Here is a 54,933-nt window from a genome sequence, read left to right on the forward strand (position 1 = left end):
CGCCGGCGACCAGGGCCTGGGCTACATCAACACCGACCTCACCCTCTACCTCCACCGCGAGCCGGTGACGGAGTGGGTGGGCTTCGAGGTGATCAACCATGGCGCCAGCGACGGCGTCGCGATCGGTGAGTGCTTGATCCACGACGAGCGGGGCCCCATCGGCTCGGCGAGCTGCACGGCCCTGGCGCAGAAGCGCAAGGTTTAGGTAGGCTCCCGCCCAAGGGCCGCCGACAGGCCCGAGGGAGGCGACGATGAAGGTCCTGAAGCTGCTGGGCGGCGCGCTGGCCGCGCTCGCGCTCGGCGCCGCGCCCGCCGCGGCCAATCCGCCGAACGCGCTGGACGCCTATGTGGCGCGGCCCGACCCCAGCTTCGCCTGGCGCGTCGAGAAGACCTTCACCGGCCCCGGCTACCGCGGCGCGGTCCTGGAGCTGACCTCCCAGACCTGGCTGTCGCCCAAGGAGACCGATCGCTCGGTGTGGAAGCACTGGCTGGTGGTGACGATCCCGGACACGGTCGCCCACGACAAGGCGATGCTGTTCATCGACGGCGGCAACAACACCGACCCCGCGCCCAAGGGCCCGACCGGCTACCTCGCCAAGATGGCCACCGACACCAGCTCGGTGGTGGCCGAGCTGCGGCAGACGCCGAACCAGCCGATGCACCTGGCGGGCGACCCGTCCGGCAAGGCCCGGGTCGAGGACGAGATCATCGCCTACCAGTGGGCGCGCTACCTGAACGCCGGCAATCCCGACGCCCTGGTCCGCCTGCCGATGGTCAAGGGCGCCTCGGCCGCCATGACCGCGGTCCAGCAGTATCTTCCGGGCGAGAAGCTGAAGGTCGACGGCTTCGTGGTGGCCGGGGCCTCCAAGCGCGGCTGGACGACGTGGCTCTCGGGCCTCCTCGACGAACGGGTGATCGGCATCGCGCCGCTGGTGATCAACACCCTCGACGTCGACGCTACGGCGATCCATCACTGGCGCGCGCTGGGCTACTTTTCGCCGGCGCTGCAGGACTACGTCGACGAGCGCCTGATCCCCGACCAGATCGGCAAGCCGGTGCTGGAGGCCGTCAACGCGATCGAGGACCCGATCCGCTATCTCGACCGACCGCGAATGAAGATCCCGAAGTACGTGGTCAACGCCGTGGGCGACGAATACTTCCCGCCCGACAACACGCGCTTCTCGTGGACGAAGTTGCCCGGGGACAAGCGCTTGCGGATGATCCCCAACGCCAACCACTCGCTGGCCTTAACCGATGTCACCGACAGCGTCACGGCTTGGTACGACGCCCTGATCAGCGGCCGGCCGATCCCCGAGCCCACCTGGACGGTGGCCAAGGACGGCACGGTGGTGGTCAGCGGCGCGCAGGGGGCTGAGGTGCGGCTCTGGCAGGCGACCAACCCCAAGGCCCGCGACTTCCGCGTCGCCACCCTGGGCCGGGCGTTCAAGGGCGAGGTGCTGGCGCCGCGGGCCGACGGGACCTACGCCGCGAAGGTCGCCGCGCCGGCCGAGGGCTTCACCGCCTGGTTTCTGGAGATGACCTATCCCAGTGGCGGCAAATACCCGTTCAAGTTCACCACCGAGGTCTATGTGACGCCCGACGTCTACCCCTACCGCTGGGAGGACGCGCGGCCGATCACCAAGCCCGACCGCTGATCGCCGGACGGCCCGTCAGAACGGGTTGACCGTGTAGCCCTGCTGCTGGAGCAGGGCGAAGGCGGTCATGGCCGAGAGCGCCATCTTCACGCCGGGAAGCAGGTCGGCCTTGGTGATGCCGCGGGCCGCCGCGGTCTGGCCGCAGAGGTAGATGTCGACGCCATGGGCGGTCAGGGCCGCGATCTCGGCCGCCGTGGCGTTGGTCTTGCCGTCCTTGCGCTGGGCGTAGGCCGCCGGGCCGAGCAGGTCGTCGGCCGCTGCGCCGTGGACCACGATCGCGATGTGGATGTTCTCCAGGGGCACGCCGGCCTCGACGTTCATATTGATGAAGCGGGCCGCCGAATCGATGGCGCGGTTGACCTCGCCGGGCTTGGCCGCGTCGCTCACGTTGAAGGCCACCTTGAGCGTCGTCCCCGGCGGAATGGGCAGGTCGCTCTCGACGCTGGCGACGTCGCCGAACCCCTGGAAGACGGGGCCGCTGTGGAACCCTGCGCGCGGCGCCGCGACCGCCACGGCGGGCAGCAGGGCGAGGATGGCGAGGAGGGCGGGAAACCTGAACATGGCGACGTCCTGTGCGGCTGAGCACTTGAAGGCTTAGCAAGACTTCGAGGCTCGACCACGCCCTTATTCGGCCAGGCGCGGCCGCATCTCACAAAGACGCCTGGACTTGCTGCGCGCCATCTCCCGCGAAGCCGCGGAGATGAGTATGGATGCGCCATGTTCGCGCCCACGCCGCGCCAAGCGGTGCAAGACCTCCGCCTGTCCAAGATCCGCGAGGTGGCGAACGCCGGCCTCGGGCGCGACGACATCCTGACCTTCTGGTTCGGCGAGTCCGATCAGCCCACGCCCGAGTTCATCCGCCGCGCGGCCGCCGAGGCGCTGATGCAGGGGCGGACCTACTACACCCACAACCTGGGGCGAGCCGATCTGCGCCAGTCGCTGTCGGACTATCTGACCCGCCTGCATGGCGTACCGATCGGGCCCGATCGGCTGGCGGTCACCAGCGCCGGGGTCAACGCCCTGATGCTGGCCGCCCAGCTCGTCGTTTCGCCGGGTGACCGCGCGGTGGTGGTGGGCCCGATCTGGCCGAATGTGGTGGAGATCCCGAAGATCCTGTCGGCCGAGGTTGAGGTGGTCCCGCTGGAGCCGGCGCAGGGCCGCTGGCGGCTCGACCTCGACCGGCTGATGGACGCGCTGACGCCCGATACGCGCCTGCTTGTCGTCAATTCGCCCAACAATCCCACCGGCTGGATGCTCTCCCCGGACGACCGCGCCGCCATACTCGAGCGCTGTCGCCGCAACGGGACGTGGCTGCTCTGCGACGACGTCTACGAGCGGCTCACCTTCGACCGGCCCACCGCGCCCTCGTTCCTGCCCCTGGCCACGCCGGAGGACCGGGTGATCGGGACCAACAGCTTCTCCAAGGCCTGGCGGATGACCGGCTGGCGGCTGGGCTGGATGGTCGTGCCGCCGCCGCTCCTGGACGGGCTGGGCGTGCTCATCGAATACAACACCTCCTGCGCGCCGGACTTCGTGCAGGAGGGGGCCAAGGCCGCCCTGGATCACGGCGACGCCTACGTCTCCGAGGTCCGCGCCGAACTGGCCGCCGCGCGCGACCAGGTGCTGGGCGCGCTCAGGGCCATGCCGGGTGTCGAGGCGCCGCAGCCCGACGGCGGCTTCTACGCCTTCTTCAAGGTGGGGGGCTGTGCGGACTCCATGGCCCTGGCCAAGGACCTGATCCGCGAGGTGGGCCTGGGCCTGGCGCCCGGTTCGGCCTTCGGGCCCGAGGGTGAGGGGTGGTTGCGCTGGTGCTTCGCCGCGCGGCCCGAGAAGAACGCGGCGGGCCTGGAGCGGCTGGCCGACTATCTGAGCAGGCGGTAGGCGACCCAGGCCAGCAGCACCGCCTGCACGCCGAAGATCACCCACAGCGACGTGCGGAACGGCTCTTTCCGCGTCTTGTGCCGCAGGATCTGCTGGCCCGCGATCGCGCCGGGCGTCCCCCCAAATGCGGCCAGCATCAGCAGGCGGCGCTCCAGCACGCGCCACTGCCGCCGCTCGGCGGCCCGCTTGTCGAGCGCGAAGGCGGCGAAGGTCACGCCGTTGATCGCCAACAGGTAGAGCGCGGCCAGCTCGAACATCGCGCCGAGGCTGCGCCCGGGACGGTGAAGACCCCCTTACGCGCTCGGCGGTTCGGGCGGGGCGGGGGCGGGCGTCACGTCGACCGTCGGCGCATCGAGCCCCGGGACGGTGTCGGTCGAAGGCGCTTCCGGCGGAGCGGTGTCGGTCGGCGCGCTGTCGGTGGGCGCGGCGTCGGCGGGCGTGGCTTCCGTCGCCGGGGTCTCCGTCGCTTCGGCTGGCGCGGCGTCATCCGACGCCTCGTTCACCCTGAATGTCGCGCCCATCAGCTTGGCGCGGGCTTCCAGATCGGACGCCACCCGTTCGCAGCGGGCGGGCAGGGCCCAGCTCATCCACTCCTGCGCCTTGCGCGCCTCGGTCACCTGGGGGCCGGTGTCCCAGATCTGGCGGCCCTGGCGCACGGCCTCGGCGCCGACCGCGTTGATCGGGCGCAGCGAGGCCTTCTCGGCGGCGGTGAGCGCCGTCTGGAACACCTTGAGCTGAGCCTGGCCGTCCTTCTGCATGTCGGCATAGACCTTCAGGTCGTCCTTCAGGCTCGATCCCGGCTTGCGGAACTGGCCCTCGATGCGGGTGACCTCGGGCATCACCTCGTCGTGCAGGTCGAGGTAGCCGCGCAGCGCGCCGTAGCACCAGGCCACGAACTGATAGTCGTCGCGCGGGGCGCCGGCGGGCAGGCGGTCTTCCTCCGCCTCGGCCGGTGGAGCAGCCTCAGGCTCGGCCGCCGCAGCTTCGGCCGGAGCCTCGGCGGGCGTCTCGGCCGGCGGCGGCTCGGCGGCCGGCGCATCCTGGACGAGGAGGGCGAGGGCGAAGGCGAGGGAGATCATCGAAGGCCTTGTGGTGGCGAATTCTGGCAGCTTTGCGCCCGGCGGCTCAGTCCGCCGGACCGAACCCGCCGCCCCCGGGGGTCTCGATCTCGATGGCGTCGCCAGGCTGGACCGTAACGGAGAAACAGCCGGACAGTTCACTAGCCGCGCCCGAGGCCGCGATCAAACGCTGGCGGCCGGGGCGGCCGTCGCCGCCGCCCGCCAACCCCGGCGGCGCGTGATCGCGGCGCGAGGAAAGCAGGGCCGCCTCCATCGGGGCGAGGAACCGGATGCGCCGCCGCACGCCGTCGCCGCCGCGGTGCGCGCCATCGCCGCCCGAACCCTGGCGCACGCCGAACGTCTCCACCCGCACGGGGAAACGCCGCTCCAGGATCTCCGGATCGGTCAGCCGCGAGTTGGTCATATGGGTGTGGACCGCGCTGGCCCCGTCCGCGGTCGCCGTGGCGCCCGCGCCGCCGCAGATGGTCTCGTAGTACTGCCGCTGGTCGTCGCCGAAGGTGAAGTTGTTCATCGTGCCCTGGGCCGCGGCCATCACGCCCAGCGCCGCGTAGAGCGCGTCGACCACGTGCTGGCTGGTCTCGACGTTTCCGGCGACCACGGCGGCCGGCGGGCGCGGGTCCAGCATCGAGCCCTCGCGCGTGAGGATCTTCAGCGGCTCCAGGCAGCCGGCGTTCAGCGGGATATCGTCGTCCACCAGGGTGCGGAAGACATAGAGCGCCGCAGCGTCCACGATCGCCGACGGGGCGTTGAAGTTGGAGCCGAGCTGGTCGGCCGAGCCGGTGAAGTCCAGCACCGCCTCGCGGGCCGCCGCGTCGACGGTCGTACGCACCGCGATCTCGCCGCCGCCGTCCATGGGCATGCGCGCCGCGCCGTCCGACAGCCGCCCCACCGCGCGCCGCACCGCCTCGGCCGCGTTCTCCTGCACGAAGCCCATGTAGCGGGCCACGGCGTCGGCCCCGTAGGCGCGGATCATCTCCGATACGGCGCCGGCGCCGGCCTGGCAGGCGGCGACCTGGGCCTTGAGGTCGGCGATGTTGCGGTCGGGGGCCCGCGCCGGCCACTGGCCCGACGCCAGGGCCGCGCGGGTCTCGGCGTCGAGGAAGCGGCCGTCGCGCATGATCGGCAGGGCGTCCAGCAGCACGCCTTCCTCGTCGATGGTGTGCGAGAACGGCGGCATGGAGCCGGGCTGAATCCCGCCCACGTCGGCGTGGTGGCCGCGGGCGGCGACGTAGAACGCCGGTTGCTCCTCCCCTGAAGGGGACACTTCGGGGGAGGTGGCGCGTAGCGCCGGAGGGGGCGTTTGGCGGCTTTGCGCCCCCTCCGTCTCGCGGCTAGCGCCGCGATCCACCTCCCCCGTCGTCTTCGCGACAGGGGAGGAGCTGGCCATGAACACCGGCATCACCACGGTGATGTCGGGCAGGTGGGTGCCGCCGGCGTAGGGGTTGTTCAGCGCGAAGGCCTGGCCCGGCTTCAGGTCGGGATGCCGGTCGCGCACCGCCCGGACGCTGGCGCCCATCGAGCCCAGGTGCACCGGCATGTGCGGGGCGTTGGCCACCAGCCCGCCATCGGCGTCGAAAAGCGCGCAGGAGAAGTCGAGCCGTTCCTTGATGTTCACCGAGTGCGCCGTGCGCTCCAGCGCCGCGCCCATGGCCTCGGCCACGCCCATGAAGCGGCGGTTGAACAGCTCCAGGGTCACCGGGTCGGGCCGGTCGAGGGCGATCGCCTTGCGCGTCTCGCCGCCCACACGTGAGAGGCGGATCAGGCCGTCGGCGTCGGCGCGGGCCCGCCAGCCGGGCAGCACCGCGATCTGGGTGTCGGCGCGCACGACCAGCGCCGGGCCGTCGACGCGCGCGAGCGCGTCCGCCGCCACGATGGGCGCATCATGCCAGGCGCTGGCGGCGAACATCCTCACCTGCTCGTCCCGACCGAGGCCGAGGGCGTCGGTGGCCCCTGGATCGGATGCGACCCGGTCTTCGCCCTGGTCGGTCGCGCGGGCGACCGCCTCGGCCTCCACGGCCGCGATCAGGATCGTGCGTTCGGGCTCGACGAAGCCGAACAGCCGCTGGTGGGCCGCCTCGAAGTCGGCCTTGGCGCGGCCCGTGTCGGCCAGGACGACAGGCAATTCGGCGTCGGCCCCATCGTAGCGGAGCCGCAGGGTGCGGCGTACGTCGCCCGCGGGCGCGCCCTGGCCGGCGAGATCGGCCAGCGCCTGGGCTTCGATCGCCTCCAGCGCCTTGCGAGCCGCAACGAGGCCGTTCGCGTCCAGCGGGGCTTCGACGCCGGCCTGCTTCAGCGCCGAAACCCGCGCCTGGCCGATGCCCCAGGCCGACAGCACGCTGCCGTACCTGGGGCACAGCACCTCGGAGACGCCGAGGGCCTCGGCGGTCTGGCAGGCCACCTGCCCGGCCGCGCCGCCGAACGCCACCAGGGCGTGCTCGCGAGGGTCGAAGCCGCGCTCGGTGGAGATGCGCCGCACCGCCTGGGCCATCTGCTCCACCGCCACGGCGACGAAGCCCTCGGCGGCGGCCTCGACGCTCGCCGCGCCCATGGCCCGCGCCAGTTCGGCCAACCGCGCCCGGCTGGCGGCCGGATCCAGCGGCGCGTCGCCCTTCGGTCCGAAAACGCGCGGGAAGTCGCGCGGCGACAGCCGGCCCAGGGCGAGGTTGGCGTCGGTCACCGTCGCCGGTCCGCCCCGGCCGTAGCAGGCGGGCCCCGGGTCGGCGCCGGCGCTGGCGGGCCCGGCCCGCGCGCGCATGCCGTCGAATGCGAGAATCGATCCGCCGCCGGCCGCCACCGTCTCGACGTCGAGCATCGGGCTGCGCAGCCGCGCCCCGGCCACCCGCGCCTGATCCCGCCGCTCCAGCACCCCGGCGAAGCGGCAGACGTCGGTGGAGGTCCCGCCCATGTCGAAGCCGAGCGCGGCGGGGGCGCCGGACTGTTCGGCCGTGTGCGCCACGCCCACCACGCCGCCGGCGGGGCCCGAGACCACGGCGTCGCGGCCCCGGAACGCCTCGGCCGCCACCAGCCCGCCGGCCGAGGTCATGAAGTAGAGCGGCGCGCCGGCGACGGCGTCGGCCACGCGGCGGACGTAGGCTTGCAGCACCGGGGTCAGATAGGCGTCGGCCACCGTCGTTTCGGCGCGGGGAACGAAGCGGGGCAGGGGCGAGACCTCCGAACTCGCCGCAACGAAGGCGAAACCGGCCTCCCGCGCGATCTCGGCGGCCTGGGCTTCGTGCTGCGGGTTGAGATCGGCGTGCAGGAAGGCGATCGCGGCCGAGGTGAAGCCCTCGGCGACGGCGGCCTTCAACCGGCGCCGCAGCGCCTCGGCGTCCAGCGGGCGGATCACCGCGCCATCCGCCGCCAGCCGCTCGGCGGCCTCGACCACGCCCTCGTACAGGGGCGGCGGTCGCTCGATGGTCAGGGCGAACAGCTCGGGCCGGGCCTGGTCGCCGATCAGGATGGCGTCGGCGAAGCCCTCGGTGGTCACGAACAGGGTCTTGGCGCCCCGCCGCTCCAGCAGGGCGTTGGTGGCGACGGTCGTGCCCATCTTGATCGCCTCGACCCGCTCGGCCGGGAAGGGCGCGCCGGGCGCGACGCCCAGGATGCGCCGCATGGCCTCGACGGCGGCGTCCTCGTAGGCCGGCGAGGCCGACAGCAGCTTGCGGGAAACCTCCGAACCGTCGTCCGCGCGGCCGATCACATCGGTGAATGTGCCGCCACGATCGATCCAGAAGGCATAGCGTCTGTCCAAAACTTAACCTCTGGCCCGGATTGTCAGGGGAACGAAGCGGTCGTAAGGCATGCCCATAGCGAAATGAGCTTCTGGCGCAAAATTGCCGGCCTGGCGGCGCGCAAGGTCGATGAGGCGGAGTGCGAAACCTGCCCCCCCGGTTTGCCCGGCGAAGATCCTGCATTTTCCACGGCGGTCACCGCGCTCGGCGCCAAGCTGGCCAAGGCCGACGGCGAGGCCCAAGCCTCCGAGTACGAAGCGTTCCACACGGTCTTCCAGGCCGATCCGGGCAGCGAGGGCAACATCCGCCGCCTCTACCAGCTCGCGCGCCAGACCACCCGCGGGTTCGAAGGCTACGCGCGGCGCCTGCGTAAGCGCTACGGCGGCTGCCCCCAACTGCTTGAGGACGTGCTGGACGGCCTCTTCCACATCGCCGCCTCCGATGGCGCGGTCACCGGCGATGAACTGGTCTATCTGGAGCGGGTCTCCGAACTTTTCGGCCTGTCGCCGCTGGTTTTCCGGCGCATCAAGGCCACGCATCTCGGCGCGGCCAATGACGATCCCTATGTGATCCTCGGCGTGGCGCCCGATGCGTCCGACGAAGCCGTCCGCGCCGCGTGGCGCGCGCAGCTGGCGGAGGCCCATCCCGACCGCGCCCGTTCGCGCGGCCTTCCGCCTGAATTCGTCGAGGTCGCCCACGCCAAGGCCGCCGCCATCAACGCCGCCTATGACGAGATCGTGCGCGAGCGGAAGGCCCTGCTGGAAGGTGCGGCATGACCGCCCGGCGCCTCGAAACGGGCACAAGTTCGGTTGACGTTCGGAACCACTGTGTTGTCATGAGGCTTTCACGGTTCTGCCGGACGCCCTTCTGAGGAGCATCATGGTCAAGGACTTCGCCGCCGGGCCCGGTTCCGCCCTCCGCAGTCTCGCCGCCATTGGCGCGGGCCTCGCGACCGCCGCCGCGGTGGTGGTGGGCGCCGTGCTGGCGCTCTTCGCCGCCGCGACCGTCACCGTCATCGCCGTGATGGGGTCGATCCTCCTGGGCTTCGCTGGCCTGGCGATGCGCGCGCGGCGCACCGTGCGGGCGCGACGCCGCAACGACGACATCATCGAAGCCCGCCACCTGGGCGGCCACCACTGGGTGGCCTACGGCTGGACCGAGCGCTCCTGATCCTGGTTCGGCCGGCCGCGTAACGCGAGGTGATGCTTGCCGCCTCGCGCGCGCGCCTCTACCGTCTTTCAAACACTTGTTGGGAGGACGGCATGACCATTGGCGTGATCGCGAAGATTCCGGTGCAGGACGGCAAGGGGCCCGAGTTCGAGGCCTTCTTCACCGAGCTCGCCAAACAGGTCCGCGCCAACGAGCCCGGCAACCTGGCCTACCAGCTCACCAAGAGCCGCACCGAGCCCAACGTCTACAAGGTGCTCGAGCTCTACAAGGATCAGGACGCGCTGACCCATCACGGCGGCACCGAGTACTTCAAGGCCGCGGGCCCGAAGTTCGCGGCGGTGCTCGCTGGGCGCCCCGAGATCGAATACCTCGACGGCGTGGGCTGAACCGCCATGGACCTGGATTTCTCCGCTGAGGACCTCGCCTTCCGCGAGGAGGTGCGCGCGTTCATCGCCGAGGCGTTCGACGACGAGATGCGGGCCAAGCTGGCCCAGTCCAAGAACCACCACCTCGACAAGGAGAGCCAGGTCCGCTGGCTGAAGCGCCTGGGCGAGAAGGGCTGGATCGCGCCCGACTGGCCGGTGGAATACGGCGGCACGGGCTGGAGCCTGGGCAAGAAGTACATCTTCGACATGGAGATGGCGCTGGCGGGCGCGCCGTCGACCTCCAACATGGGCCTGCGCATGTGCGCCCCCGTGGTGATGGCCTTCGGCACGGACGAGCAGAAGAAGCAGCACCTGCCCAAGATCCTGACCACCGACGTCTGGTGGTGCCAGGGCTATTCCGAGCCGGGGTCGGGCTCCGACCTGGCGTCGCTGGCGCTCAAGGCCGAGCGGGATGGGGACCACTACGTCCTGAACGGTTCGAAGACGTGGACCACCCTGGCCCAGTGGGCCGACTGGATGTTCTGCCTGGTGCGCACCTCCAACGAGGAGATCCGCCAGAAGGGCATCTCGTTCCTGCTGATCGACATGCGCACGCCCGGCATCACCATCCGGCCGATCCCCACGCTCGACGGCCCGGCCGAGGGCGAACAGGAGATCAACGAGACCTTCTTCGACAACGTCCGGGTGCCGGTGACCAACCGGATCGGCAAGGAAGGCGAGGGCTGGACCTACGCCAAGTACCTGCTGCAGTTCGAGCGCGGCAACGCCTATGCGCCCGGCCTGCAGGACCAGCTCAAGAAGGTGCGCAAGATCGCCAGCCTCGAAAGGTCGGACGGCGGCGGATCGATGATGAGCGACCCTGACTTCCGCAAGCGGCTCTGCGAGATCGAGATCAAGATCGAGACGCTGAACGCCACGGAGCTGCGGGTGTTCTCCGGCCGCGCCAACGGCGAGGCGATGGGCGCGGTCTCCTCGATGCTGAAGCTGGAAGGCAGCCAGATGCAGCAGGCGGTGACCGAACTCGCGCTGGAGGCGGTGGGCGTCTACAAGCAGCCCTTCGTCCGCGACACCTGGGAGATGCTGCGCCCCGGCGGCAACACGTTCCGGGCGGGGCCGGACTACGCGGCGACCGTCGCGCCCCACTACTTCAACTACCGCAAGACCTCGATCTACGCGGGATCGAACGAGATCCAGCACAACATCATGGCCAAGATGGTGCTGGGCCTCTGACCGGCCCCGCGCTGGCGGCCCCTATCGGGCGATAGGGGCCGATCCTGGCCGCGAGGCCAGATTGTTCGCCACCACGACATCGCCATCCTGAAGCCAGCATGGCCGCGGCCTGCGCCCCCCGGGGCGTAGGAGGCCGCGGGGCGGGGACAGGCGCACGGCGACATGAAGTGGGATCTCGCGGTTCGGACGGCTCGCGCGCCCGGCGCTCCGCGGCGCTCGGCGACCCTGGCGTGGCTGTGGCCATCCGCCATCGCGGACGAGGTCTTCGGGCCCGGCGCGAGCCGCCGGCGAGATGACCACGGCCGCATGTTCCCGCGAGGCGGCCTGGCGTTCATGCTGGTGGCGGCTGCGGCCGTCGCGGCGCCCGTCCTGACCCGCGTGGCGTCGGACGAACTGGCCGGCTTGCGCCTGAACCTGTTCCACACCCAGGACGCGGCGTCGGACAGCGCGGCGGCCGGCGAAGCCGAGCGTGGCGGTACCGGCGCCGGCGGGGCGCCTGGCGGCGGATCCTCCGGGGGTGCGGGCGCACCAAACGACGGCGGCGCCCCGCCGGTGCGCGTCGGCGCGCCGTCTGCGGAGGGCAAGGGCCCGGGCGACGGCGCTGGCCTACTGGACCAAGGCGGGACGGATGCCTCGGCGTCGCCGGGCGGCCCCGCGCCGGACCCGGCGCCCGGCCAGGGCGTGGCTTTCCTGGACGCGGGCGGGGACGAAGGCCAGGGCCTGATCGGTGGCGCTGCCGGGTTTGGCGGTGGCGGTGGTGGCGCAGGCTCGGGATCCGGAGGCGGCGGCCTCGTCGGAGGCGGAACCCCGTCGCCGGTCGCGCCGCCGGGACCAGATCTCCCGGCTGGCGGCCCGACTGCAAATCCTCCCGGACGGCCGACGTTGATCGACCTGGGGGGTGGCCTCGGCGTTCCGGGGACCGGGGACGGGCCGGGCGGCGTCTTCGATCCGGCGCCGACGGGGCGGCGCGGGGAACCGGGCCCCGTGCGCAGCGCCGACGTCTTCCCGGACAGCCCCGGGCTCCCGCCCGAGACGGGCCCGACCGGACCCTCGTCGGACATTCCCCCGCCCGATGAGCCGGCCAATATCGTCGCGCGCGGGGCCGTGCCGGAACCCTCGGCATGGATCGTCATGGTGTCGGGCTTCGCGGCGGTCGGTGCGGCGCTGCGCCGCCGTGGGCGGCATACCCCTATCCTTCGATAGGGGTTTCCCCCTGACTCCAGGTCAGATTGTGCACTGCAGCGAGAGCGGCGAAATTCCAGCCTGAAATCGCTGACGTCGCGGCCCGCGGGGCCTGCGGGCGCGGCGCGGAAGTTTTTGGAGTACGGGTATGAAGTTGCGGGTTCTCACGGCGTTCGCCGCGGGTGTGGCGATGCTTGTGGGCGCGCAGGCGGCCTCAGCGCTGACCTACACCTCCTATCTCGAATACCGCGATGGCCTGTCGGGGCCCCAGACGCCCTACGGCACGGTGACCATCGAGGAACTGGATCCCAATTCGGTGCGCGTGACCGTGAGCCTGGCCGACCCAGACTCGCTGTTCGTGAACACGGGCGGCCCGCACGACCCGTTCCTGTTCAACTTGGCGGCTCCTAGCTCGGTCACGGTGTCGAACACCGGCGCGCAGGACTTCTTCTACGCCGGCGACGGCAGCTATCAGGCCACGCCCTACGGCACGTTCATCGACAAGGTCGGTTGCTGCCAGGTCTGGGTCCCGGCCAAGAAGAAGACGCCGGGCCACTGGGAAGACGGCAACGGCGCCTCGAAGGGTAAGCAGGGCGACCTGGTGTTCACGGTCTACAACGCCGGGGGGCTCACCTTCGCGGGCGTCGGCGCTCAGATCGACCCGATCACCGGCAAGCTGACCGGGCTCGGAACGGGTAACCAGTTCAGCTCCAACCAGGGCGGCTGGTGGTTCGCCGCCGACATTTATGACGGCAAGACCGGGCTCACCTACAACGTCGCCGCGCGCGACGCCTACGGCCCGATCGTCCCGACCGCCGCCATTCCCGAGCCGGCGACCTGGGCCCTGATGATCGTTGGCTTCGCGGGCGCGGGCGCGCTCCTCCGTCGCCGACGCGCCGCGCTCGCCTAGACGCGGCCCCCGCTCGCGGCGGATCATCGCGAGCGGGATCAACTCCTGACCGCCGGGGGGCGGCAACGTTTCTTCAGGCTTTCCGAGCCACCATGCGGGTGGTGCGCGCCTCCAGGCGCCACCGATGGTGGGTAGAAGAGGGCTCGAAGAAGCCGTGAAGCATCCAGGATTTGCCGCCGCCGCCGCGCTCGCGGTCGGCCTCGCCTTCGCCGCGCCGGCCGCCGCGCGCGATCACGGCCGGGGCCATCGGGACGATACGCCCGACACCTCGCCCGGCGTCTGCGGGCTGGCCGACCTGTCCGCCGACGTGGCGGCCTGCAGCGGCTTCTACGAAGGCAACCTGCTTAACGACAGTCCCTCTGATCTCCTGTCGCAGACCAACGCGCTGGCCGCGATCGGCCTGGCCGACTGGGACGGAAGCATCGTCGAGCCGCAGCTCGATCTCGACAGCCAGACGGTGGACTTCACGACCCTGCTGACGGGCGTCAGCTATGTGGGCGTCCACTGGGGCGCGGGTTCCGGCAGCCCCAGCCCGTATACGCCCGGCGGGGTGACGGCCTTCTACCGCCTCGACGCCGGAACCGGTCTCGACGCCTTCACCCTGGCCTTCAGCTCGGCCTCCGGCGCCCGTCTCTACTACACCCAGCCGCTGGCGGTCACGGCGCTGGAACGGGGCGCCCAAGCGGTGCCGGAGCCCGGCGCCTGGGCGCTGATGATCCTCGGCTTCGGCGTGGTCGGGGCGACGATGCGCCGCCGCCGCGCCGCGATAGCCTGAGCGCCTCTTTCGGCGTCTTCCCCGCCCGCGCAGGTCGGGTTAGTGCATTGGACATGCGCCGAACCGCACGCCTGATCGCCGGCTTGGCCGGACTTGCCGCCGCCGCCGTCGGGCCCGCGGCGACCGCCGCCACGTTCTACGTGGTCCAGTCTGGGCACGACGCCTGGACGATCATGGATCCGGCCGGCATCGAGCAGGTGGACCCCTCGGTCCGGCGGGCCTGGGCCGTGCGGGTCCAGCGCAACATCCTGAACGGTGATCCGCCGCAGCCCGGCTATGTCCGGACGCTGTCCGAATACAACTGCGACACCGATCGCGTGCGCTGGCGCGAGTTCTCGGCGTTCTCCCGCTCGGGCGCGCTGCTGGCCAGCAAGGTGAACCCCAATCCCGAGTGGGGACCGGCCGACGAAGCGACCGATCTCCAGTCGGCGTTCCGCGTGGTGTGCCGCGGGGGCGGGGGCGCCACCGTGATCGCCGCCGAGAGCGTGGCGAAGGTGGTGATCAGCCTGATGAGCGCCTGGGACCCGCCGCCTGCGGCTCCAACCGCGCCCCCGGCCGCCAAGCCCCGGTAGCGCCTACTTCATCACCTGCCCGCGCACCGCGCCGGCCTTGAAGTCGGCGGTGTGCACATTGACGTAGTAGCCGCCCGGATTGTCGGCGATGTCCTTCACCACCGCGGCGTCGGCGGTCACGCAGGCGGCGCTCTTGCCGCTCGAGTCAGGCGGGGTCAGCGGCACCGCCACCGGGCCGGCGGCGTCCGGGCCGCCCTTGTGGATGTGGGCCATGAGCGGCTGGCCGATGTTCTCGACCATCAGCGTGTAGCAGATCTCGTTCTTGGCCGTGTCGACCTTGAGGGTCGCGTGGCCCATGCCGTCGGGATCTCCGGCGGTGGGCTTTTCGGCAGCGCCGGTCAGGTGGGCCGAAAGCGAAACCGGATCGGCCTGGGCGGCGCCGGCGAGGCCCGCGGCGGCGAGCGCCAGGGCCAGGGTTCGGTATGGGGCTTTATTCATGGACGGTCTCCCTCAAGCCCCCCGGCCCGATGGGCGGCGAGGAAAGACCAGCCGGCGGCGGCCGTCAATCGGCCAGCCACCGGCTTCATGGCCTGAACTCAGGTCCGGGTCGGGATCACGACCGGCAGGGACTCGTAGCCCTTCACGAAGGACGACAGCACCCGGCGCGGCGGGCCCACCACCTCGATGCGCGGGAAGCGCTTGAGGATTTCCTCCCAGATGATCTTGAGCTGGAGCTCGGCGAGGCGGTTGCCCACGCAGCGGTGGATGCCGAAGCCGAACGACAGGTGCTGACGCACCCGCGGCCGCTCGATCCAGTAGTCGTTGGGCCGCTCGATCACCTCGTCGTCGCGGTTGCCCGAGACGTACCACATGGCGACCTTGTCGCCTTCCTTGATGGTCTTGCCGCCCAGTTCGAAGTCGCGCTTGGCGGTGCGGCGCATGTAGGCCAGCGGCGTCTGCCAACGGATGGTCTCGGAGACCATGTTGGGGATCATGCCGGGGTCGGCGCGCAGGATGCGGTCCTGGTCGGGGTTCTGGTTCAGCGCCAGCACCGAGCCCGAGATCGTGTTGCGGGTGGTGTCGTTGCCGCCGACGATCAGCAGGATCAGGTTCCCGAGATATTCCATGCGGTCCATGTTCCGCGTGGACTCGCCGTGGGCCAGCATCGAGATCAGGTCGGGCTGCGGCGGGGCGTTCACCCGCTCGTTCCACAGGTTCATGAAGTAGTCGACGCACTCGAACAGTTCGGCGCGGCGCTGCTGTTCGGCCTCTTCAGGATCGGTGGAGTTGAACAGGCCGGAATCCGGGCCGGCGGTCGCCACGTCGGACCAGCGGGTCAGCTTGCGGCGGTCTTCCCAGGGGAAGTCGAACAGCGTCGCCAGCGTCATGGTGGTCAGTTCGATCGACACCTTGTCGACCCAGTCGATCTCCTCGCCGATCGGCAGGTCGTCGAGAATCTTGGCCGCGCGCTCGCGGATGATCGGCTCCAGGTGCGCCAGGTGGTGCGGCGAGACGATGGGCTGCACCGTCTTGCGCTGCACGTCGTGCTTGGGCGGGTCCATCGCGATGAACATCGGAAGCGTGAAGTCTTCCGCCGGGTCCGGCAGCACGATGATCGGCTCGGACGAGAACACCTCGTGGTTCGTGTCCACGGCCATGATGTCGTTGTACTTGGTCACCGACCAGTAGGCGCCGACGTCCTCGAAGCCGGAGTCGGCGGTGTAGTGGACCGGGTCCTCCTTCCGCAGCCGCTCGAAGTAGGGCCACATGGTGTCGGTGCGGAACAGCTCCGGATCGGCCGGATTGATCTGGTCGAGCGGCATCGTGAAGGCCGCGTCCCGGGCGGCGCGATGCAGGTCGATGGCGGCGTCGTCCATGGTTCATCCTCCTGGGGGCGGGTCTTGCGGCCCATATTGCGTCGGGTGACACGATGAGCTTGTCGCTTTCGCGAGTCAATGAAACGTGACGCTGGCGTCAACTTTTCCACCGTGAAAAATTCGGACGCAATCCGGAGGGGCTGATGGGCGCACTTGAGGGTGGCTGCGCGTGTGGGACGGTGCGCTATCGGCTGAAGAGCGGGCCGATGTTCGTCCACTGCTGCCATTGCAGCGACTGTCAGCGCCAGGTCGGAAGCGCCTTCGTCATCAACGCCCTGATCGAGACCGACCGGATCGAGATCCTGTCGGGCGAACCCAAGCCGACGGCCATGCCCACCGATTCCGGCCGGCCGCATCTCGTCTATCGCTGCACGGACTGCGGCACGACGATCTGGTCCGACTACGGCGACCGCAAGGTGATGAGCTTCCTGCGCGCGACCACGCTGGACGACCGCGCGGCCCTGCCGCCGGATGTCCACATCTTCACGCGTTCCAAGCTGCCGTGGGTGACGCTGCCGCCCGGGGTTCCGGCCTTCGACATCTACTACGACATGGCGGCGCTCTGGCCGGCCGAGAGCCTGGCGCGCCGCCGGGCGGTGCTCGGCGACGGCTGAAGCCGTCTCCAGGATTTCTGGACTGGCTTCACCGAGCCTTGCAGTGCAAACAGACGTTTGAAATCCCAGACCGGAGCGCAGGCGAGCACATGGCGTCGGACGTCCTCTTCACACCCTTCGAGTTCAAGGGGCTGAAGCTCCCCAACCGCATCGTCATGGCGCCGATGACGCGTTCGTTCTCGCCGGGCGGCGTGGCGACCGACGAGGTGGCGGCCTACTACCGCCGCCGGGCCGAGAACCAGGTGGGCCTGATCGTCACCGAGGGGACGGGCGTGAACCGGCCGGCCTCGCTCAACGATCCCAACATCCCGCGCTTCCACGGCGACACCGAGCTGACCGCCTGGGGCAAGGTGGCCTCCGAGGTCCACAAGGGCGGCGGGCTGATCGCGCCCCAGCTCTGGCACGTGGGCGCGGTGCGCAGCCGCAGCGAGGACTGGACCCCGCCCGGCCCGTACGACAGCCCCTCGGGCTATTCGAGCCCGGGCAAGAAGTTCGGCGAGGCGATGAGCGACGAGGACGTGGCCGACGCCATCCGCGCCTTCGCCGACGCCGCGGCCGCGGCCAAGGCCCTGGGCTTCGACGCCGTCGAACTGCACGGCGCCCACGGCTATCTGATCGACCAGTTCTTCTGGGACGGCGTGAACGTCCGCGAGGACGCCTACGGCGGCAAGGACCTGCCGGGCCGCGCGCGCTTCGCCGCCGACATCCTGCGCGCCGTGCGCCAGGCCGTGGGGCCGGACTATCCGGTGATCATCCGCATCAGCCAGTGGAAGCAGCAGGACTTCAACGTGAAGCTGGCCCACGACCCCAAGGCGCTGGAGGCGTGGCTGGGCGCGCTGGTCGACGCCGGGGCCGACGTGCTGCACTGCTCGCAGCGCCGCTTCTGGGAGCCGGAGTTCGAGGGCAGCGACCTCAACTTCGCCGGCTGGGCCAAGAAGCTGACCGGGGTTCCGACCATCACCGTGGGCTCGGTGGGCCTGACCGGCGAGTTCGTCGCGGGCTTCGCGGGCGAACGCAGCGAGCCTGCCTCGCTGGAGCGTCTTGAGGCCATGCTGGATCGCGGCGACTTCGACCTCGTCGCCGTCGGCCGCGCGCTGCTGCAGGATCCCGAGTGGGTGGTGAAGGTGCGCGAAGGCCGGACGGCCGAACTGAAGGCCTTCGACCGCTCTGTGATGGCGACGCTGTACTAGGCCGGTTCCGTCCCCTTGATGGGGAGGGCGACTCGCGAAGCGAGCGGGGTGGGGCGCGATCGTTCCCCAGCCGTCCGGCGCTGCGCGCCGGCCACCCCCCCACAAGGGGGAGGGAAAGGCTCACGCGTTGAAGTTCAGCTTGAGGCCGGGCCGGGGCCACTTGGCCTTGAACAGCTTGCCGGTGGCCGAGGCCGTGATCCACGCCGTCGTCATGTCGGCCCCGCCGAAGCAGATGTTGGTGCAGATCAGGTCCGGGAAGGCGTAGTGCTCGGTCGAGCCGTCGGGGTCGAAGGCGGTGATGCCGCCGTTGATGATGGTGGCCACGCACACCTTGCCGCCGGCCTCCACCGCCAGGCTGTCGAGAAGCTGGTAGCCCGGCAGGTTGCAGACCACGTGGCCGGGCGCGAAGCCCGCCGCGGGTGCGAGCTGGCCCGGCGCGGCGACGTCGAACGCCCAGAGGCGCCCCAGGTTGGTGTCGGCCAGGTAGACGGTCTTCTCGTCGGGCGACAGGCCGATGCCGTTCGGGCTGATCAGGTGGTCGCGCTGGCGGCTGATTTGGCTCCCGTCGGTCTTGGCGTAGTAGACGCCGCCGAACTTGCGGCCCTCGGGCGTCGAACAGCCGTGGTCCGAGAACCACATGCCGCCCTGCTTGTCGAAGACGATGTCGTTGGGGCCCACCAGCCGCTTGCCGTCGCAGGAGTCATAGACCGTCTCCAGCTTGCCGCTCTTCAGGTCGAAGCGCTGGATGTAGCCGCCGGTGTGCGACGGCGGCGTCGGGCCGGGAATGGTCATGCCCTGGTTGTCGAGCCACTCGAAGCTGCCGCCGTTGTTGGTGATCCAGATCGCCCCGTCGGGGCCGATGGCCGCGCCGTTCGGGCCCCCGCCGGTTTCGACCACCAGTTCCTTGGTCCCGTCAGGCTTCACCCGGGTCAGGCGCTGGCCCTTGATCTCGGTGAGGATGACCGACCCGTCGGCCATCGCGATGGGTCCCTCGGGAAACTCCAGGCCTTCGCAGACCAGTTCGAACTCCATGGCGGCGATCCTCCCAACATCTGTTTGGGGCGACCTTAGCGCGCCTGCGGTCGCGCGCTACCGCTGACGCCGCGTCAGCGTCGCTCCAGCACGCGGGTGACGAAGGCGTATTCGTCGTCGTCGGAGGCTTCGTGCCGTTTGGCGCGGACCTCGGTCCAGGCGGCCTCGTCGAAGGCGTCCAGGAAGACGTCGCCGGGGACCTCGGCCTCGACGTCGGTGAGATAGACGCGGCGCGCCTTGGGCAGGGCCAGGGCGAACAGCGAGGCCCCGCCGATCACGCAGACCTCGCTCGCGCCGTCGTCCTCGGCCTGCTCGCGGGCGATGGCCACCGCCTCGGAGAAGTCCTCGCAGACCAGCGCGCCCTTGGGGGCGAACGAGCCGTCGCGCGAGAGCACGATGTTGGTGCGGCCGACCAGCGGCTTCCTGGGCAGGCTGTCCCAGGTCTTGCGGCCCATGACCACCGGCTTGCCCATGGTGATGGCGCGGAAGATCGCGAGATCGGTCTTCAACCGCCAGGGCAGGGTTCCGTCACGGCCGATCACGCCGTTGCGGGCGCGGGCGATTGGACCGGCGGCAAGGATGACGTTGGGCATGCCGTCCTATTAGGCCACCGGCTCCAGCCAGGTCAGCCATTTCCGGCGCACGGCGGCGTCGAGGTCGATGTCGAAGCGCCGGGCGTAGAGCAGCAGCATGCAGAGCAGGTCGGCCGCCTCGTCGGCGCGGTCGTGCTCGGTCGCTTCGCCGCGGCCCCGCCGGGACAGGCGCAGGTGGGCCTGGGCCAGCTCGCCCAGTTCCTCCTGCAGCTTCAGCAGATACCAGTCGTCGTCGCGGGCGATGTTGAAGTTGCGGGCGTAGATGTCGGAGACGCGCTCGGCGGAGTCGGTGGCTTCGGAGAAGGTAAGGGGACGCTCGGGCATGGCCGTCACACCGCGATGGGCGCCGCGATGGCGGGATGGGGGTCGTAGCCCTCCAGCTTGAAGTCGCCGTAGTCGAAGGCGAACAGGTCGTCCTTGTCCGCGATCCGCATGGCGGGGAAGGGGCGCGGCGTCCGCGAGAGCTGCAGGCGCGCCTGGTCCAGATGGTTCAGGTAGAGGTGCGCGTCCCCCAGGGTATGGACGAACTCGCCGGGCTCGTAGCCGGTGACCTTCGCGACCATCATCGTCAGCAGCGCGTAGCTGGCGATGTTGAACGGCACGCCCAGGAACACGTCGGCCGAGCGCTGATAGAGCTGGCAGGAGAGCCTTCCGTCAGCGACGAAGAACTGGAACAGGCAGTGGCACGGCGGCAGGGCCATGTCGTCGACATCGGCCGGGTTCCAGGCCGAGACGATGTGCCGGCGGCTCTCGGGATTGGTCTTCAGGCTCTTCAGGACGGCGGCGATCTGATCGATCACCCGGCCGTCGGGCGCGGTCCAGGATCGCCACTGCTTGCCGTAGACCGGGCCCAGTTCGCCCTCGGCGTCGGCCCACTCGTCCCAGATGCTCACGCCGCGCTCTTGCAGCCACCTCACGTTCGTGTCGCCGCGCAGGAACCAGAGCAGCTCCAGGATGATCGACTTCCGGTGCAGCTTCTTGGTGGTGAGCAGCGGGAAGCCCTGCGAGAGGTCGAACCGCATCTGACGACCGAATACGCCCAGGGTGCCAACGCCGGTGCGGTCGCCGCGCCCGGCGCCGTTCTCCAGGATGTCGGCCAGAAGGTCGAGATACTGCCGTTCCGGGTGCTCGGCGGCGGCTTGGTAGCGGTCGGCGATGGCGACGTGCGCGTTCATCGAGGCCCTCGATCACTCGAACAGGCAGCTTCGCGCTGATTCGTGACGCTTAGGAATCAGGCGGAGGGTGATTTCGGTTTCGGCGAGACGTCGATCCACAGAATTCGCAGACCGATTCGGTTCGCCTAGCGCTTGCATCGCGGCGAAACACGCGGCTATGGGAATGTAAAGTAGTTGTTAAGTGGGATTCACATGTTCATTTCAGCTTTGGCGGCGGTCGCCATGTTCGCGGCGCCGGAAACGGCTCAGGGCGACTCGAAGGTCGCGAAGAAGCCGGCCATGGAGAAGGTCTGCTACAAGGTCGACGTGTCGGGCTCCAACCTGCCGAAGAAGCACTGCGAGATGCGTCCGGTGAAGGTGGCCGGGGACGGCGCCGACAAGTCCGCCGAGGCGCCGAAGAGCGAATAGGGCGGCCCGCTCGGTATCAGCCTGAGAAACCGCCATCGTCGAGGAACGCCTGTTCCTCGGCCGTGGTGGTGCGCCCGAGCGCCGCGTTGCGGTGCGGGAAACGCCCGAAACGGGCGACGATGTCGCGGTGGATCTCCATCCACTTCAGCACCTCGGCGTCGCCGAGCGCCTGGGCCAGCGCCAGGCCCTGATCCTGGTCGGCCATGTCTTCTGAGTGCTCGAACGGCAGGATGAAGAACTGCCGCATCTGGGGCTCCACCTCGTCGATGAACCCGCGCGCCACGGCGTCGCGGGCGATCGCGCGCGCCTTGGGATCGGTGGCGAAGGCGTGGCCGGAGTTGCGGTAGAGGTTGCGCGGGAACTGGTCGAGCAGGATCAGCAGCGCCAGCGCGCCCTCGGCGGTCCCGGCCCAGGCGTCGTACTCGCCGCGGGCGGCCCTATGGTGCACGGGCTCGAACTTCAGACGGATGGCTTCGTCGAAGCGGCTGTCGTGGGCGTACCATCTTCTTGGGCCGGCATGGCGCCAGAAGGTCAGCACGTCGTGGGGGGTGGCGGCCATGCGTGTCGCTCCGGGTCGGTCGACGCCTGAGTGGCCCGAAGCTTGCGGCCGTTCAAGCGGGGTTCAGGCGCAGTCCCGTTTCCTGGCGCGCACAGGGACCCGAAGGCCGTCCAGGCGGCCAGGACGACGGATGATGAAGATTGCAGTGACAGCTCTGGCCTTCGCCGTGCTCGCGGGCGCGACCGCCGCCGACGCCGCGCCCGGTCAGCGGGGGGATTGGAGCGGGGACCGTCCGCAGCGCGACGGAAGCAGCGGCCGGCCGCCGCCGCGTGCGCCCCGCGCCGCCGAGGCCCCGGCCGCGACGTCCGCCCCGCAGGCCCCCCCGGCGGCCGAACCGCGCGGAGCCCCCAGCGGCTATCGGGGCCGCAACGTCGTCGTGCCGGAGGCTCGCGGCGACCGGGGCCACGATGGCGGCCGTGATCGCGACCACTCGGGCGGCGACCGCAGAGGCGGCGACCACGGCGACAGCTACCGGGGCCCCGACGACCGCTACCGCTACCGCCACGACGGTCGTGATGGCCGTGATCGTGATCGTGATCGCGACCACCGCGACGGGGACCGCCGCGACGGGGACCACCGAGATCGGGACCACCGCGATCGGGACCACTACGACCGGGACTATCGCGGCGGCGGGTCGTACTGGTCGCGCGGACACTATCCCACGGTCTATTTCAGCCCCCACCGCTACCAACACCGCTGGAGGCCACCGCCGGGCTATTACGTCCGCATCTGGAGCTACGGCGATTACCTCCCGCGCGGCTGGTACGGGCCCGACTGGTGGCTGATCGATCCGTGGGCCTACGATCTGCCGCCGCCGCCGCCGGGGTTCGACTGGGTGCGGGCGGGCGACGACGCCCTGCTGGTCGACCGCTACACCGGCCGCATCATCCAGGTGGTCCGCGACGTCTTCTGGTGAGGCGTGGGATTTAGTGCTCGCGGCACGCGGCGCACAGTCCGCGCGCTTCCAGGGTGACTGAACGTACGTCATAGCCGGCGGCCCTCGCGGCCTCGATCTGCGGGCCGAAGTCGGGTTCGAACTCGGCGGCGGCCCCGCAGCAGTCGCAGATCAGGAAGGCCGCCGCATGCCCGCCCTCGATGCGGCAGGGGACGTAGGCGTTCAGGCTCTCGATCCGGTGGGCGAACCCCAGGCGTTCGAGGAATTCCAGGGCGCGATAGACGGTCGGCGGCTTGGCCGGTTCGCCGCTTTCGCCGAAGGCCGCGATCAGGTCGTAGGCCTTGAGCGGCCCCTCGGCGCCCAGCAGCAGTTCCAGCACGCGTCGGCGCGGCGGCGTCAGGCGCTCATGCGTTTTCGCACACCGGCTTTCGGCTTCCTCCAGCGCCCGGCCGAGCGCGGCGCCTGAAAGACCGGCATGTTCGTCATGATCGTGATGCTGGCAGGTGCTTGCCATGGCTCTCAGCTAACCCGGATCGGCGCCCAGCGGCAACGCTGCTTGACGACTCGTTATGTTATTTCATAACACTGCGCCCGGTTCGCAAGTCCTCCCTCCCGAAGGTCCAAATGTCCCGCGTTTCGCTCTTCGCCGCCGCCGGCGTTCTCGCGCTTGTCTCCACCGCCGCCCGAGCCGATGACGCCGGCCCCACCAAGGACCTGCACGAGGTGGTGGTCACCGGCGCGCCCTACGTCGTCTCGATCCAGTCGACCACCACCAGCGTCAACGTCGTCAAGCGCGAGGACCTGGACCTCGCGCCCACGGCCGGGCTCGGCGACGTGCTGGCGAGCCTGCCGGGCGTGCGTTCGTCGTTCTTCGGCCCGGGCGCCAGCCGGCCGGTGATCCGCGGCCTGTCGGGCCCGCGCGTCCTGGTGCTGAACAACGGCGTCGGCCTGATCGACGCCTCCGGCCTCTCGCCCGATCACCAGGTGGCCACCGATCCGCAGGAGGCCGAGCGCATCGAGGTGCTGCGCGGCCCCTCGGCCCTGGCCTATGGGGGTTCGGCGATCGGCGGGGTGGTCAACGTCATCGACCAGCGCATCCCCTCCGACTACCAGGACGGCGTGCACGGCCGCGGCCTGCTCGAATATTCTACCGTCGACAACGGCCGACAGGGATCGGGCGCCCTGCGCGTCGGGCTCGGCAACGGCGTCTCCCTGACCGTCGACGGCACCCACCGGCGGGCCGACGACTACAAGGTCCCGGTCGACCCGATCTCCGACCGCCTGGCCCAGTCCCTGGGCCTGCCGACCCCCTCGAACCATGGGACAAAGGTCCCCAACAGCTACGTCGATCTCGACGCCTTCGGCGCAGGCGCGTCCTGGGTTGGGGACGGCGCCTGGGGCGGCCTGGCGGTGAAGCACACCAACACGGAGTACGGCAGCCCCGCCGAGGAAGACGTCTTCATCCGGCTGCATCAGACCCGGGTCGACACGCGGGGCGGCGCCGACATCAACCTCGGCCCCTTCGACAAGATCAAGTTCGCCGGCGGATGGGCCAACTACAAGCACACCGAGTTCGAGGGCGGGACGCCGGGCACGACCTTCCTCTCCAAGGGCGAGGAGGGCCGCATCGAACTGGTGCAGCCCAACCGCGGCGGTTGGCAGGGCGCCTTGGGCTTCCAGGGTCTGCACCGCAACTTCGACGCCATCGGCGACGAAGCCCTGATCCCGGCGACCAAGATCAATGAGCTCGGCGTCTTCACGCTCCAGCGCCTGGACAAGGGCGGCTGGGGGGTCGAGGGCGGCGCGCGGGTCGACACCCGTTCGGTCAAGAACATCCGCGCCGACCGCGACTTCACCAACCTCTCCGCATCGCTGGGCGTGTTCGCGCGGCCCGCCGACGGCCTGTTCCTTGGCCTGGCGCTGTCGCGGACCAGCCGCGCGCCCACCGAGGAGGAGCTGTCGTCCGACGGGCCTCACCCCGCGACGGGCCTCTACGAGGTGGGCGATGCGGCGCTGAGCAAGGAGATATCGAACTCCGCGGACGCCAGCCTCCACTACGCCAAGGGTGGCTGGTCGATCGATCTGCACGGCTACTACGTGCGCTACGAGAACTACATCGATCAGTTCGCCACCGGCGCCGTCGACGCCAATTCCGGCCTGCCGATCTTCCAGTTCATCGAGGGCGGCGCCCGCTTCTACGGCTACGAGATCGAGACGTCCTGGGAGGCCTGGCGCGACGGCGACCGCAGCCTCAGCTTCGAGGCGGGCAGCGACTACGTGCGTGGCACGACCAGCCTGGGCCCGGCGCCGCGCATCCCGCCGTGGTCGGTGAGTGGCAAGGCGACCTATGTGGATGGGCCGTTCACCGGCGGGTTGGAGGTGCGTCACGTGGCCAAGCAGGGTCGCGTCGCCGCCGTCGAGCTACCTACCGACGCCTATACCCTGGTCAACGCGTCGCTGGTCGTGCGCCCGCTCGCCGACCAGGATTTGAAGGTGTTCCTCGAGGCCAGCAACCTGACCAATGTGGAGGCGCGCGAGCACGCCTCGTTCCTCAAGGACGTGGCGCCCCTGCCGGGCCGCAATTTCCGGCTGGGCGTGGGCTACCAGTTCTAGCCCCGGTTCCCTAGGATCGCGCCGGCCGACGCTGGAGTCGGCGCGCTTGGGATCGCCGAATGAACGCCCCTGTCCGCCCTCGCTTCTGGGAGCAGCCGGTCCGCCCGTCCCGGGAGGTGGACCTCGACGCCGTCGAAATCTACCGGCGCGGCGCCTTCCCCGCTGAGACAGAGCCGTCGCCCTGGCTCGACCGGATCGACGCCGAGGCCCAGATCGAGACGCGCCTGGCCCACGGCGAGATCACCGGCGAGGAGGCCGAGCTCTGCCGCAAGTGGGCCCGGGACGGCTATGTGATCCTGGAGGGCTTCTACGACCACGCGCGGCTCGATGCGGTGTGGGTCGCCTACGAAGCCGCCATCGCCGCCGGCGAGGTCGCCCCGCCGCACGAGCCGATCCACGAGGGCGACACCCGTCCGGGCCGCACCGCAAACGCCCACTTCGCGGTGCGCGCGGTCGACGAGATGCTGTTCGACCCGAAGATGAGCCACATCGTCAGCGTCCTGATGGGCGCGGAGGCCAGGCCCTTCCAGACGATCATCGGCCACAAGAGCAGCCAGCAGCTCGAGCATTCCGACTCGATCCACATGAGCACCTGGCCGCAGGGATATCTGGCCGCCAACTGGATCGCCTTCGAGGACGTCCACGCCGACTCCGGGCCGCTGGTCTACTACCCCGGCAGCCACCGCCTGCCCTATCTGATGTCCGAGGACCTGGGCATCCCGGCTGCCCAGAACTACGAGGCCTACAACAGCGTCTACGAGCCTGCGATCCAGGCGCAGATCGCCGAGCACGGGCTGAAGCCGGCCTACTTCCTGCCCAGGAAGGGCGACGTGCTGCTGTGGCACGCCAATCTGCTGCACGGCGGCAGCAAGGTCCGCGACGTCCAGCTCACCCGCAAGGCGCTGGTCTGCCATTTCTTCGCCAAGGGCTGCGTCTGCTACCACGACCTGACGGGCACGCTGGCGCACGTCCAGCTGGGCCAGGATCTCTACACCTACAAGCCGCAGAACATGGCCGCATCGATGGAGCGGTCGCGCGCCAAGGCGGGGGACCTGATCGGCCGCGCGCGGCGCAAGCTGAAGGCCTCGGGGGTCAAGGGCCTCGTTTCGGCGGTCCTGGCGAAGGCCTCGAGGAAAGGATGATGCGGCGCGTCTGGCAGGCGGCCCTTGCCGCCATCTGCGTGCTGGGCGGGGCGACGGGCGCACTCGCCGCGCCGGAACCGGCCGCCCATGATTTCGTGATCCGCGACTTCCGGTTCGCGACCGGCGAACGGCTACCCGAACTGAAGATCCACTACTACACGCTGGGCGCCCCGCATCGCGACGCGCGCGGAGAGATCGATAATGCGGTGATGGTCCTGCACGGCACCGGCGGCACGGGCCGCCAGTTCCTGAGCCCGCAGTTCGCCGACGTGCTGTTCGCGCCGGGCGGCCTGCTCGACCCCGCCACGCACTACATCATCCTTCCGGACAACATCGGCCACGGAGGCTCTTCCAAGCCTTCCGACGGGCTGCACGCGCGATTTCCCCGCTACGACTACGCCGACATGACGCGGGCCCAGCACGCTCTGGTCACCGAGGGCCTGGGGGTGCGCAAGCTGCGGCTGCTGATGGGCACGTCGATGGGCTGCATGCATGCCTTCATGTGGGGCGAGGCCTGGCCCGACGAGGTTCAGGCGCTGATGCCGCTGGCCTGTCTCCCGGTCGAGATCGCCGGGCGCAACCGGCTCTGGCGCGAGATGGCGATCGAAGCGATCAAGGTTGATCCGGCCTGGAGGGGCGGCGACTACGACGTCCAGCCGGCGCAAGGCCTGCGCACGGCGGAAAGCCTGCTGATCCTGGTCGGCGCCGCGCCCCTGCCGATGCAGCTGGCCATGCCGGCCCATGAGGCGGTCGACGACTGGCTGGCGCGCGAACTGCCGCGCCGGATGGCGGCGCTGGACGCCAACGACCTGATCTATGCGCTGGACGCCTCGCGCACCTATGACCCGTCGAAGGGCCTGGAGAAGATCACGGCGCCGGTCACCTGGGTGAACTCGGCCGACGACTTCATCAATCCGCCCGAGCTAGGTATCGCCGAACCCGCGGCCGCGCGGCTCGCGCAGGGACGCTTGGTCCTGATTCCGGCAGGACCCGACACCCACGGCCATGGCACGCACACCTGGGCCGCCCTGTGGAAGGACGAGCTGGCGGCGCTGCTGGCGCGGTCCGAGCCCTAGACGGGCCTGATCAGTCTTCGCTCTCGGCGGGAGCAGCCTCGGCCTCGCCGCCTTCGAAAGTGCGCGGGGCGCGCCGACGGCGCGGACGCGCGGGCTTCTCTTCGGCCACTTCGGCCGGGGCTCGCGGGGCGGCTTGCAGGAAGGCCGGAGCGTGGCTTTCGCCGCCCTCGGCGTCGCGCAGCATCGGTCCGCTGGTCCGTTCCTCGCGGCGCTCCTCGCGATCGCCGTCGCCCTGCGGCTGCACGACGGCCAGAGGATCGCGCGGCTCGCCGCGGTCCTGACGGTCGAAACGCTCGCGCTTGTCGTCGCCTTCGCCACGGGGCCGGTCGTCGCGGTTGCGGCGGTCGCGCCAGCGGTCGCGGCGGCCCTCGCCCTCGCGGCCCTGCCACTCGCCGCGCTGGCGATCGTCGCGCGGACGGTCGTCGCGCTGGCGATCATCGCGCGGACGATCGTCGCGTTGGCGGTCGTCCCGGTCACGGTTGCGATTCGGATCGCCCCCATCCTCGGCGCCCCCGCCGGCGGCGGCGCGCGCTTCGGCGGCTTCCTGGGCGGCTTCGTCGGCGGCTTCGGCCTGGGCCTGCAGGCTTTCGTCCTCGAAATCGATATCGAAGCCCGAGGCGAACTGGTCGCGGCCGATGATCTCGCTCGCCGGCCGGTTGGGCTGCAGCGCGCGCAGCAGCCGGAAATAGTGTTCGGCGTGCTGGAGGTAGTTCTCGCCCAGCACCCGGTCGCCGGCGGATGACGCATCGCGCGCGAGTTGCTGATATTTCTCGAACACGTGCTGCGCGTTGCCGCGCACCTTCACGCCGTCCGGGCCGTTGGAGTCGAACGCGCGGTTGGCGTTCTGCTGCGGCTTGCCGCCGCCGCCGCCGCCGCCCCGATTACGCCCGCGCTGGCGCTTCATACCCTTGAAATCTCTCATAATTCAAGAAACCGTCTGGTTCTTCCCTGAGCGCCTTTTTCGGCGGCCTTGCCTTCAGCGGTGTCGGGCCTTGCCCGCGCGTTCGTGTGAAGACGTAAGTGTTCCCCGTCTTCCGCCCGGAAGCTCGTCAGCGAGTGTCGCCTTCGGTAGAGGAGACCCGCGCCTGCCGGGGCCGGCGCGCGTCCTGCGTGGGAACGCTTCTACCTGCGACACCGGCGAATTGGGTGGAGACGCTTCCTGATGTAGCGATTCAGCCGCTCGTTTCCAAGGGCTTTTTCTCGCCGGTCACTACACGGTCGCGGTCGGCGAGATCGCGGACCGTCGTCACGAGCACGGCGCCGGCGTCGCGGAACAGGGCTTCGACGGCGGTCTTCTGATCGTAGCCGATCTCCACGGCGAACCGGCCGCCGGGCTTCAGGACCCGCAGGATCTCCGGCGCCAGGACGCGGTAGTGGTCGAGTCCGTCGGTCCCGCCTTCCAGCGCCAGCCGCGGTTCGTAGTCGCGCACCTCGGGCTCCAGGGTCTCGATGACGTGGCTGGCGATGTAGGGCGGATTTGCCACCACCAGGTCGAAGGCGTCGCCGTCCAATCCGGCGGTCCAGTCGCCACGCAGGAGGGCGCAGCGGCCCGCCAGCCCCAGGGACGCGGCGTTGTCGCGGGCCACGGCCAGGGCCTCTTCCGAGACGTCCACGCCCAGCCCGCGCGCCGCCGGGCGCTCGGCCAGCAGGGCCAGCAGGATCGCGCCCGAGCCCACGCCAAGATCAAGGATCCGCCAGGGCGCGTGCTCCGGGAAGTCGCGCAGGGCGTACTCCACCACCGTCTCGGTGTCGGGCCGGGGCGTCAGCACATCGGGCGTGACCCGCAGCATGATCTTCCAGAAGCCCTTGCGGCCCAGGATGTGGCTCACCGGCTCGCGCCGCTCGCGGCGGGCCAGGAAGTCGTTCAGCGTCGCTTCCTGTTCCGGGCTCAGCGGCCGGTAGGGATCGGTGACGATGTCGGTGCGCGTGGCGTCGGCGGCGGCCTCCACCAGCAGGCGCGCGTCGATCACCGGCCCGGCCAGGCCCGCCGCCTCCAGTCGCGCCCGCGCGCCCTTCCAGGCCTGGACGAGATTCAGGCTCATGCCGCCGCCTCGGGCCGGGCGGTCTGCTGCGGCGCGGTTACCGCGTCGCCCAGGCCCACGCGGCCCGGCGAGCTGACGTGGACGTAGATCCCGCAGTGCATGTGGCCGTAGTTGTCGAACAGGGCCTTCACCACCTCGATGTCGCGCTCGGCGGTGGTCGGGTCCACCTCGGTGGCCGCGCAGCGGACGATCGGCTTGAACACCTTGGCCCGCGCCCAGCCCAGCATCAGGTCGCGGCCTTCCCAGTCGTTCTCGGCCCAGGCCGGCCAGCCTTCGACATAGAGGTTGGCGCGGAATCGCAGGGGATCCAGCTCCACGCCCAGCTTCTGCGACAGGTCGCGGACGCTCGCCATGTTGATGATCGAGACCTGGCCGGCCGGATGATCGGTGAAGCGGAACTTGCCCGTCGCCTCCACCACCTTAAGCGGGCCGCGGATGTCGTCGGCGTCCAGCAGCGAACCCAGCCAGGCGGCGAAGGCCTCGCGGCCCTCGGTCTCGGCGAGGCGTCCTGCGAAGCCGCCGGCGCCGGGCGCCTGCGCGGTCAGCACGCCCGAGGCCTCGTCATAGCGAGTGCGCGCGGCGGCCACCTTCGGGATGGCGGCCAGCACCGTGAACTTCTGCTTGCTCACCCAGGCCGGCGCGGCGGGGTCGTAGCCCGACGGGCCGTTCTCCACCGCCCAGAGCCGGTCGTGCGGGAAGCCGTCGCCTGGCGCGAGGTCGACGTGATCGAGCGGCTCGGGCGTGAATCCCTTCACCGGATGCCGGAAGATCGCTGCGACGTGTCCGCTCATGGGGCGGCTTTAGGCGCAAAGGGCAGAGCGGCTCAAGGGCCTCAACCGCCCAGTTCGTCTTCCAGCGCCGCAAGCCGTGCGGCCTGATCCTCGGCGATCAGGGGGTTGATCACGTCGTCCAGGGCCTCGCCCTCCATCACCTTGGGCAGGTTGTAGAGGGTCAGGTTGATGCGGTGGTCGGTGACCCGGCCCTGCGGGAAATTGTAGGTGCGGATGCGCTCCGAGCGGTCGCCCGATCCCACCTGGCTCTTGCGGCTCTCGGCCCGGGCGGCGTCCAGCGCCTCGCGCTGCTGCTCGTAGAGGCGGGCCTTCAGCACCTTCATGGCGCGCGCGCGGTTCTGGTGCTGCGACTTTTCCGAGCTGGTCACCACGATGCCGGTGGGCAGGTGGGTGATCCGCACGGCCGAGTCGGTCTTGTTGACGTGCTGGCCGCCCGCGCCCGAGGAGCGGTAGGTGTCGATGCGGATGTCCTGGTCGCGAACCTCGATGTCCACGTCCTCGACCTCGGGAAGAACCGCGACCGTCGCCGCGGAGGTGTGGATGCGGCCCTGGGCCTCGGTTTCCGGCACCCGCTGGACGCGGTGCACGCCGCTTTCGAACTTCAGGCGGCCGAACACGCCGTCGCCGGTGATCGAGGCGGCGATTTCCTTGTAGCCGCCGGCGTCGCCCTCGGAGATCGAGTCGACCTCCACCCGCCACCCGTGCTGCTGGGCGTAGCGCTGGTACATGCGGAACAGGTCGCCCGCGAACAGCGCGGCTTCGTCGCCGCCGGTGCCGGCGCGCACCTCGAGGATGGCCGAGGCGTTCTCGTCCTTGTCCTTCGGCGCCAGGAGCAGGGCGACGCCGTGCTCGAGCTCGGGGAGTTTCGCCTTCAGCGCCTCCAGCTCGTCGCGGGCGAGGGCGGCCATGTCGGCGTCGCCGGACGCGGCCATCTCCTCCAGTTCCGGCTGCTCGGCGCGGGCCTTTTCCAGCGCCTGCACCGCATCGGCCACGGGCTTGAGCTCGGCGTGCTCCTTCGACAGCCGGACGATCTCGGCGCCGTCGCTGGCGGCCGACATCCGCGCCTCGATCTCGCGGAAGCGGTCGAGCACCTGGTCGAGCCTGGCCTGGGGAAGTCGCATGAGGGCGCGTCTCTAGCCGAGCCGGAGGCGGCCGACAACGGAACAGCTCCTGTCGTCAGGTGTTTAGCTCCCCAATCGCAATCTGGGAGACCATCATCATGGCGACTGAACGCGTGATCGAACGGCCGGAGGAGCCGAACCGCACCACCGTCATCGAACGCCGCGGCTCCAGCGGCGCCACGGCGGTCATCATCGCCTTCGCGGCGTTGGCGCTGGTCGCGATCGTGGCCTTCTTCCTCCTGCAGTCGAGCCGCAACGACACGATGCGCACGGAGGCGATCGGCAATGCGGCGGCCAGCATGGCCGACAGCGCCTCGACCGCGGCCTCGGGCGTGGCCGACGCGGCCGGCGACGCCGCCGACAGCGTGAGTCAGGCCACCGGCGCCGCGGCCCAGGACGCGGGCGCGACCGCCGAGCGGTCGAAGGCCGAGGTCTCGCCGGAGTAGCCCGGCCCACGGCGTCGCGCAGGGAGCCCTTCCCCGTATCCGGAAGGCGCTTCCTGGTGCAGGCTGTTCCCGGCCGCAGGGGAGGAGCCGCGATGCCGATGTTCCACGCGGGGAGCCGCGAGTTGCAGGACGCCTTCGGGAGCCGCGCCCTGGCCGATCGCCTCGAGCAGACCTTGAAGCGCGACCGGTTCACCGACGACGACAAGGCCTTCATCGAAGCGCAGGGCTTCTTCTTCCTGGCGACCGCCGACGCCGAGGGGCGACCCGACTGCTCGTTCAAGGGCGGGCCGCCGGGCTTCGCCCAGGTCGTGGTGCCCGACCTGCTGGTCTTCCCCGACTATGACGGCAACGGGATGTTCAAGAGCCTCGGGAACATCCGGGCCAACCCCAACGTCGGCCTGCTTTTCATCCTGATGGGCGAGAGCCCGCGCCGGCTGCGCGTGAACGGCCGCGCGGAGGTGGTTTCCGACGATCCGGCGATGGCCGCGATCCCCGGCGCCCAATTGCTGGTGAAGGTGACGCCGGTCGATATCTTCCCCAACTGCCCGCGCTACATCCCCGATCTGGCCGCGGCGAAGGCCTCGGGCGACCTGCCCGCCGCCGACCGGGCGCCGGTCGAGCCCGCGTGGAAGACCTTCCCCGTATTCGCCGACGTGGTCCCGCCGAGGGCGCGGTAAGCCCCATCCGAAACGACAGCGGCCCCCTCCGTCGCCGGAGGGGGCCGCGCCTGCGCGTTCGCGCAAAGATCAGATCAGGCGCGCTCGCCGGTCAGCGAGGCGTTGCCGAACATGCCCAGCTTCACGTTGCCGTTCATCTTGTCGCCTTCGACCTTGGCGGTGAACTCGAGCTTCATCGGCATCGGGTTGGTGATGTCGGTGCTCCAGGTCAGGGTGTCGCCGTCGACCTTGCCCGTGACTTCCTGCGAGCCCATTTCGGAATCGACCTTGCCGGTGAAGCTGTCGCCGCTGGTGGCGATGTTCACGTCCATGGTGCGAGCGCCCATCGGCGTGTTGATGGTGATCTTCCAGTTGCCGTCAGCGGACATTTCGTCCCTCCCAAGAAAAGGAGGGCCACCTAAACGCGGTTGCGTTGCAGGCGCAAGAGTGACGCGGGCGTCAACTTCGTGAAAACGATCTACTCGGCCGCCTGGAGGGTCGCCTTGCGGGCCGCCTCCAGCTCGGCGGCCTTGGCCTCCACCAGCTCGACGATGTGGTCGACCATGCCGGCGTTGTCCTGTTTGTGGTCGGGCTTGCCGGCCAGATAGACCATGCCCGCGCCCTTGCCGCCGCCGGTGAAGCCCACGTCGGTCATCAGGGCTTCGCCCGGGCCGTTCACCACGCAGCCGATGATCGACAGGCTCATGGGCGTGGAGATGTGGGCCAGCCGCTCTTCCAGCTCGGCCACCGTATCGATGACGTTGAAGCCCTGCCGCGCGCACGAGGGGCAGGCGATGATGTTCACGCCGCGGTGGCGCAGGCCCAGGCTCTTCAGGATATCGAACCCGACCTTGACCTCTTCCACCGGGTCGGCCGCCAGGCTCACCCGGATGGTGTCGCCGATCCCGGCCCAGAGGAGCGAGCCGATGCCGATCGAGCTCTTCACCGTGCCGGTGCGCGTCGCGCCGGCCTCGGTCACGCCCAGGTGCAGCGGGCAGTCGATGACCTCGGCCAGCTGCTGGTAGGCGGCCACCGTCATGAACGGATCGGACGCCTTCACGCTGATCTTGAACTCGTGGAAGTCGTGGTCCTGGAGGATTCGGGCGTGGCGCAGCGCGCTCTCGACCATCGCCTCGGGGCAGGGTTCGCCGTACTGCTCCAGCAGGTCGCGTTCCAGCGAGCCGGCGTTGACCCCGATCCGCATCGAGCAGCCGTGGTCGCGCGCGGCCTGGATGACCTCCTTCACCCGCGCGGCGGCGCCGATGTTGCCCGGGTTGATGCGCAGGCAGGCCGCGCCCGCCTCCGCCGCCTCGATCCCGCGGCGGTAGTGGAAGTGGATATCGGCCACCAGCGGCACGGTCGCGGCTTTCGCGATCGCCTTGAAGGCGGCGGTGGACTCCTCGTCGGGGCACGAGACCCGCACGATGTCGGCCCCGGCCTCCTCCAGCCGCCGGATCTGGTCGATGGTCGCCTTCGCATCCGCCGTGACGGTGTTGGTCATCGACTGGACGGTGATCGGGGCGTCGCCCCCAACCTCGACCGAGCCCACGCGGATCTTGCGGCTCGGCCGGCGGTCGATCGCGCGCCAGGGGCGCACGCGGGTGTGGGCTTCGATGGTCATGGCGGCCCGAAAATAGGCGCTTCCGCGGTCTTTCCCAAGCGCGGTGTCGATGGCGTCAGGGCGTCTGCGGCGCGACCGCCAGCTTGGAGGCCAGCACCTGGTTCGCCGGCAGCAGTCCGCGAGACTGGCCGGAGACGAACACCTGGAGATCCTTGGCGTTCGAGACATCGATGGTCAGCCCGCTCATCTGCGGGATGCGCACGGCGTCGCCCTTCGAAAGCTGGCGGGCGAAATAGACCGAGCCGTCGGCGCCGCGCAGGATCAGCGAGGCCGGCTTCAGCGCCTGGATCGTGACCGACGACAGCGGCTGCACGCCGCCGCCCGCGTCGTAGACCTTGCCCAGCGCCTGGAAGGTCTTTGGCAGAGAGGCGAGGTCGACATCGGCGCCGTCGCGGGTCGGCCCGGTCTTGCGTTGGCCGGTGGTGTCGTTCTCGAGGCCCAGCGCCTCGGCCAGGCCGGGCGTCTCGTATGGCGGCGGCGTGGTGGACTCGACCGGCGCGGGCAGGGGCGCGCCCAGGTCGGCCGGTTTGGGCTTATAGTCGCGCAGCGCCTTTTCCGCGAAGCCCTCGGGCGCCAGCGGCGGCGGCGGGGCGTTGGCCATCATCGCCCGCTGGGCCACGTTCCACATCACGATCGCCACGATGATGACGAGCGCGCCGATCAGGAACGCCGCGACCCGGGGGTCGCGTTCCTCCGGCACGCCGAGAGGCGCGTGCAGCGGCTCGTCGAGCACCGGTTCCTCGGTCTTGAAGCGTTCCACCGCCGCGTCCGGATCGAGCCCCAGCGCCGCGGCGTAGGCGCGGATGTAGCCAAGGGTGAAGGGCCGGGAGGGCAGGGCCGTCAGCTCGGTCAGCTCGATCGCCTGCAGGTAGGCGCGGCGCACGCGGGTGCCGGCGGCGAGGGACTCTAGCGTCAGGCCCTTGGCTTCGCGGATCGCTTTCAGCGCCTCGCCCAGCGTTTCATGGGCCATCAGGGGATCGATGGGCTCTGGCGGCGTCTCGGGGGGCTGGTCGGCGGGCGGGTCGACAGAATCGCCTTCCGGCCCCGACAGGTCGAGGACGCGCGCGCGTCCCCTGGGGTCGCTCGGTTTCTGGAATCGACGTCTGCGTAGCACCGGGGCTCACCGCGCTCCTTGCGGTCCGGGGGCACCCTTAAACTGCGTCGGGGTCACACGGCGAGGTAGACTTTGCGCGCCAGGGTCTCGATCTCGTTGCGCACCGAACCGGCGCCCGACTTGAGCAGCGCCTGGACGCCGCGCCGGGCGGCCTCGCGGTCGCACGACAGCACCATCTGCTTCACCGGTCCGATGCCGGCGGGCGGCATCGACAGGCGCTCGAAGCCCAGCGCCACGAGGGCGAAGGCCTCCAGCGGGCGGCCGGCCATCTCGCCGCAGACGCTGACCTGGGTGCCGGTTTCGGCGCAGGCCCGCTGGATCGCCTCCAGGGCCCTGAGCGCCGGCGGCGACAGCGAGTCGTAGCGATCGGCCACGCGCGGGTTCCCGCGGTCGGCGGCGAACAGGTACTGCATCAGGTCGTTGGTCCCGACGCTGACGAAGTCGGTCATCGGCAGCAGCGCGTCGAGGTGCCAGATCACCGAGGGCGCCTCGACCATGGCGCCGACGTCCAGCCGCGACGGCGCGGGCCGGCCGCGCCGCTGGGCCCAGGCGATCTCGGTCTCCACGAGGCCCCGCGCCGTGCGGAACTCGTCGACGCTCGCCACCAGCGGGAACATGATCCGCAGCGGCCGGCCGCGCGCTGCGGCGATGAGGGCGCGCAACTGCAGGCGCAGCAGGGCCGGGCGGTCCAGCCCCATGCGGATCGCCCGCCAGCCCAGGGCGGGGTTCTCCTCGCGCTCGGCCTCCATGTAGGGCAGCACCTTGTCGCCGCCGAGATCCAGCGTGCGGAAGGTCACGGGCCGGTCGCCCGCCGCGTCCATCACCCGGGAATAGAGCGCCGTCTGGGCGTTGAACCGCGGGATCGCCTCCGAGACCATGAACTGGAACTCGGTGCGGAACAGGCCGATGCCCTCGGCGCCGGTGTCCTCAAGGCTCTCCAGGTCGACGTCCAGGCCGGCGTTCATCAGCAGGGAAACCTTCACCCCGTCGCGGGTGAAGGCCGGGGTGTCGCGCAGCTTGGCGAACTCGGCCTGCCGTTGGCGGCGCACGTCCATGCGCGCCTGGATGGCTTTCACGACGTCGTTGCGGGGGCGCAGGTAGGCCTCGGCGGTCTCGGCGTCGACGATCACCGGGTCGCCTTCAGAGACCTTGTCGCGAAGGTCGCTCAGACGGCCGACGCAGGGGATGTCGAGCGCGCGGGCCACGATCGCGGCGTGGCTGGCCGGCGAGCCCTCTTCCAGCAGCAGCCCGCGCAGCTTGGTGCGGTCGTACTCCAGCAGGTCGGCGGGGCCGAGGTTCCGCGCGATCAGGATGGCGTCCTCGGGCAGGTCGCGGGCCACCGCGCCGTCGCCCGCCAGGTGGCGCAGCAGCCGGTCGTTCAGGTCCTCCAGGTCGTGGAGCCGCTCGCGCATGTAGGGATCGCGCGCCTGGCCCAGGCGGGCGCGATGCTCGGACCGAACGCGCTCGACGGCGGCCTCGGCGGTCAGGCCGTTCTTAACGGCGTCCTCGAGACTGCGGTTCCAGCTCGAGGAGTGGGCGAACATCCGGTAGCTCTCGAGCACGTCGTAGCTCGCGTCGACCAGGCCGTGCTGGCCTTCCAGCATGTCGTCGATCTGCTTCTTCAGCGCCTCCAGAGCCGTCGCCAGGCGCGCCTCCTCGGCCGCCACGTCATCGGACAGCAGCTGTGACGAGGCCACGGGCGGCTCGTGCAGCACGGCCACGCCGAATGCGAGCCCCTCGGCGAACTTCGAGCCCTTGATCCGTTCCGGCCGCCGGGGGGCGATCTCGACGCCTTCCAGTTCCTCGACGGTGATCAGCTCGCCCGAGGCCACCATCTCGGCGAGGACCATGGCGACGATCTGCAGGTCTTCGACCTCGTCCTCCGAATAGACCCGCTCGGTGCGGTTCTGGACGGTCAGCACGCCGATCACCCGGCCGCCGCGCAGCAGCGGCACGCCCAGGAAGGCGTGATACGGGTCTTCGCCGGTCTCCGGGCGGTACGAGAAGGCGGGGTGCTCGGGGGCGTCGGCCAGGTTCAGCGGTCGGCCGTGACGGATGACCTCGCCCACCAGGCCTTCGCCCGGCTTCATCCGCGTGACGTGAACCGCGCTGACGTCGAGGCCTTCCGTGGCGAACAGCTCCATCTCGCCGGTGGCGCGCCGCAGGTAGATCGAGCACACCTCCGCGACCATGGAGAGCGCGATGATGCGCACCACCATGTCCAGGCGCTGCTGGGCGGGCCCGCCGCCGGCGAGCGCCTCGCGGATCTGCCGCAGCAGGCTCCGTTGACCTCGTATGGCGACTTGCGCGGCCATCTCGACCTGGAATTTCCTCCCTGACCTTTTGCCGTTGAGTAGCAGGTCCATCTTTCAGAACCGAGACTCAATGCCCTTTCATACCCCTGAACTGGCGATTGCCTGCGTCAGGGGCATGGCGGGCGGGGCGCTTCCCGCCTAGTTTACATAGGTGGCGCGCGTCGATCTGCCCAAAGCTCTGCTGAAACCGCCGTCCGTGATTCCGCCGGACGAGCCGCTGCCCTACTTCCACGCGGTCTGGAAGCTGCTCGACAATCCGATCGAGGCCTGGCCGCGGGCGGTCTACGAGGAGCCGTACTATCTGCGCGGCGACGAGCGGCAGATGTTCCTCTACGCCGCCGATCCGGCGATGCTGAAGGACATCCTGCTCGACAGGATGTCGGCCTTTCCCAAGGACTGGATGTTCGATCGGGTCACCAAGCCGGCGCTCGGCGAGGGCCTGCTGACCGCCCAGGGCGAGCACTGGAAGTGGCAGCGCCGCGCCGCCGCCCCCGGGTTCCGGCCCGACAACGTCGCGGCCATGACGCCGGCGATGGTCTCCGCGGCCGAAGCGGCGCTCGCCCGCTGGCGCGACATGGGCCAGGGCGCGCGCCTCGACATCGCCTCGGAGATGACCGCCATCACCTTCCAGGTGATCCTCGACACCATGCTGTCGGGCGGCGAGGGGATCGACGTGCCCGCCGCGGCCCAGCGCATCACCGACTACCTGGAGACCCTGGGCAAGGTGACGCCCGCCGACCTCTTCCGGCTGCCGCTGTGGACGCGGGTGGCCATGGCGCCGCGCGGCTATCGCGCGATGGTCTGGCTGAAGGCCATGGTCGACCGGATGGTGGCCCGCCGGCGGCAGGAGGCCGAGCGGGGCGACCTCGTCGACCTCCTGCTCCGGGCCGAGGATTCCGAGACCGGCCGGCGCATGGATGACGCCCTGCTGCGCGACAACCTGCTCACCTTCATCGGCGCGGGCCACGAGACCACGGCGCTGGCGCTCACCTGGTCGCTCTATCTCCTGGGCCTGGATCCCGAGGCGGCGGCCCGGGTGCGGGCCGAGGTGGCCGCCGTCGCCGGCGACGCCACGATCACCCAGGAGCATGTGGAGCGCCTCGCCTTCACCCGGCAGGTCGTTCAGGAAGCCATGCGCCTCTATCCCTCGCTGCCGCTGATGAGCCGCATCTGCGCCGAGGACGTCGAGGTCGGCGGCCTGGAGGTGAAGAAGGGGACGTTCGTCTTCATCCCGGTCTACGCCATCCACCGCCACCGCCGGCTGTGGCGCGATCCCGACGCCTTCGATCCCGACCGCTTCGGGCCTGCGGAGAGCGCCGGGCGGCATCGATTCGCCTACCTCCCGTTCGGCGGTGGCCCGCGCGTGTGCATCGGCCAGACCTTCGCCATGATCGAGGCCGTCGCGGTGCTGGCCACGCTGGTCCGCGGCGTCACCCTGGAGCCTGATCCTGGCCACCGCCTGCGCCTGCTGGTGCGCGTCTCCATGCGTCCCCAGGGCGGCCTGCCCATGACGCTGCGCCTGCGCTGAAATCCCTATGGCGTCCCGGCGAACGGGACGCGCGCCACGGGGGTCTCACCGCGCCGGTAGATCTCGCGGCCTTCCTTGATCGTCGCCAGCACCTTGATGTCGCGGATCGCCATCGGCTCCACGGTCAGCGGGTCGGCGTCCAGCACCACGAGGTCGGCCAGCTTGCCCGGCGTGATCGACCCGCGGCTCGCCTCGTCGAAGTGCTGCCAGGCCGGCCAGATGGTGACGGCGCGCAGGGCGTCCATCGGCGAGATGCGCTGGCCCGGTCCCAGGGCGTAGCCGCTGCGCGTCACGCGGTTCACGGCGCTCCACATCGCATGCATCGGATCGGGCGGCACGACTGGCGCGTCGGTGTGCAGGCTGAACCTCACGCCGGCCTTCAGCGCATCGGCCGTCGGGCTGATATAGGCGGCCCTGTCCGGCCCCAGGGTCTCCGTGCGGTGCCAGTCGCCCCAGTAGTAGGTGTGTTCGGCGAAGAAGGTCGGGAAGATCCCGAGTTCGGCATAGGCCTTCACCTGGTCGGGCCGCGTCACCTGGGAATGCACCACCACGGGCCGCGTGGCGCGGGCCTGCGGATTGACGGCGTAGGCGTGGCGCACGGCGGCCAGCAGCATGTCGATGCATGCGTCGCCGTTGCAGTGGGTCTGCACCTGCCAGCCTCGGCCCATGAAGGTCGCGTAGAGCCGCGACAGCTCGTCGGCCGGCACGGTCGGGAAGCCACGGTAGTCCGGTTTCTCGCCGGCCGGCGGATGGACATAGGGCTGGGTGAGATAGGCGGTCTTGCCCTGCGGCGAGCCGTCGGCGCTGATCTTCACGCCCGCGAACTTGAGGTGGCGCTCATAGGGGCCGCCGATCCGGATGCCCTGCTTGGCCACGAGGTCGTCGATGATCGTCCACTTCGGATACGAGGCGACGTCGATCTCGAGCGTCCCGTCGCGCTGGGCGTCGAGCAGCAGGCCCAGGGTCACGGGACTGGAGGTCTGGCCGTCCTGGGCGGTCGTGTAGCCCAGGCTCGCGTAATAGGTCTGGATTTCGCCGAAGGCCCGGCGGGCGTCCTCGGCGTCCATCCGCGGCGCGGCGGCCAGCGCCAGGAACACGGCTTGTTCCTCCAGCGCGCCGTTCAACTCGCCGTTCGCGTCGCGGCCGAGGCGCCCACCCTTGGGATCCGGCGTGTCGCGGGTCAGGCCCAGCCGGGCGAGGGCTGGCGTGTTGCAGCGCGCCAGATGCCCGGAGACGTGGGCCACGCAGATCGGCTGGACAGCCGACACCGCGTCCAGTTCGGCCCGGGAGGGGTGGCGCCGTTCGGCCAGCAGCGAGTCGTCATATCCGACGCCGAACACCATTTCGCCCGGCGCGGGATGGGCCGTCGCAATCCTTTCGCGCAGGACGCGCTGGATGTCGGCGATGGCGCGAGTGGTCCCGACCGGTGGCGGCGACAGGTCGGGCAGGCGCCAGAAGCCGACCAGATCGCCGATGTGGCTGTGCCCGTCCACGAAGCCCGGAACCATCACCTTGCCCTGGAGATCGACGATCCGCGCGCCGTGGCCCCACCGGCGCGTCACGGCCGCGTCCGAGCCGACCCCGACGATCCGGCCATCTTTCACCGCCACGGCCTGGGCGCGGGGATGGACGTCGTCCACCGTGATCACGACGCCGTTGCGATAGACCGTGTCAGCGCCGGCCGCCCTTGCCGATCCCACGCCGAATGTCGCCGCCAGCGCGACGGCCAGCGATAGCCCCGCCGCGAAACGGCGACTCCAGCAAGGACCCACGGCGCATTCCCCCTCGGTGTTTTCTCCACTCGTGCCGTGGCGGCGGGCGCGAGTCCACAGGCGCGGCGGCCTCGGCCGTTGCGCTGCCCGTGCGGAACGCGGCTACTCAGCGGAGGAATCCACGGAGACGCCCGCCATGGCCGACGACGACATCCTCAAGGTCGAAACGCTTGAGAGCGGACTGGAACGCGTCACCATGAACCGGCCAGACCGGCTGAACGCGCTGAACCATCCGCTGGCCGAAGCGCTGCTGGCCCATTTCGAGTCGCGGCGGCGTGACGAGGACGTCCGGGTGATCCTGGTCTGCGGGGCCGGGCGCGGCTTCACGGCGGGGGCCGACCTGAAGGCCATGGGCCAGCCCGACGCCCTGCGCGACGGGCCCAAGGGCGACTGGGTGTTGCGCGACCTGATGAAGGCCATGCGCGCCTGCCCGCAGCCGATCGTCTCGCTGGTGCGCGGGCCGGCGGCCGGTGGGGGCCTGGCCATCGCGTTGGCCTCGGACATCATCGTGGCGTCCGAGACCGCCGCCTTCCATTCGGCCTTCATCAGCATCGGCCTGTCCGGCGCCGAACTGGGCGTGGGCTGGCGCCTGCAGCGCGCCATCGGGATCTCCAAGGCGCGCGAGATGCTCTACACGGGCCGGCCGCTGAAGGCCGACGAGGCGCTTGCCACCGGCCTGGTCTCGGCCGTCGTCCCTGACGCCGAGCTGGACGCCTATGGCCTGGCGCTGGCCGCCGACATGCTGAAGGCTCAACCGGACGCGCTCCGCCTCACCAAGCGCAGCCTCGATGCGACCCTGGAGGCGGTGAGTTTCGACGCCGCCGTCGAGATCGAGGAACGGGCCCAGATGCTGATGATCAACCGCAGGCCGCCGCGTCGCGACCCTTGAGCTTGGTGGCGCTCCGGCGCATCGTCGCATCCTGGAGACGAGGGGATGGGGCGGAAGCATGCGGCGATGGCTCGCGTTCGCGCTGGCCTGGGTGGTGATCCTGGCCGGAGCGTTTCTCGCAAACAGGGTGCAGACCTCGGGCGGGGCGGTCGTGGTCTCGGAAGTGAGGATCCCGGCCGAAGAGGGCGTGACCCTATCCGGGCTGCTGTACGTCCCGAAGACGGCGACGGCCGCGGCGCCCGCGCCGGCGATCCTGGCCTCGCACGGCTACATCAACACCCGCGAGATGCAGAGCCCGTTCGCCATCGAGCTCTCGCGCCGCGGCTTCGTGGTGCTGGCCATGGACATGACCGGGCACGGCTATTCCGGCGGCATCGTCGGCACGGCTGGCTTCGGCGGGCCGGCGGCGCTGCGCTATCTGAAATCGCTGCCGTTCGTCGACAAGGGGCAGATCGGGTTGGAAGGCCATTCGATGGGCAGCGGCCCGGTGATGGCCGCGGCGCTGTCGGATCCCGACGGCTACCGTTCGATCGTTTTGGAAGGCTCGACCCCCGGCCTGCTCGGCGCGCCGGCGCCTGAGAAGCCGCGCAACCTCGCCGTCGTGTTCGGCAAGCTCGACGAGTTCGCCGAACTGATGTGGCAGGTGAAGCGCGGCGGCCTCGTCGAGGAGTCCAAGCGCCTGCAGGAGATCTTCGGCGCGACCGGACGCGTGGAGGAAGGGCGGCTCTACGGCTCGATCGCCGACGGCACGGCCCGCATCCTCGCCAATCCGCGCGTCACCCATCCCTGGGAGCATTTCTCGAAGTCGGGCGTCGGCGCCGCGGTGAGCTGGTTCCAGCGGACGATTCCGGCGCCGGCCGCCAAGCCGCCCTCGGATCAGGTCTGGATCTGGAAGGAGGTCGGCACGCTGATCGCCTTCATCGGCATGGTCGGACTGATCCTGGCGACCTTCGACCTGCTGGTCTCCCTGCCGCTGTTTTCCGGGATCGACCATCCCGCCGAACCGATCACCGAGCGCCACGATCCGCGCTGGCTGCTGGCGCTGGTGACCACGGCGATCATTCCGGCGCTCACCTATCTGCCGCTGATGAAGGTGGGGCAGGTGTTCTTCCCGATGGCCCTGTTCCCGCAGTGGGTGCAGAACCAGCTTCTCATCTGGGCGCTGGGCACGGCCCTGATCGGCTTCGTGGTCGGCCTGCTGTTCCGGCGGGGCAAAGCCGCCTTCACCCACAAGATCGGCCTGTCGGTCGCCGCGGCGGCCGCCACCATGGGCGTGGCCTATCTCTCGCTGGTCCTCGTCGACGCCGTCTTCAAGGTCGACTACCGCTTCTGGATCGTGGGGTTGAAGCCGCTCAGCGCGGCGCGCGCGCTGGAACTGCCCCCCTATCTCGCCTTGTGGACGGTCTTTTTCCTGGTCACCCTTCGAGGGCTGGCGGTGAACGTCGCCGTCCGCGGCGAGCGCCTGTTCTGGGCCTGGACCTGGGCCAAGTTCGCCATGGCCGGCGGCTTCTTCATCTTCGTGCTCTGGGAGTACGGCACCCTGTTCGCCACGGGTTTCCTGGCCACGCCGTCCGAGCCGCTGAACGCCATCATCGCCATCCAGTTCGTGCCGCTGCTAGGGATCATCGGGGTGATCGGCGCCTTCGCCTACCGGCGCACCAACAGCTACATCCCCGGCGCGCTGATCTGCGCGCTGCTGATCAGCTGGTACGTCACCTCCGGCACGGCCAACCACTGGGCGCCGGGCTTTACGCCGCAACTGCCCGGGGCCGCGGCGCCGGCGAAGAGGTGATCCGGTAGGCGCAGCGGCGCGCGCCGGCCAGCAGGTGGTCGACCCGCTCGACCTCCACACCGGGGCCCAGGACCTGTCGGAACACGTCCAGCTCGGCGCGGCAGAATCCCTGGCAGGCGGCCGCCGCCGCGCAGATCGGGCAGTGGTTCTCCACGAGGAGGAAGCCGCCGCCAGGGTCGGGCGACCAGTCGGCCATATAGCCTTCCGCCGTCCGAATCTCGGAAAGTCGCGTCACGCGGGCTTCGAGGCTCTCGGCCTTCGCCATCGCCGCCGTGTAGCCCCTCGCCGTCGCCGTCTCGCGCCGGGCCACCAGCCGCTCGAGCCCGGCCTCGCCGAACTCGGCGCGCACCGCCTCCAGCATTTCGAGCGTGAGTTGGGCGTGGGTGTCGGGGAACCGCGCCTGGGCGGCCTCGGTCAGCGACCAGATCCGTCGCGGCCGGCCCACGCCCCGGCGCTCGTCGGCGTGTTCGACGAGTCCGTCGGCGACGAGCCGCTCGAGATGCTGTAGGGCGGCCTGCCGGCTGACGCCCAGCGCGCGCGCCAGCGCCACGGTGTCGGCGGGTCCGCGGGTCTTGATCTGGAAAAGGATGCGTTCGGTCGGCGTTCGCATTTGACAATCAGATCGTTGCAAAATTTCAGGTCCAGGTCTACAGCGAATTTGACATGTCCGAGGTTGTCAAATCTGAGAAGCCCGAAGGGGGGCCGCGTAATGACTGGGCCGACCTCCTGGCCGAGGGCCGGCTGCCGCGCTTCGCCCTGATCTGCCTGGGTGTGTGGCTCAACGCCGCCGACAGCCTCGTCACCTCGACCATCATGCCCAGCGTCGGCGCCGACCTCGGCGGCTACGCCTATTTCGCCTGGGCGACGGCCGGCTATCTGGTCGGCGCGATCCTGGCGGGGGCCAGCGCGGGGCGCTTCTCCGAGATCTTCGGCCTGCGCGGCGCGACCGCCGCGGCGGGCGTCATCATGGCCGGCGGCTGCGTGCTCTCCGCGCTCGCGCCCGACGTCGGCCTGTTCCTGACCGGGCGACTGATCCAGGGGCTGGGTTCGGGCTGGATCTCGGGCTTCGCCATGGTGGCCATCGCCTTCCTGTTCCCCGAGCGGCACCTGGCGCGCGTGTTCGCCGCCGTAACCTTCGTCTGGGGCATCGCGACGGTGCTCGGGCCGCTGTTCGGCGGGCTGGTCGTCGAAACGGGCGACTGGCGCGACGTCTTCTGGCTCTTCGCTCTGCAGTCCGGCGTCTTCGCCGTGGCCGCGCCCTTCCTGCTGGGCGGGACCCAGGGCGGCGGCGGCGGGCCTGGCGTGCCGTGGACCCAGCTCGGCGTCCTGGGCGTCGGCGTGGCGGCGATCGCCGTGGCCGACACGGTCGGGGCGCCGGCCCTGTCGATCGGCCTGGTGATGGCCGGCCTGGCGGTGCTGGCGCTGGTGATCTTCATCGACGGCCGCGCCCGCGTGCGTCTGCTGCCGCATCGGGCGGGCGACCTGACCACCATTATCGGTTCGGGCTATTTCTCCATGTTCGCGCTGACCGCCGCCTCGATGGGCTTCGCGATCTATGGGCCGCCGATCCTGCAGCAGCTCCGCGGCTTCTCGCCCCTGTGGGCAGGATATGCGATCGGCGCCGAATCCCTGGCCTGGACGGTTTGTGCGATGGCCGTCGCCGGCGTGACCGGCGCCTGGGACGCGCGCTGGATCCGCTTCGGCGCCCTCTGCCTGATCGCCAGCCTGGGAATCCTCACCTGGAGCATGGCCGATGGGCCGCTCGTCTGGATGCTGACCGGCGGGGCGCTGATGGGCGCGGCCTTCGGCTTCTCCTGGGCCTTCATGACGCGCCGGGTGATGACCGCCCTCAGCGACGAGGATCGCGCCATCGGCTCGTCGGCGATCACCGCCGTGCGCCAGACGGGGGCCGCCGCCGGGGCCGCGATCTCGGGCGTCGCGGCGAATCTCGCTGGCTTTTCCGACGGGCTCACCGACGCCAGCGCAAAGGCCGCTTCAGTGTGGGTTTTCGCCTCGGTGATCCCTTTGGCGCTGGTCGGAACCTGGGCCGCCTTCCGGCTGACCGGATCGGCGCGAAGGGCGGCTACGTAGCCTTACCAGTCTTGCCGGTTCGCCCCGTCGGCGCTTTCATCATGAGGTGGACTTGGTCGAGCATCCCATGAACGAGGCGTTGCGCGAGCAACGGACGATGCTCGCACGCCTCTCGTACAGCTTCCTCCTCGACGAGATCGGCGGTGGGCTCGCGGGGCTTGCGCCCCTCGATGCGTTGCTCGTGCTGGCGATCAATCAGGCCAACATCATTCCGCTGACCCGCGACCCGTCGGCGCGCGCCCGCTACGGCCAGCTCGACGCCCCGGCGCTCGACCACGAGCGCCGGCCGGTGAGCATCAACGCCATCGCCGGTTCCCTCGATCTGCCGTTCGAGACGGCCCGCCGGCGCATCCGGCGGCTTGCCGCGGACGGCGTCTGCGCGCTCTCGTCGGAAGGCGTGATCGTGCCCGCGAGCTTCCTGGTCTCGCCCGGCTACCTGGAATCGGTGATGGCGGGGCACGACCGCATGCGCCGCTTCTACCTCGATCTGCGCACCCGCGGGCTGCTCGACCCGCTGCCCGCGCCCAACTACGACCTGGAGGGCAGCGTGCCTGTGCGCGCCGCCGTCCGCCTGCTGTCCGACTACCTGCTGCGCTCCACCGAGGGCCTGATGCGCGAGACCGGGAACGTCATCTCGATGATGATCCTGACCGCCTTGCTCGCGGGCTCGCTGCAGGATCGCGACGGCGGGCGCCTGCCGTCCATGCGCGCGCTGGTTCAGCGGCTCAAGCTGCCGCCCGAGACGATCCGCCGTCATGTGACCCAGCTGACGGAGGCGGGGCTATGCGAACGCGGCCGGTCCGGCCTGGTCGTGCCGGCGGACGTGTTGGCCAGCGACCGCTTTGAGCGCCTGTTCGCCGACAACGCCACGAACGTTCAGCGGCTGATGGCCGGCCTGGCCGAGCGCGGCGTGACGCTGGCCTGGGACACCGGCGGCGCGCTCGACGGCCGTCAGATGGCCTGACCGCTAGAGCTGGTCCAGCCCATAGGCGGCATGCAGGGCCCGCACGGCCAGTTCGGTATAGGCCGCGTCGATCAGCACGCTGATCTTGATCTCCGAGGTCGAGATGACCTGGATGTTCACCCGCTTGTCGGCCAGCGCCTGGAACATGGTGTTGGCCACGCCCGCGTGGCTGCGCATGCCCACGCCGATGACCGAGACCTTGGCCACATCGTCATCGACCCGCACGTCCTGGAAGCCGATCTCCTGCTGCTTGCCGCGCAGGATCTCCACGGCCCGCTGCGCGTCGCGCTTGCCGACCGTGAACTCCATGTTCGCCGCGTCCTCGGTGCGAGCATGGCTCTGGACGATCATGTCCACGTTCACATTGGACTCGGCCAGGGCGCCGAAGATCGCGGCCGATACGCCCGGATGGTCGGGCAGGCCGAAGAGGCTGATCTTCGCCTCGTCGCGGCTGTAGGCCACGCCGCTCACGATCCGCTTCTCCACGATCTCCTCCTCGTCGCACACGATGGTGCCTTGTCCGGGCGCTTCGCCCGGCTCCACGAAACTCGAAAGCACGCGCACGGGCACGTGGTGGGCCATGGCCAGCTCCACCGAACGCGTCTGCAGCACCTTGGCGCCCAGCGAGGCCATCTCCAGCATCTCCTCGTAGGAGACCTTGGCCAGCTTCTTCGCCTTGGATTCGATGCGCGGGTCGGTGGTGTAGACGCCGTCCACGTCGGTGTAGATGTCGCAGGCGCCGCCCAGCGCGGCCGCCACGGCCACGGCCGAGGTGTCGGATCCGCCGCGGCCCAGGGTGGCGATGCGGCCGTCGCGGGTCACGCCCTGGAAGCCCGCGATCACCGCGATCTCGCCGGCGTCCAGCGCCGCGCCCAGCTTCTCGGGCGGAATGTCGTCGATGCGCGCCCGGCCGTGGGCGTCGTCGGCGATGATGGGAATCTGCCAGCCCAACCACGAGCGCGCGCGGTGGCCCATGTTGCGCAGGGTCATGGCCAGGAGGCCGGCGGTCACCTGCTCGCCCGAGGCCACGACCACGTCGTACTCGTCGTCGGACGCCGGGACGCCCTGCGCGGCCGGACCGGCGCCGTCGGTCCAGGCGACCAGCTCGTTGGTCTTGCCGGCCATGGCCGAAACCACCACCGCCACCTGGTGGCCCGCGGCGACCTCTGCCGCCACGAGCCGCGCCACGCGCCGGATGCGTTCCAGGTCGGCGACGGACGTACCGCCGAATTTCATCACCAGCCGGGACATGGGCCTGAAGGGAACCGCCTTTGCTGCGCCGCCGAAGGGTTGCGCCTTCTAGCGACGCTTAGGCCGGCCCGCAACGCCCGGAATCTGCCCTTTCGTCTGGGCCGGCTGCGTCAAAAGGGCAAAGCTTGCCTCCGAGGCCCGCGGACAGCCGGTTCCAGCCGGTGGGGTTGAGGAGTAAAGAGCGGCCCATGCCCGCCGCCGCCTCCAGCATCGATCCCGCCGACGTCGAACGCTTCTCGCGCATCGCCGCCGAATGGTGGGATCCGCGCGGCAAGTTCGCGCCGCTGCACAGGTTCAATCCGGTCCGTCTGGCGTTCATCCGCGACCAGGCTCTCTACCGCTTCGGCCGCGATGGCGCGGCGCGCCGGCCGTTCGAGGGCCTTCGCCTGCTCGACATCGGCTGCGGCGGCGGCCTGCTGTCCGAACCCATGACCCGGCTGGGCTTCCAGGTCACCGGCGTCGACGCTTCGGAGCGCAACATCGCCACGGCCTCGACGCACGCCGCCGAACAGGGGCTTTCCATCGACTACCGGGCCTCGACGGCCGAGGCGCTGGTCGAAGCCGGCGAGCCGGCCTTCGACGTGATCCTCAACATGGAGGTGATCGAGCACGTGGCCGACCCGGGCGCGTTCCTGCGCGACTGCACGGCGCTGTTGAAGCCTGGCGGGCTGATGATCGTGGCCACCCTAAACCGGACGCTCAAGGCCCTGGCCCTGGCCAAGGTGGGCGCCGAGTACGTCCTGCGCTGGCTGCCCCCCGGCACGCACGACTGGAACAAGTTCCTGAAGCCCGACGAGATTCGCGGCTTCGTGACCCAGGAGCCGGTCGTTGTGGACGGCCCCTTCGGCGTCGTATTCAACCCGCTCACGGGCCGATGGACGGAATCGGCCGACACGGACGTGAACTACATGATGACGGTGGTTCGCGACGCGGCCTGAAGTTGGGGCCCGGGCCGCGGGGCAGGGGAGTTTGGATGGCTTCGTTACGCGTGCTGGGTCACGCCTTCCGCGCCTGGCGGCGCAACCGCACCTGGGCCAAGCACGAGCCCGAGACCCCCTATCTCGCCGACCTGCTTTCCGGCGCGCCGGTCTGCCTGCACGTGGGCGCCAGCGATGGCCGCCATTCCTACGTCATGACGCAGGTGGCGCCGAAGGCGCGCATCTACGCCTTCGAACCTTCGGCCTTCGCCTTCGAGGTGCTGAAGCTCTGCGTCAGCTGGCACGGCATCGGCCGCCAGGTCACGCCGGTCCACGCCGCCGTCTCCGACCAGCCGGGGGAAATGCTCCTGGTCACGCCGAAGAAGACCTCGGGCCGCATGGGCCGCGCCTACGCCTATGTGGCCGAGACCGCCCCGAACGGCCCGGCCCGGCCCGACCTCGACGACACCGGCATGGAGCTGCAACCGACCCCGGTCGTCACCCTCGACAGCTGGTGCCGCGAGCACGGCGTCGACCGCGTCGACTTCATCCGCATGGACATCGAAGGCGCCGAGCAGAAGGCGCTGGAGGGCGCACTGGAGATCCTCGACCGCGACTGCCCCCACGTCCTGCTCGAGATCCACCCCCCGATGCTCCAGGCGCGCTTCGGCGGCTCGGGCCAGGAGGTGCTGGAGATCTTCCGCCGCCGCGGCTACCGCATGTTCGCCCTCGACGGCGATCGGCTGGAGGAGCGCACGACGCTGGTCGAAGGCGTGCCGTGGAAGGACTACTTCTTCATCCACCCCATGCGCGCCGCCCGCCTGCCGGATGGCGTGTTCAAGGCGCGCATGGCGGCGTAGGTCACACCCCGAACCGGGCGAAGGCGATCAGGGCCAGGGTCACCGTGATCGCGCCGCCGATCCGCGTGGCGATCTGGGCGAAGGGCATCAGCTGCATCCGGTTCGCCGCGGTCAGGATCGCCACATCGCCGGTGCCACCCTGGCCGGAGTGGCAGGCGTTGACGATCGCCGTCTCGATCGGGTGCATGCCCACGAAGCGGGCGGTCAGGAAACCCGTTCCCATCAGCGTCGCGACGGTGGCCACGATGGTGATCACGGTGGGGGCGTTGAAGGCCGCCACGATCTTCTCCCAGGGCGTCTTGGCCACGCCGATCGCGAACAGCAGCGGATAGGTCACGCAGGCGGAGAAGAACTGATAGTTGGCGTAGGCGCCGGCCTCCAGCGTGGGCGTGGCAAGCCGGCCCAGCTTCACGATCACGGCCAGGCCCAGCATCACGATCGGCCCCGGCCAATGCCAGAGGGTCTGGGTGAGCGCGCCCAGCAGGTAGAGCGTCACCACGGTCACGACGGCCGCGCCCACGGTCTGGGGCGTGACGACGGGGCGTTCGGCATGATCGCCCGTCAGCACGACGTCATGCTCGCCGATCTGCAGTTGTCCGTCGCCGGTCAGGTCGGGACGGCGCTTGCCCACATAGTTGAGCAGGCCGGCGAGGATGATGGCCGTCAGGCTTCCAAGCATCACCGAGGGCAGCACCTCGGCGAAGTACTCGCCCTGGGGCAGGTGGGTGACCTGCGCATAGCCCACCGAAAGCGGGATCGCCCCTTCGCCCACCCCGCCGGCCATGATCGGCACGACGATCTTGAACACGGTGTGCTTCAGGCCCAGGCCCAGCGCCGTCCCGACGCCGCACCCCACCGCGAACGCCGCGAGCGAGCCCAAGGCCAGCGGCGCGAAGATCTTCAGGAAGCCGGCCAGCAGCACGCGGCGGTCCATGCCGAGGATGCTGCCCACGATGATCGAGGCGATGAACAGGTAGAGGAAGTTCGACTGGTCGGTGAACTCGGTGATCGAGGTCACCAGCGCCGCCGGCAGCACATGGGCATAGACCAGGAACGACGGCACGAAGGTGGCGAAGATCGCCGCCGAGCCGAGGTTCTTCAGCACCGGCAGGCGCTTGCCGATCTCGGCGCAGGCGAACCCGCCGACGGCGAGCACCGCGATGCTGGTCAAGATGTCGGAGCGCGCCTCGCCGCGGGCGACGGACAGGCCGACGATCACCGCGATGAGCGCCGCCACGGGCAGCGGCACGATCCCGATCCGCGTGTCCATCAGCCGCTGCCAGATCCGCAGCGGCGCCGGCGCGCGCGGAGCGGCGCGGTCGCCCTCGACGGTCATCGACTGTTTCCCCCTCGCTTTTCGGTCACCGTACAGCGGCGCGGCGGGTTGCACAGGGGCTTCGCCGCGCGCGATCTCTGGCCTAGCCTGATCGCCGATCACCCGGAGGACGCCCGCCCATGCAAGCCCTGATGATGGACCGGCCGCTCACGCTGCCCTCGATCCTGGAGCACGCGGCGCTCTATCACGGCGACCGCGAGGTGGTGACGCGGACGGTGGAGGGGTCGATCCACCGCTATGGCTACGCCGACGCGCTGGCGCGGGCCAAGCGCATGGCCAAGGCGCTGCTGGCCATGGGCGTGAAACCCGGCGACCGGGTCGCGACCCTGGCGTGGTCCACGCACCGCCACTTCGAGCTCTACTTCGCCGTCACCGGCATCGGGGCTGTGCTCCACACCATCAATCCGCGTCTGCACGACGACCAGATCGTCTGGGTGGCCCGCCACGCCGAGGACAGCGTGCTGTTCTTCGACATCACCTTCTCGGACCAGGTGGCCCAGCTCGCCTCGCGCATCGGGACCATCCGCACGCTGGTGGCGATGACCGATCGCGCGCATGCGCCGGACTACGCTCTCGTTTACGAGGACCTGATCGCCTCGGAGACGCCCGACTTCGACTGGCCCGAGCTGGACGAGAAGAGCGCGTCGGGCCTCTGCTACACCTCCGGCACCACGGGCAATCCCAAGGGCGTGCTCTACGGCCACCGTTCGACGGTGCTGCACGCCCTGGCGCTAGCGTTGCCGGACGCCTTCGATCTTTCGGCGCGCGACGTGGTCCTGCCCTGCGCCCAGATGTACCACGCCAACGCCTGGTGCACGCCGTATGCGGCCCCGCTGGTAGGGGCCAAGCTGGTGCTGCCGGGCCGCGCGCTGGATGGGCCCAGCGTCTGTGAGCTGATCGAAACGGAGAGCGTCACCTTCCTGCTGGGCGTTCCCACGATCTGGGTGGGCGTGGCTGATCACCTCGACCAGACCGGCGGCAAGCTCACCTCGGTTCGGACCATCGCTGTGGGCGGCTCGGCGCCGACCGCGGCCCTGATCTCCCGGATCGAGGAGCGGCTGGGGGGCCAGGTGCGCCAGATCTGGGGCATGACCGAGACCTCGCCGCTGGGCGTCATCAACACGCCGTTGCCCACCCACGCGGGCGAGGACGCCCAGGCGACCCTTCAGCGCAAGCTGAAGCAGGGCCGGGGCCTCTGGGGCGTCGACCTGCGCGTCGTGGGCGACGACGACCGGCCGCTGCCGCGCGACGGCAAGAGCCCGGGTCGCCTGCAAGTGCGCGGGCCATGGGTCAGCTCGGCCTATTTCAAGCAGGACGGAGCGGCCGCCTTTACGGGCGACGGCTGGTTCGACACCGGCGACATCGCCACGATCGATCCCGAGGGCTACCTGCGGCTGACCGACCGGGCCAAGGACGTGATCAAGTCGGGCGGAGAGTGGATCTCCACCCTCGACCTGGAGGATGCGGTCTGCTCGCACCCGGCTGTCGCCATGGCCGCGGCCATCGGCGTGCCGCATCCGAAGTGGGACGAACGGCCCCTGCTGCTGGTGGTGCTGCGCCCCGGCCAGTCGGCCGACCCCGAAGCGCTGAAGGCCCACGTCGCCGAGCGGGTCGCCAAGTGGTGGACGCCCGACGAGGTGCGCATCGTGGCGGAGCTGCCCATCGGTCCGACCGGAAAGGTGCTCAAGCGGGAGCTGCGGGATCGCCTTTCGGCCGGCTAGCGGTCCCGCTTGGCCATCACCCGCTCGTGCGCCTCTTCGGTCAGGGCGCAGGCCTCGGCATAGGGCACGCCCAGGGCGGAGATGATCAGCGCCTGAACCTTGCGCCCGTGGTCGGGCGGGGCGAGGCCCAGGCCCATATCTCGCATGGCCACGCGCATGGCGCCGAACGACAGGCTGCGGGCCGCCAGGGGATCCACCTGGGCGAACCGGCCGGACGCTACGCCACGGGCGAAGATCTCGCCCATGCGACGCACCATGGTCGGCTGGCTGGGCTGGTCGTTGCGGTCCATCTGCAGGTTCACCCACGCCCGGGTGGGATCGCTCATGGTCTCGATCAGCACGAGCGAACCCATGAGCGCGAGCTGCAGCGCCGGGTCGTCGACCCCTTCGATCAGCTCGGCCAGTTCGTGGTCCAGCCGCCCGGCCCGCTCGGCGCCGAGTTCGCGGACCACTTCGGCCGGCGTGCGGAAGTAGTTGTAGAACGATCCGCGCGAGATGCCCGCGTGGCGGACGATCTCGTCGATGGTGGCGGCGTGCGGGCCCTTCAGGGCGATGAGTTCGCTGGCGGCCTCGAGCAGGCGACGGCGCGTACGCTCGCGCCGCTCGAGAGCGATGCGTGTCCGCGCCTCGCTGTTGACCGCCATCCCGCCGTCAGGCCGCGTCGGGCAGGTACTGGGCCACGAGGTCGGCGGCGGTCGTCGCGTGGCCGTCGTCCTGCGATCGCAGGCGGACCAACTCCTCCTTCAGGGCGGCGACGATCTCGCGGTGGGAAAGCGGCGACAGGTTGAGCAGCGCCACCGTGGCGGCGCGGGCCAGGCTGAGCGCGGTCTGGGCGTCCAGCTCGACGCCAAGGTCGTTGTCGTACGCGGACGGGATTTCGGCGGCGATCTCGCCGCGATTCGGAATTGCCATTCTGGGTCTCATAGTGGGTTGAAGGCGAGACCAGTGGCCTCGGGGGGGAAGTCCGGCAGCGGTGGCTGCGCGACCCGGCTCGCGTTGTGGGCGCGGCTTATCTGTCAGGTTGACATGAGTGTCAAGATGACAAATGAAAGTTAATTCGTCAGCAGGTTTTGCGCTGGCGCGGGAGACAGCGCATGGCGATCCGGATCAACGCCGCGGCGCGCGCGGCGCAGGGCGCAGCGCGGCGGGCGCGGACGCGCGAGCGGCTGCTGGAGGCGGCGATGGAGGTCATCGCCACGAATCGCGGCGACACGACCATCGATCTGGTGGTTGAGGCTGCCGGCGTGTCGCGCGGCACCTTCTACAACTACTTCCCGACGCTGGAGGACCTCACCCACGCCGTGGCCGACCACCTGGCGGAAGACGCCCGGCAGGACCTGGGTGTCCGGCTCGCCCATGTGTGGGACCCGGCCGCCCAGCTGGCGGCTTCGGCGCACTATTTCCTGCGGCGCACCCGGCGCGAGCCGGTCTGGGCCTGGGCGGCGCTGAGCGTCAACGAGATGCGCGATCGGGACTTCCCGTCGGTGAACCGGGTCTTCATGTCGCTGCATCGGCGCGGCGTGGCGGCGGGTCTCTTCGCGCCGCGCGACCCGGTTGCCGCCCATGTCATCACCGCCGGCGCCCTGCGCGCCGCGCAACGCCAGGTGCTGGCCGACGATCCGCCGTTCGAATTCGACATGGAGGTCATCGGGATGCTGCTGCAGGCCCTGGGCGTGCCCGCCGAACTGGCCGCGGCGATCAGCCGCGAAACCGCCACCGCCGCCGAGACGATCGAGCCGTCCGCCGCTTCGGCGGGCGCCCTTTAGGACACAGTCGAAAACCATACCGAAAAGTCACAGAACCGCCACCTGAACCGTGCGTTAGCTTCTCCAGGTGACAGTGCGTATCGAGGAGGAGCCGCCGTGCCGCGCAAACGGCCGAAGGGTGTGATTGCGATGGGCTGGGCCGCGATAGAAGCGGCCGCGCGAGGCCGGCATGAGCATGCCCCGACCTCCGCCCACTACCCGGAATCGGTGGTGCGGCGGACGAGTTTCCTGGCCGGCGGCGGCCATGGCTGGCGC

At 70.3% G+C, this 54,933-nt stretch carries 56 protein-coding genes (2 of these 56 running past the window's edge); 30 read left to right on the plus strand and 26 right to left on the minus strand.

Annotation, left to right across the window (positions count from 1 at the left end):
- Both GC203_RS15905 and GC203_RS15910 read left to right on the plus strand, forming a co-directional pair.
- Positions 1-205: the end of an acyl-CoA thioesterase domain-containing protein gene (locus GC203_RS15905; protein ID WP_293456465.1), read on the plus strand. Its footprint begins 572 nt before the window's first position; only the last 205 of its 777 coding nucleotides appear in the window; its start codon lies off the left edge, out of view; the stop codon is at positions 203-205.
- Between the two features lie 46 nt (positions 206-251).
- Positions 252-1,655: a PhoPQ-activated protein PqaA family protein gene (locus GC203_RS15910; protein ID WP_293456468.1), complete on the plus strand. Its 1,404-nt coding sequence runs from the start codon at positions 252-254 to the stop codon at positions 1,653-1,655.
- Between the two features lie 15 nt (positions 1,656-1,670).
- On the opposite strand, the gene GC203_RS15915 is transcribed toward GC203_RS15910, so the two are convergent.
- Entirely contained in the window at positions 1,671-2,216 is a 546-nt protein-coding gene (locus GC203_RS15915) for a DsrE family protein (protein WP_293456470.1), read from the minus strand.
- 156 nt (positions 2,217-2,372) lie between these two features.
- On the opposite strand from GC203_RS15915, the gene GC203_RS15920 reads away from it, so the two are divergent.
- Positions 2,373-3,536 carry a pyridoxal phosphate-dependent aminotransferase gene (locus GC203_RS15920; protein ID WP_293456473.1) on the plus strand — a complete coding sequence of 388 codons (1,164 nt, stop codon included), beginning with the start codon at positions 2,373-2,375 and terminating at the stop codon, positions 3,534-3,536.
- Here GC203_RS15920 and GC203_RS15925 read toward each other — a convergent pair.
- From GC203_RS15925 to GC203_RS15935, 3 genes are read right to left on the minus strand one after another with little or no spacing between them, the layout of a single operon-like run.
- Positions 3,518-3,793 carry a DUF1294 domain-containing protein gene (locus GC203_RS15925; RefSeq protein ID WP_293456476.1) on the minus strand — a complete coding sequence of 92 codons (276 nt, stop codon included), beginning with the start codon at positions 3,791-3,793 and terminating at the stop codon, positions 3,518-3,520. The genes GC203_RS15920 and GC203_RS15925 overlap by 19 nt on opposite strands.
- Before the next feature lie 36 nt (positions 3,794-3,829).
- Positions 3,830-4,615, minus strand: coding sequence for a hypothetical protein (locus GC203_RS15930; RefSeq protein ID WP_293456478.1), 786 nt, complete (start codon positions 4,613-4,615; stop codon positions 3,830-3,832).
- A gap of 46 nt (positions 4,616-4,661) precedes the next feature.
- Positions 4,662-8,366 carry a hydantoinase B/oxoprolinase family protein gene (locus GC203_RS15935; protein WP_293456481.1) on the minus strand — a complete coding sequence of 1,235 codons (3,705 nt, stop codon included), beginning with the start codon at positions 8,364-8,366 and terminating at the stop codon, positions 4,662-4,664.
- Between the two features lie 63 nt (positions 8,367-8,429).
- On the opposite strand from GC203_RS15935, the gene GC203_RS15940 reads away from it, so the two are divergent.
- The 8 genes from GC203_RS15940 to GC203_RS15975 all read left to right on the plus strand — a co-directional run bounded on the left by GC203_RS15940 (position 8,430) and on the right by GC203_RS15975 (position 14,571).
- On the plus strand, positions 8,430-9,122 hold the full coding sequence (locus GC203_RS15940) for a DnaJ family molecular chaperone (RefSeq protein WP_293456484.1): 693 nt from the start codon (positions 8,430-8,432) through the stop codon (positions 9,120-9,122).
- 103 nt (positions 9,123-9,225) lie between these two features.
- The gene (locus GC203_RS15945) at positions 9,226-9,516 is read left to right on the plus strand and encodes a hypothetical protein (protein ID WP_293456487.1); all 291 of its coding nucleotides are present in this window, start codon (positions 9,226-9,228) and stop codon (positions 9,514-9,516) included.
- 92 nt (positions 9,517-9,608) lie between these two features.
- Entirely contained in the window at positions 9,609-9,902 is a 294-nt protein-coding gene (locus GC203_RS15950) for a putative quinol monooxygenase (RefSeq protein ID WP_293456490.1), read from the plus strand.
- Positions 9,903-9,908: 6 nt separating this feature from the next.
- Entirely contained in the window at positions 9,909-11,132 is a 1,224-nt protein-coding gene (locus GC203_RS15955; protein WP_293456492.1) for an acyl-CoA dehydrogenase family protein, read from the plus strand.
- Between the two features lie 162 nt (positions 11,133-11,294).
- Positions 11,295-12,335, plus strand: a complete 1,041-nt coding sequence (locus tag GC203_RS15960) for a PEPxxWA-CTERM sorting domain-containing protein (RefSeq protein ID WP_293456495.1) — start codon at positions 11,295-11,297, stop codon at positions 12,333-12,335.
- A gap of 127 nt (positions 12,336-12,462) precedes the next feature.
- Complete coding sequence (locus GC203_RS15965) at positions 12,463-13,224, plus strand: PEPxxWA-CTERM sorting domain-containing protein (protein ID WP_293456498.1); 762 nt, start codon at positions 12,463-12,465, stop codon at positions 13,222-13,224.
- A 154-nt stretch (positions 13,225-13,378) separates the two neighbouring features.
- A complete protein-coding gene (locus GC203_RS15970) occupies positions 13,379-13,999 on the plus strand; it encodes a PEPxxWA-CTERM sorting domain-containing protein (RefSeq protein ID WP_293456499.1) in 621 nt (206 codons plus the stop codon).
- 53 nt (positions 14,000-14,052) lie between these two features.
- Positions 14,053-14,571: a surface-adhesin E family protein gene (locus tag GC203_RS15975; protein WP_293456501.1), complete on the plus strand. Its 519-nt coding sequence runs from the start codon at positions 14,053-14,055 to the stop codon at positions 14,569-14,571.
- A gap of 3 nt (positions 14,572-14,574) precedes the next feature.
- On the opposite strand, the gene GC203_RS15980 is transcribed toward GC203_RS15975, so the two are convergent.
- Positions 14,575-15,009, minus strand: coding sequence for a CHRD domain-containing protein (locus tag GC203_RS15980; RefSeq protein ID WP_293456504.1), 435 nt, complete (start codon positions 15,007-15,009; stop codon positions 14,575-14,577).
- A 98-nt stretch (positions 15,010-15,107) separates the two neighbouring features.
- Positions 15,108-16,388, minus strand: coding sequence for a cytochrome P450 (locus tag GC203_RS15985; protein WP_293456507.1), 1,281 nt, complete (start codon positions 16,386-16,388; stop codon positions 15,108-15,110).
- A gap of 143 nt (positions 16,389-16,531) precedes the next feature.
- On the opposite strand from GC203_RS15985, the gene GC203_RS15990 reads away from it, so the two are divergent.
- On the plus strand, positions 16,532-17,002 hold the full coding sequence (locus GC203_RS15990) for a GFA family protein (RefSeq protein ID WP_293456509.1): 471 nt from the start codon (positions 16,532-16,534) through the stop codon (positions 17,000-17,002).
- An 89-nt stretch (positions 17,003-17,091) separates the two neighbouring features.
- The gene (locus GC203_RS15995) at positions 17,092-18,192 is read left to right on the plus strand and encodes an NADH:flavin oxidoreductase (RefSeq protein WP_293456511.1); all 1,101 of its coding nucleotides are present in this window, start codon (positions 17,092-17,094) and stop codon (positions 18,190-18,192) included.
- A 120-nt stretch (positions 18,193-18,312) separates the two neighbouring features.
- Here the strand turns inward: GC203_RS15995 and GC203_RS16000 are convergent, their stop codons facing one another.
- The 4 genes from GC203_RS16000 to GC203_RS16015 all read right to left on the minus strand — a co-directional run bounded on the left by GC203_RS16000 (position 18,313) and on the right by GC203_RS16015 (position 20,992).
- Positions 18,313-19,224 (minus strand): SMP-30/gluconolactonase/LRE family protein, encoded by a 912-nt coding sequence (locus GC203_RS16000; RefSeq protein ID WP_293456513.1) that lies wholly within the window; start codon positions 19,222-19,224, stop codon positions 18,313-18,315.
- 74 nt (positions 19,225-19,298) lie between these two features.
- Positions 19,299-19,817 carry a dihydrofolate reductase gene (locus tag GC203_RS16005; protein WP_293456514.1) on the minus strand — a complete coding sequence of 173 codons (519 nt, stop codon included), beginning with the start codon at positions 19,815-19,817 and terminating at the stop codon, positions 19,299-19,301.
- A gap of 9 nt (positions 19,818-19,826) precedes the next feature.
- Positions 19,827-20,141 carry a phosphoribosyl-ATP pyrophosphohydrolase gene (locus GC203_RS16010; protein WP_293456516.1) on the minus strand — a complete coding sequence of 105 codons (315 nt, stop codon included), beginning with the start codon at positions 20,139-20,141 and terminating at the stop codon, positions 19,827-19,829.
- 5 nt (positions 20,142-20,146) lie between these two features.
- A complete protein-coding gene (locus GC203_RS16015) occupies positions 20,147-20,992 on the minus strand; it encodes a thymidylate synthase (protein ID WP_293456518.1) in 846 nt (281 codons plus the stop codon).
- Positions 20,993-21,184: 192 nt separating this feature from the next.
- On the opposite strand from GC203_RS16015, the gene GC203_RS16020 reads away from it, so the two are divergent.
- Positions 21,185-21,400 (plus strand): hypothetical protein, encoded by a 216-nt coding sequence (locus tag GC203_RS16020; RefSeq protein WP_293456521.1) that lies wholly within the window; start codon positions 21,185-21,187, stop codon positions 21,398-21,400.
- A 16-nt stretch (positions 21,401-21,416) separates the two neighbouring features.
- Here GC203_RS16020 and GC203_RS16025 read toward each other — a convergent pair whose 3' ends face one another.
- Positions 21,417-21,959, minus strand: coding sequence for a DUF924 family protein (locus GC203_RS16025; protein WP_293456523.1), 543 nt, complete (start codon positions 21,957-21,959; stop codon positions 21,417-21,419).
- Between the two features lie 133 nt (positions 21,960-22,092).
- On the opposite strand from GC203_RS16025, the gene GC203_RS16030 reads away from it, so the two are divergent.
- Entirely contained in the window at positions 22,093-22,875 is a 783-nt protein-coding gene (locus tag GC203_RS16030; protein ID WP_293456526.1) for an RcnB family protein, read from the plus strand.
- Between the two features lie 10 nt (positions 22,876-22,885).
- Here GC203_RS16030 and GC203_RS16035 read toward each other — a convergent pair whose 3' ends face one another.
- Positions 22,886-23,368: a Fur family transcriptional regulator gene (locus GC203_RS16035; RefSeq protein WP_293456529.1), complete on the minus strand. Its 483-nt coding sequence runs from the start codon at positions 23,366-23,368 to the stop codon at positions 22,886-22,888.
- Positions 23,369-23,478: 110 nt separating this feature from the next.
- On the opposite strand from GC203_RS16035, the gene GC203_RS16040 reads away from it, so the two are divergent.
- From GC203_RS16040 to GC203_RS16050, 3 genes are read left to right on the plus strand one after another with little or no spacing between them, the layout of a single operon-like run.
- Positions 23,479-25,467 (plus strand): TonB-dependent receptor, encoded by a 1,989-nt coding sequence (locus GC203_RS16040; protein WP_293456531.1) that lies wholly within the window; start codon positions 23,479-23,481, stop codon positions 25,465-25,467.
- A gap of 59 nt (positions 25,468-25,526) precedes the next feature.
- Entirely contained in the window at positions 25,527-26,609 is a 1,083-nt protein-coding gene (locus GC203_RS16045) for a phytanoyl-CoA dioxygenase family protein (protein WP_293456533.1), read from the plus strand.
- Positions 26,609-27,685, plus strand: coding sequence for an alpha/beta fold hydrolase (locus GC203_RS16050; RefSeq protein ID WP_293456535.1), 1,077 nt, complete (start codon positions 26,609-26,611; stop codon positions 27,683-27,685). The genes GC203_RS16045 and GC203_RS16050 overlap by 1 nt, the downstream gene beginning before the upstream one ends.
- 10 nt (positions 27,686-27,695) lie before the next feature.
- Here GC203_RS16050 and GC203_RS16055 read toward each other — a convergent pair whose 3' ends face one another.
- The 4 genes from GC203_RS16055 to prfA form a co-directional block, all read right to left on the minus strand.
- Positions 27,696-28,607: a DUF4167 domain-containing protein gene (locus GC203_RS16055; RefSeq protein WP_293456538.1), complete on the minus strand. Its 912-nt coding sequence runs from the start codon at positions 28,605-28,607 to the stop codon at positions 27,696-27,698.
- Between the two features lie 250 nt (positions 28,608-28,857).
- Complete coding sequence (prmC, locus tag GC203_RS16060) at positions 28,858-29,727, minus strand: peptide chain release factor N(5)-glutamine methyltransferase (RefSeq protein ID WP_293456541.1); 870 nt, start codon at positions 29,725-29,727, stop codon at positions 28,858-28,860.
- The gene (locus GC203_RS16065; RefSeq protein WP_293456542.1) at positions 29,724-30,518 is read right to left on the minus strand and encodes an MOSC N-terminal beta barrel domain-containing protein; all 795 of its coding nucleotides are present in this window, start codon (positions 30,516-30,518) and stop codon (positions 29,724-29,726) included. The genes prmC and GC203_RS16065 overlap by 4 nt, the downstream gene beginning before the upstream one ends.
- Before the next feature lie 41 nt (positions 30,519-30,559).
- Positions 30,560-31,639, minus strand: a complete 1,080-nt coding sequence (prfA, locus tag GC203_RS16070) for a peptide chain release factor 1 (protein WP_293456544.1) — start codon at positions 31,637-31,639, stop codon at positions 30,560-30,562.
- 98 nt (positions 31,640-31,737) lie between these two features.
- Between prfA and GC203_RS16075 the strand changes: the two genes are divergently transcribed.
- Positions 31,738-32,085 carry a hypothetical protein gene (locus GC203_RS16075; RefSeq protein WP_293456548.1) on the plus strand — a complete coding sequence of 116 codons (348 nt, stop codon included), beginning with the start codon at positions 31,738-31,740 and terminating at the stop codon, positions 32,083-32,085.
- A gap of 92 nt (positions 32,086-32,177) precedes the next feature.
- Positions 32,178-32,762, plus strand: a complete 585-nt coding sequence (locus tag GC203_RS16080) for a pyridoxamine 5'-phosphate oxidase family protein (RefSeq protein ID WP_293456551.1) — start codon at positions 32,178-32,180, stop codon at positions 32,760-32,762.
- 74 nt (positions 32,763-32,836) lie between these two features.
- Here GC203_RS16080 and GC203_RS16085 read toward each other — a convergent pair whose 3' ends face one another.
- The 4 genes from GC203_RS16085 to ptsP all read right to left on the minus strand — a co-directional run bounded on the left by GC203_RS16085 (position 32,837) and on the right by ptsP (position 37,791).
- Positions 32,837-33,130 carry a hypothetical protein gene (locus tag GC203_RS16085; protein ID WP_293456554.1) on the minus strand — a complete coding sequence of 98 codons (294 nt, stop codon included), beginning with the start codon at positions 33,128-33,130 and terminating at the stop codon, positions 32,837-32,839.
- Positions 33,131-33,219: 89 nt separating this feature from the next.
- Positions 33,220-34,362: a flavodoxin-dependent (E)-4-hydroxy-3-methylbut-2-enyl-diphosphate synthase gene (ispG, locus tag GC203_RS16090; RefSeq protein ID WP_293456556.1), complete on the minus strand. Its 1,143-nt coding sequence runs from the start codon at positions 34,360-34,362 to the stop codon at positions 33,220-33,222.
- 55 nt (positions 34,363-34,417) lie between these two features.
- Positions 34,418-35,332, minus strand: coding sequence for a helix-turn-helix domain-containing protein (locus GC203_RS16095; RefSeq protein WP_293456558.1), 915 nt, complete (start codon positions 35,330-35,332; stop codon positions 34,418-34,420).
- A gap of 197 nt (positions 35,333-35,529) precedes the next feature.
- On the minus strand, positions 35,530-37,791 hold the full coding sequence (gene ptsP, locus GC203_RS16100; protein ID WP_293456560.1) for a phosphoenolpyruvate--protein phosphotransferase: 2,262 nt from the start codon (positions 37,789-37,791) through the stop codon (positions 35,530-35,532).
- Positions 37,792-37,942: 151 nt separating this feature from the next.
- On the opposite strand from ptsP, the gene GC203_RS16105 reads away from it, so the two are divergent.
- Positions 37,943-39,319, plus strand: a complete 1,377-nt coding sequence (locus GC203_RS16105) for a cytochrome P450 (RefSeq protein WP_293456563.1) — start codon at positions 37,943-37,945, stop codon at positions 39,317-39,319.
- A gap of 5 nt (positions 39,320-39,324) precedes the next feature.
- Here the strand turns inward: GC203_RS16105 and GC203_RS16110 are convergent, their stop codons facing one another.
- Positions 39,325-41,019, minus strand: coding sequence for an amidohydrolase family protein (locus GC203_RS16110; protein ID WP_293456565.1), 1,695 nt, complete (start codon positions 41,017-41,019; stop codon positions 39,325-39,327).
- Positions 41,020-41,227: 208 nt separating this feature from the next.
- Here GC203_RS16110 and GC203_RS16115 point away from each other — a divergent pair, with 208 nt between their 5' ends.
- Positions 41,228-41,980, plus strand: coding sequence for an enoyl-CoA hydratase-related protein (locus GC203_RS16115; RefSeq protein WP_293456568.1), 753 nt, complete (start codon positions 41,228-41,230; stop codon positions 41,978-41,980).
- A 58-nt stretch (positions 41,981-42,038) separates the two neighbouring features.
- Positions 42,039-43,772, plus strand: coding sequence for an alpha/beta fold hydrolase (locus GC203_RS16120; RefSeq protein WP_293456570.1), 1,734 nt, complete (start codon positions 42,039-42,041; stop codon positions 43,770-43,772).
- Here GC203_RS16120 and GC203_RS16125 read toward each other — a convergent pair.
- The gene (locus GC203_RS16125) at positions 43,729-44,382 is read right to left on the minus strand and encodes a metalloregulator ArsR/SmtB family transcription factor (protein ID WP_293456572.1); all 654 of its coding nucleotides are present in this window, start codon (positions 44,380-44,382) and stop codon (positions 43,729-43,731) included. The genes GC203_RS16120 and GC203_RS16125 overlap by 44 nt on opposite strands.
- A 53-nt stretch (positions 44,383-44,435) precedes the next feature.
- Between GC203_RS16125 and GC203_RS16130 the strand changes: the two genes are divergently transcribed.
- The gene (locus GC203_RS16130) at positions 44,436-45,863 is read left to right on the plus strand and encodes an MFS transporter (protein ID WP_293456575.1); all 1,428 of its coding nucleotides are present in this window, start codon (positions 44,436-44,438) and stop codon (positions 45,861-45,863) included.
- 52 nt (positions 45,864-45,915) lie between these two features.
- Positions 45,916-46,827: a hypothetical protein gene (locus GC203_RS16135; RefSeq protein WP_293456576.1), complete on the plus strand. Its 912-nt coding sequence runs from the start codon at positions 45,916-45,918 to the stop codon at positions 46,825-46,827.
- 3 nt (positions 46,828-46,830) lie between these two features.
- Here GC203_RS16135 and GC203_RS16140 read toward each other — a convergent pair whose 3' ends face one another.
- On the minus strand, positions 46,831-48,078 hold the full coding sequence (locus tag GC203_RS16140; RefSeq protein ID WP_293456578.1) for an aspartate kinase: 1,248 nt from the start codon (positions 48,076-48,078) through the stop codon (positions 46,831-46,833).
- A 188-nt stretch (positions 48,079-48,266) separates the two neighbouring features.
- Here GC203_RS16140 and ubiG point away from each other — a divergent pair, with 188 nt between their 5' ends.
- On the plus strand, positions 48,267-49,016 hold the full coding sequence (gene ubiG / locus GC203_RS16145; RefSeq protein ID WP_293456579.1) for a bifunctional 2-polyprenyl-6-hydroxyphenol methylase/3-demethylubiquinol 3-O-methyltransferase UbiG: 750 nt from the start codon (positions 48,267-48,269) through the stop codon (positions 49,014-49,016).
- 35 nt (positions 49,017-49,051) lie between these two features.
- Entirely contained in the window at positions 49,052-49,855 is an 804-nt protein-coding gene (locus tag GC203_RS16150) for an FkbM family methyltransferase (RefSeq protein ID WP_293456581.1), read from the plus strand.
- Between the two features lies 1 nt (position 49,856).
- Here the strand turns inward: GC203_RS16150 and GC203_RS16155 are convergent, their stop codons facing one another.
- Positions 49,857-51,191: a 2-hydroxycarboxylate transporter family protein gene (locus GC203_RS16155; RefSeq protein WP_293456583.1), complete on the minus strand. Its 1,335-nt coding sequence runs from the start codon at positions 51,189-51,191 to the stop codon at positions 49,857-49,859.
- 119 nt (positions 51,192-51,310) lie between these two features.
- On the opposite strand from GC203_RS16155, the gene GC203_RS16160 reads away from it, so the two are divergent.
- The gene (locus tag GC203_RS16160; protein ID WP_293456585.1) at positions 51,311-52,912 is read left to right on the plus strand and encodes a long-chain fatty acid--CoA ligase; all 1,602 of its coding nucleotides are present in this window, start codon (positions 51,311-51,313) and stop codon (positions 52,910-52,912) included.
- Here the strand turns inward: GC203_RS16160 and GC203_RS16165 are convergent.
- Entirely contained in the window at positions 52,909-53,556 is a 648-nt protein-coding gene (locus GC203_RS16165) for a TetR/AcrR family transcriptional regulator (protein ID WP_293456588.1), read from the minus strand. The two genes, GC203_RS16160 and GC203_RS16165, sit on opposite strands and share 4 nt — an antisense overlap.
- 7 nt (positions 53,557-53,563) lie before the next feature.
- Positions 53,564-53,824: a hypothetical protein gene (locus GC203_RS16170; RefSeq protein WP_293456591.1), complete on the minus strand. Its 261-nt coding sequence runs from the start codon at positions 53,822-53,824 to the stop codon at positions 53,564-53,566.
- A gap of 182 nt (positions 53,825-54,006) precedes the next feature.
- Between GC203_RS16170 and GC203_RS16175 the strand changes: the two genes are divergently transcribed.
- Both GC203_RS16175 and GC203_RS16180 read left to right on the plus strand, forming a co-directional pair.
- Complete coding sequence (locus GC203_RS16175; RefSeq protein WP_293456594.1) at positions 54,007-54,678, plus strand: TetR/AcrR family transcriptional regulator; 672 nt, start codon at positions 54,007-54,009, stop codon at positions 54,676-54,678.
- 210 nt (positions 54,679-54,888) lie between these two features.
- On the plus strand, positions 54,889-54,933 hold the 5' portion of the coding sequence (locus GC203_RS16180; RefSeq protein WP_293456596.1) for an alpha/beta hydrolase. Its footprint extends 762 nt past the window's final position; the window shows 45 of its 807 coding nt (coding positions 1-45); its start codon is at positions 54,889-54,891; its stop codon lies beyond the right edge, outside the window.

This window comes from Phenylobacterium sp. (assembly GCF_016124325.1).
In the GTDB taxonomy this organism is placed as follows: domain Bacteria; phylum Pseudomonadota; class Alphaproteobacteria; order Caulobacterales; family Caulobacteraceae; genus Phenylobacterium.

Coding starts and splice junctions, on each gene's coding strand:
- GC203_RS16155 (WP_293456583.1), bottom strand. CDS start 51,191: ATGACCGTCGAGGGCGACCGCGCCGCTCCGCGCGCGCCGGCGCCGCTG.
- GC203_RS16120 (WP_293456570.1), top strand. CDS start 42,039: ATGCGGCGATGGCTCGCGTTCGCGCTGGCCTGGGTGGTGATCCTGGCC.
- GC203_RS16040 (WP_293456531.1), top strand. CDS start 23,479: ATGTCCCGCGTTTCGCTCTTCGCCGCCGCCGGCGTTCTCGCGCTTGTC.
- GC203_RS15930 (WP_293456478.1), bottom strand. CDS start 4,615: ATGATCTCCCTCGCCTTCGCCCTCGCCCTCCTCGTCCAGGATGCGCCG.
- GC203_RS16175 (WP_293456594.1), top strand. CDS start 54,007: ATGGCGATCCGGATCAACGCCGCGGCGCGCGCGGCGCAGGGCGCAGCG.
- GC203_RS16015 (WP_293456518.1), bottom strand. CDS start 20,992: ATGAACGCGCACGTCGCCATCGCCGACCGCTACCAAGCCGCCGCCGAG.
- GC203_RS15960 (WP_293456495.1), top strand. CDS start 11,295: ATGAAGTGGGATCTCGCGGTTCGGACGGCTCGCGCGCCCGGCGCTCCG.
- ubiG (WP_293456579.1), top strand. CDS start 48,267: ATGCCCGCCGCCGCCTCCAGCATCGATCCCGCCGACGTCGAACGCTTC.
- GC203_RS16005 (WP_293456514.1), bottom strand. CDS start 19,817: ATGCCCAACGTCATCCTTGCCGCCGGTCCAATCGCCCGCGCCCGCAAC.
- GC203_RS16065 (WP_293456542.1), bottom strand. CDS start 30,518: ATGAGCGGACACGTCGCAGCGATCTTCCGGCATCCGGTGAAGGGATTC.
- GC203_RS16010 (WP_293456516.1), bottom strand. CDS start 20,141: ATGCCCGAGCGTCCCCTTACCTTCTCCGAAGCCACCGACTCCGCCGAG.
- GC203_RS16045 (WP_293456533.1), top strand. CDS start 25,527: ATGAACGCCCCTGTCCGCCCTCGCTTCTGGGAGCAGCCGGTCCGCCCG.
- GC203_RS16130 (WP_293456575.1), top strand. CDS start 44,436: ATGTCCGAGGTTGTCAAATCTGAGAAGCCCGAAGGGGGGCCGCGTAAT.
- GC203_RS15990 (WP_293456509.1), top strand. CDS start 16,532: ATGGGCGCACTTGAGGGTGGCTGCGCGTGTGGGACGGTGCGCTATCGG.
- GC203_RS16050 (WP_293456535.1), top strand. CDS start 26,609: ATGCGGCGCGTCTGGCAGGCGGCCCTTGCCGCCATCTGCGTGCTGGGC.
- GC203_RS15985 (WP_293456507.1), bottom strand. CDS start 16,388: ATGGACGACGCCGCCATCGACCTGCATCGCGCCGCCCGGGACGCGGCC.
- GC203_RS16055 (WP_293456538.1), bottom strand. CDS start 28,607: ATGAGAGATTTCAAGGGTATGAAGCGCCAGCGCGGGCGTAATCGGGGC.
- GC203_RS16165 (WP_293456588.1), bottom strand. CDS start 53,556: ATGGCGGTCAACAGCGAGGCGCGGACACGCATCGCTCTCGAGCGGCGC.
- ptsP (WP_293456560.1), bottom strand. CDS start 37,791: ATGGCCGCGCAAGTCGCCATACGAGGTCAACGGAGCCTGCTGCGGCAG.
- GC203_RS16000 (WP_293456513.1), bottom strand. CDS start 19,224: ATGGAGTTCGAACTGGTCTGCGAAGGCCTGGAGTTTCCCGAGGGACCC.
- GC203_RS15980 (WP_293456504.1), bottom strand. CDS start 15,009: ATGAATAAAGCCCCATACCGAACCCTGGCCCTGGCGCTCGCCGCCGCG.
- GC203_RS16030 (WP_293456526.1), top strand. CDS start 22,093: ATGAAGATTGCAGTGACAGCTCTGGCCTTCGCCGTGCTCGCGGGCGCG.
- GC203_RS15965 (WP_293456498.1), top strand. CDS start 12,463: ATGAAGTTGCGGGTTCTCACGGCGTTCGCCGCGGGTGTGGCGATGCTT.
- GC203_RS15950 (WP_293456490.1), top strand. CDS start 9,609: ATGACCATTGGCGTGATCGCGAAGATTCCGGTGCAGGACGGCAAGGGG.
- GC203_RS16095 (WP_293456558.1), bottom strand. CDS start 35,332: ATGGCCCATGAAACGCTGGGCGAGGCGCTGAAAGCGATCCGCGAAGCC.
- GC203_RS16160 (WP_293456585.1), top strand. CDS start 51,311: ATGCAAGCCCTGATGATGGACCGGCCGCTCACGCTGCCCTCGATCCTG.
- GC203_RS16085 (WP_293456554.1), bottom strand. CDS start 33,130: ATGTCCGCTGACGGCAACTGGAAGATCACCATCAACACGCCGATGGGC.
- GC203_RS15915 (WP_293456470.1), bottom strand. CDS start 2,216: ATGTTCAGGTTTCCCGCCCTCCTCGCCATCCTCGCCCTGCTGCCCGCC.
- GC203_RS16020 (WP_293456521.1), top strand. CDS start 21,185: ATGTTCATTTCAGCTTTGGCGGCGGTCGCCATGTTCGCGGCGCCGGAA.
- GC203_RS15940 (WP_293456484.1), top strand. CDS start 8,430: ATGAGCTTCTGGCGCAAAATTGCCGGCCTGGCGGCGCGCAAGGTCGAT.
- GC203_RS15995 (WP_293456511.1), top strand. CDS start 17,092: ATGGCGTCGGACGTCCTCTTCACACCCTTCGAGTTCAAGGGGCTGAAG.
- GC203_RS16115 (WP_293456568.1), top strand. CDS start 41,228: ATGGCCGACGACGACATCCTCAAGGTCGAAACGCTTGAGAGCGGACTG.
- GC203_RS16170 (WP_293456591.1), bottom strand. CDS start 53,824: ATGGCAATTCCGAATCGCGGCGAGATCGCCGCCGAAATCCCGTCCGCG.
- GC203_RS16025 (WP_293456523.1), bottom strand. CDS start 21,959: ATGGCCGCCACCCCCCACGACGTGCTGACCTTCTGGCGCCATGCCGGC.
- GC203_RS15955 (WP_293456492.1), top strand. CDS start 9,909: ATGGACCTGGATTTCTCCGCTGAGGACCTCGCCTTCCGCGAGGAGGTG.
- GC203_RS16125 (WP_293456572.1), bottom strand. CDS start 44,382: ATGCGAACGCCGACCGAACGCATCCTTTTCCAGATCAAGACCCGCGGA.
- GC203_RS16140 (WP_293456578.1), bottom strand. CDS start 48,078: ATGTCCCGGCTGGTGATGAAATTCGGCGGTACGTCCGTCGCCGACCTG.
- GC203_RS16080 (WP_293456551.1), top strand. CDS start 32,178: ATGCCGATGTTCCACGCGGGGAGCCGCGAGTTGCAGGACGCCTTCGGG.
- ispG (WP_293456556.1), bottom strand. CDS start 34,362: ATGACCATCGAAGCCCACACCCGCGTGCGCCCCTGGCGCGCGATCGAC.
- GC203_RS15910 (WP_293456468.1), top strand. CDS start 252: ATGAAGGTCCTGAAGCTGCTGGGCGGCGCGCTGGCCGCGCTCGCGCTC.
- GC203_RS15920 (WP_293456473.1), top strand. CDS start 2,373: ATGTTCGCGCCCACGCCGCGCCAAGCGGTGCAAGACCTCCGCCTGTCC.
- prmC (WP_293456541.1), bottom strand. CDS start 29,727: ATGAGCCTGAATCTCGTCCAGGCCTGGAAGGGCGCGCGGGCGCGACTG.
- GC203_RS15925 (WP_293456476.1), bottom strand. CDS start 3,793: ATGTTCGAGCTGGCCGCGCTCTACCTGTTGGCGATCAACGGCGTGACC.
- GC203_RS15945 (WP_293456487.1), top strand. CDS start 9,226: ATGGTCAAGGACTTCGCCGCCGGGCCCGGTTCCGCCCTCCGCAGTCTC.
- GC203_RS16150 (WP_293456581.1), top strand. CDS start 49,052: ATGGCTTCGTTACGCGTGCTGGGTCACGCCTTCCGCGCCTGGCGGCGC.
- GC203_RS15975 (WP_293456501.1), top strand. CDS start 14,053: ATGCGCCGAACCGCACGCCTGATCGCCGGCTTGGCCGGACTTGCCGCC.
- prfA (WP_293456544.1), bottom strand. CDS start 31,639: ATGCGACTTCCCCAGGCCAGGCTCGACCAGGTGCTCGACCGCTTCCGC.
- GC203_RS16075 (WP_293456548.1), top strand. CDS start 31,738: ATGGCGACTGAACGCGTGATCGAACGGCCGGAGGAGCCGAACCGCACC.
- GC203_RS16035 (WP_293456529.1), bottom strand. CDS start 23,368: ATGGCAAGCACCTGCCAGCATCACGATCATGACGAACATGCCGGTCTT.